General features: G+C 63.4%; 48 protein-coding genes (2 of these 48 running past the window's edge). 21 read left to right on the top strand and 27 right to left on the bottom strand.

The window, feature by feature from the left end; translation table 11 throughout:
- The 5 genes from LXM88_RS34615 to andAc form a co-directional block, all read right to left on the bottom strand.
- Positions 1–1,074: the 5' portion of a DUF445 domain-containing protein gene (locus LXM88_RS34615; RefSeq protein WP_262543981.1), read on the bottom strand. Its footprint begins 213 nt before the window's first position; 1,074 of the gene's 1,287 nt are visible here — the first part of the coding sequence; its start codon is at positions 1,072–1,074; its stop codon lies off the left edge, out of view.
- Positions 1,075–1,285: 211 nt separating this feature from the next.
- Positions 1,286–2,506: an anthranilate 1,2-dioxygenase system ferredoxin--NAD(+) reductase gene (gene andAa, locus LXM88_RS34610; RefSeq protein ID WP_262543980.1), complete on the bottom strand. Its 1,221-nt coding sequence runs from the start codon at positions 2,504–2,506 to the stop codon at positions 1,286–1,288.
- Entirely contained in the window at positions 2,496–2,822 is a 327-nt protein-coding gene (gene andAb, locus LXM88_RS34605) for an anthranilate 1,2-dioxygenase ferredoxin subunit AndAb (protein ID WP_096474914.1), read from the bottom strand. The genes andAa and andAb overlap by 11 nt, the downstream gene beginning before the upstream one ends.
- Before the next feature lie 17 nt (positions 2,823–2,839).
- Complete coding sequence (andAd, locus tag LXM88_RS34600; RefSeq protein WP_014900133.1) at positions 2,840–3,316, bottom strand: anthranilate 1,2-dioxygenase small subunit AndAd; 477 nt, start codon at positions 3,314–3,316, stop codon at positions 2,840–2,842.
- A 14-nt stretch (positions 3,317–3,330) separates the two neighbouring features.
- The gene (gene andAc / locus LXM88_RS34595; RefSeq protein WP_262543979.1) at positions 3,331–4,602 is read right to left on the bottom strand and encodes an anthranilate 1,2-dioxygenase large subunit AndAc; all 1,272 of its coding nucleotides are present in this window, start codon (positions 4,600–4,602) and stop codon (positions 3,331–3,333) included.
- Positions 4,603–4,813: 211 nt separating this feature from the next.
- On the opposite strand from andAc, the gene andR reads away from it, so the two are divergent.
- The gene (andR, locus tag LXM88_RS34590; RefSeq protein ID WP_262543978.1) at positions 4,814–5,773 is read left to right on the top strand and encodes an anthranilate 1,2-dioxygenase regulatory protein AndR; all 960 of its coding nucleotides are present in this window, start codon (positions 4,814–4,816) and stop codon (positions 5,771–5,773) included.
- A gap of 159 nt (positions 5,774–5,932) precedes the next feature.
- On the opposite strand, the gene LXM88_RS34585 is transcribed toward andR, so the two are convergent.
- A complete protein-coding gene (locus LXM88_RS34585) occupies positions 5,933–6,823 on the bottom strand; it encodes a LysR family transcriptional regulator (RefSeq protein ID WP_262543977.1) in 891 nt (296 codons plus the stop codon).
- Positions 6,824–6,914: 91 nt separating this feature from the next.
- Between LXM88_RS34585 and LXM88_RS34580 the strand changes: the two genes are divergently transcribed.
- The 3 genes from LXM88_RS34580 to catC are packed head-to-tail and all read left to right on the top strand — an operon-like array spanning position 6,915 to position 9,317.
- The gene (locus LXM88_RS34580; RefSeq protein ID WP_262543976.1) at positions 6,915–8,048 is read left to right on the top strand and encodes a muconate/chloromuconate family cycloisomerase; all 1,134 of its coding nucleotides are present in this window, start codon (positions 6,915–6,917) and stop codon (positions 8,046–8,048) included.
- Between the two features lie 32 nt (positions 8,049–8,080).
- On the top strand, positions 8,081–8,983 hold the full coding sequence (gene catA, locus LXM88_RS34575) for a catechol 1,2-dioxygenase (protein ID WP_047901485.1): 903 nt from the start codon (positions 8,081–8,083) through the stop codon (positions 8,981–8,983).
- Positions 8,984–9,026: 43 nt separating this feature from the next.
- The gene (gene catC / locus LXM88_RS34570; protein ID WP_034185107.1) at positions 9,027–9,317 is read left to right on the top strand and encodes a muconolactone Delta-isomerase; all 291 of its coding nucleotides are present in this window, start codon (positions 9,027–9,029) and stop codon (positions 9,315–9,317) included.
- Between the two features lie 107 nt (positions 9,318–9,424).
- Here catC and tssJ read toward each other — a convergent pair whose 3' ends face one another.
- The 16 genes from tssJ to tssB form a co-directional block, all read right to left on the bottom strand.
- Positions 9,425–9,958 carry a type VI secretion system lipoprotein TssJ gene (gene tssJ, locus LXM88_RS34565; RefSeq protein WP_262543975.1) on the bottom strand — a complete coding sequence of 178 codons (534 nt, stop codon included), beginning with the start codon at positions 9,956–9,958 and terminating at the stop codon, positions 9,425–9,427.
- Between the two features lie 13 nt (positions 9,959–9,971).
- Positions 9,972–10,994, bottom strand: coding sequence for a type VI secretion system baseplate subunit TssG (gene tssG, locus LXM88_RS34560; RefSeq protein ID WP_412524180.1), 1,023 nt, complete (start codon positions 10,992–10,994; stop codon positions 9,972–9,974).
- Between the two features lie 98 nt (positions 10,995–11,092).
- Positions 11,093–12,907, bottom strand: a complete 1,815-nt coding sequence (gene tssF, locus LXM88_RS34555; RefSeq protein ID WP_262543973.1) for a type VI secretion system baseplate subunit TssF — start codon at positions 12,905–12,907, stop codon at positions 11,093–11,095.
- A gap of 9 nt (positions 12,908–12,916) precedes the next feature.
- On the bottom strand, positions 12,917–14,500 hold the full coding sequence (gene tssA, locus LXM88_RS34550; protein ID WP_262543972.1) for a type VI secretion system protein TssA: 1,584 nt from the start codon (positions 14,498–14,500) through the stop codon (positions 12,917–12,919).
- Positions 14,501–14,508: 8 nt separating this feature from the next.
- Positions 14,509–18,288, bottom strand: coding sequence for an ImcF-related family protein (locus LXM88_RS34545; RefSeq protein ID WP_262543971.1), 3,780 nt, complete (start codon positions 18,286–18,288; stop codon positions 14,509–14,511).
- Complete coding sequence (locus LXM88_RS34540) at positions 18,266–19,567, bottom strand: hypothetical protein (RefSeq protein WP_262543970.1); 1,302 nt, start codon at positions 19,565–19,567, stop codon at positions 18,266–18,268. The genes LXM88_RS34545 and LXM88_RS34540 overlap by 23 nt, the downstream gene beginning before the upstream one ends.
- A gap of 3 nt (positions 19,568–19,570) precedes the next feature.
- The gene (locus LXM88_RS34535) at positions 19,571–19,828 is read right to left on the bottom strand and encodes a PAAR domain-containing protein (protein WP_262543969.1); all 258 of its coding nucleotides are present in this window, start codon (positions 19,826–19,828) and stop codon (positions 19,571–19,573) included.
- 65 nt (positions 19,829–19,893) lie between these two features.
- Entirely contained in the window at positions 19,894–22,131 is a 2,238-nt protein-coding gene (locus LXM88_RS34530) for a DUF2235 domain-containing protein (protein WP_262543968.1), read from the bottom strand.
- Positions 22,124–22,915: a DUF3304 domain-containing protein gene (locus LXM88_RS34525; protein ID WP_262543967.1), complete on the bottom strand. Its 792-nt coding sequence runs from the start codon at positions 22,913–22,915 to the stop codon at positions 22,124–22,126. Before LXM88_RS34525 ends, LXM88_RS34530 begins: the two co-directional genes overlap by 8 nt.
- A 106-nt stretch (positions 22,916–23,021) precedes the next feature.
- Entirely contained in the window at positions 23,022–23,786 is a 765-nt protein-coding gene (locus tag LXM88_RS34520; RefSeq protein WP_262543966.1) for a DUF3304 domain-containing protein, read from the bottom strand.
- A 106-nt stretch (positions 23,787–23,892) separates the two neighbouring features.
- Positions 23,893–24,657 carry a DUF3304 domain-containing protein gene (locus LXM88_RS34515; RefSeq protein ID WP_262543965.1) on the bottom strand — a complete coding sequence of 255 codons (765 nt, stop codon included), beginning with the start codon at positions 24,655–24,657 and terminating at the stop codon, positions 23,893–23,895.
- Positions 24,658–24,763: 106 nt separating this feature from the next.
- Positions 24,764–25,528: a DUF3304 domain-containing protein gene (locus tag LXM88_RS34510; protein ID WP_262543964.1), complete on the bottom strand. Its 765-nt coding sequence runs from the start codon at positions 25,526–25,528 to the stop codon at positions 24,764–24,766.
- Positions 25,521–26,513 (bottom strand): DUF4123 domain-containing protein, encoded by a 993-nt coding sequence (locus tag LXM88_RS34505; protein WP_262543963.1) that lies wholly within the window; start codon positions 26,511–26,513, stop codon positions 25,521–25,523. The genes LXM88_RS34510 and LXM88_RS34505 overlap by 8 nt, the downstream gene beginning before the upstream one ends.
- Positions 26,513–28,864 (bottom strand): type VI secretion system Vgr family protein, encoded by a 2,352-nt coding sequence (locus LXM88_RS34500; protein WP_262543962.1) that lies wholly within the window; start codon positions 28,862–28,864, stop codon positions 26,513–26,515. Before LXM88_RS34500 ends, LXM88_RS34505 begins: the two co-directional genes overlap by 1 nt.
- A gap of 80 nt (positions 28,865–28,944) precedes the next feature.
- Entirely contained in the window at positions 28,945–30,495 is a 1,551-nt protein-coding gene (gene tssC / locus LXM88_RS34495) for a type VI secretion system contractile sheath large subunit (RefSeq protein WP_262543961.1), read from the bottom strand.
- A 73-nt stretch (positions 30,496–30,568) separates the two neighbouring features.
- Entirely contained in the window at positions 30,569–31,081 is a 513-nt protein-coding gene (gene tssB, locus LXM88_RS34490) for a type VI secretion system contractile sheath small subunit (RefSeq protein WP_034185094.1), read from the bottom strand.
- A gap of 575 nt (positions 31,082–31,656) precedes the next feature.
- Here tssB and tssK point away from each other — a divergent pair.
- The 6 genes from tssK to tssE all read left to right on the top strand — a co-directional run bounded on the left by tssK (position 31,657) and on the right by tssE (position 39,374).
- Positions 31,657–33,006 carry a type VI secretion system baseplate subunit TssK gene (gene tssK, locus LXM88_RS34485; protein WP_262543960.1) on the top strand — a complete coding sequence of 450 codons (1,350 nt, stop codon included), beginning with the start codon at positions 31,657–31,659 and terminating at the stop codon, positions 33,004–33,006.
- The gene (locus LXM88_RS34480; protein WP_412524162.1) at positions 33,006–33,761 is read left to right on the top strand and encodes a DotU family type IV/VI secretion system protein; all 756 of its coding nucleotides are present in this window, start codon (positions 33,006–33,008) and stop codon (positions 33,759–33,761) included. The genes tssK and LXM88_RS34480 overlap by 1 nt, the downstream gene beginning before the upstream one ends.
- Entirely contained in the window at positions 33,671–35,521 is a 1,851-nt protein-coding gene (locus tag LXM88_RS34475; protein WP_412524161.1) for an OmpA family protein, read from the top strand. Before LXM88_RS34480 ends, LXM88_RS34475 begins: the two co-directional genes overlap by 91 nt.
- A gap of 94 nt (positions 35,522–35,615) precedes the next feature.
- Positions 35,616–36,101 (top strand): Hcp family type VI secretion system effector, encoded by a 486-nt coding sequence (locus LXM88_RS34470; RefSeq protein ID WP_006479553.1) that lies wholly within the window; start codon positions 35,616–35,618, stop codon positions 36,099–36,101.
- Positions 36,102–36,240: 139 nt separating this feature from the next.
- Positions 36,241–38,955: a type VI secretion system ATPase TssH gene (gene tssH, locus LXM88_RS34465; protein WP_262543957.1), complete on the top strand. Its 2,715-nt coding sequence runs from the start codon at positions 36,241–36,243 to the stop codon at positions 38,953–38,955.
- On the top strand, positions 38,952–39,374 hold the full coding sequence (gene tssE / locus LXM88_RS34460; RefSeq protein WP_262543956.1) for a type VI secretion system baseplate subunit TssE: 423 nt from the start codon (positions 38,952–38,954) through the stop codon (positions 39,372–39,374). Before tssH ends, tssE begins: the two co-directional genes overlap by 4 nt.
- 10 nt (positions 39,375–39,384) lie before the next feature.
- Here tssE and LXM88_RS34455 read toward each other — a convergent pair whose 3' ends face one another.
- Positions 39,385–40,170 carry an NAD(P)H-dependent oxidoreductase gene (locus LXM88_RS34455; protein ID WP_262543955.1) on the bottom strand — a complete coding sequence of 262 codons (786 nt, stop codon included), beginning with the start codon at positions 40,168–40,170 and terminating at the stop codon, positions 39,385–39,387.
- Positions 40,171–40,256: 86 nt separating this feature from the next.
- Here LXM88_RS34455 and LXM88_RS34450 point away from each other — a divergent pair, with 86 nt between their 5' ends.
- A complete protein-coding gene (locus LXM88_RS34450; protein WP_262543954.1) occupies positions 40,257–41,150 on the top strand; it encodes a LysR family transcriptional regulator in 894 nt (297 codons plus the stop codon).
- A gap of 220 nt (positions 41,151–41,370) precedes the next feature.
- Positions 41,371–41,781, top strand: a complete 411-nt coding sequence (locus LXM88_RS34445) for a DUF2471 family protein (RefSeq protein WP_034185087.1) — start codon at positions 41,371–41,373, stop codon at positions 41,779–41,781.
- A gap of 105 nt (positions 41,782–41,886) precedes the next feature.
- On the opposite strand, the gene LXM88_RS34440 is transcribed toward LXM88_RS34445, so the two are convergent.
- The gene (locus LXM88_RS34440; RefSeq protein WP_262543953.1) at positions 41,887–43,920 is read right to left on the bottom strand and encodes an NADPH-dependent 2,4-dienoyl-CoA reductase; all 2,034 of its coding nucleotides are present in this window, start codon (positions 43,918–43,920) and stop codon (positions 41,887–41,889) included.
- A gap of 75 nt (positions 43,921–43,995) precedes the next feature.
- Between LXM88_RS34440 and LXM88_RS34435 the strand changes: the two genes are divergently transcribed.
- The 4 genes from LXM88_RS34435 (at position 43,996) to LXM88_RS34420 (ending at position 50,138) form a co-directional block, all read left to right on the top strand.
- The gene (locus LXM88_RS34435; RefSeq protein ID WP_262543952.1) at positions 43,996–45,105 is read left to right on the top strand and encodes an AraC family transcriptional regulator; all 1,110 of its coding nucleotides are present in this window, start codon (positions 43,996–43,998) and stop codon (positions 45,103–45,105) included.
- Positions 45,106–45,759: 654 nt separating this feature from the next.
- On the top strand, positions 45,760–48,036 hold the full coding sequence (locus LXM88_RS34430) for a GH92 family glycosyl hydrolase (protein WP_262543951.1): 2,277 nt from the start codon (positions 45,760–45,762) through the stop codon (positions 48,034–48,036).
- Between the two features lie 535 nt (positions 48,037–48,571).
- The gene (locus LXM88_RS34425; RefSeq protein WP_262543950.1) at positions 48,572–49,369 is read left to right on the top strand and encodes a hypothetical protein; all 798 of its coding nucleotides are present in this window, start codon (positions 48,572–48,574) and stop codon (positions 49,367–49,369) included.
- The gene (locus tag LXM88_RS34420) at positions 49,326–50,138 is read left to right on the top strand and encodes a hypothetical protein (protein ID WP_262543949.1); all 813 of its coding nucleotides are present in this window, start codon (positions 49,326–49,328) and stop codon (positions 50,136–50,138) included. Before LXM88_RS34425 ends, LXM88_RS34420 begins: the two co-directional genes overlap by 44 nt.
- Here the strand turns inward: LXM88_RS34420 and LXM88_RS34415 are convergent.
- From LXM88_RS34415 to LXM88_RS34405, 3 genes are all read right to left on the bottom strand, one after another.
- Positions 50,093–50,572, bottom strand: a complete 480-nt coding sequence (locus tag LXM88_RS34415) for an aconitase X swivel domain-containing protein (protein ID WP_262543948.1) — start codon at positions 50,570–50,572, stop codon at positions 50,093–50,095. The genes LXM88_RS34420 and LXM88_RS34415 overlap by 46 nt on opposite strands.
- Positions 50,565–51,812 carry an aconitase X gene (locus LXM88_RS34410; protein WP_262543947.1) on the bottom strand — a complete coding sequence of 416 codons (1,248 nt, stop codon included), beginning with the start codon at positions 51,810–51,812 and terminating at the stop codon, positions 50,565–50,567. The genes LXM88_RS34415 and LXM88_RS34410 overlap by 8 nt, the downstream gene beginning before the upstream one ends.
- Positions 51,813–52,036: 224 nt before the next feature.
- Entirely contained in the window at positions 52,037–52,465 is a 429-nt protein-coding gene (locus LXM88_RS34405) for a MarR family winged helix-turn-helix transcriptional regulator (protein WP_262543946.1), read from the bottom strand.
- A 112-nt stretch (positions 52,466–52,577) separates the two neighbouring features.
- On the opposite strand from LXM88_RS34405, the gene LXM88_RS34400 reads away from it, so the two are divergent.
- The 5 genes from LXM88_RS34400 to LXM88_RS34380 all read left to right on the top strand — a co-directional run.
- A complete protein-coding gene (locus tag LXM88_RS34400) occupies positions 52,578–53,498 on the top strand; it encodes a LysR family transcriptional regulator (RefSeq protein WP_262543945.1) in 921 nt (306 codons plus the stop codon).
- A 107-nt stretch (positions 53,499–53,605) separates the two neighbouring features.
- On the top strand, positions 53,606–54,037 hold the full coding sequence (locus LXM88_RS34395) for a MarR family winged helix-turn-helix transcriptional regulator (protein WP_262543944.1): 432 nt from the start codon (positions 53,606–53,608) through the stop codon (positions 54,035–54,037).
- A 64-nt stretch (positions 54,038–54,101) separates the two neighbouring features.
- On the top strand, positions 54,102–55,196 hold the full coding sequence (locus LXM88_RS34390) for an HlyD family secretion protein (protein WP_262543943.1): 1,095 nt from the start codon (positions 54,102–54,104) through the stop codon (positions 55,194–55,196).
- Positions 55,197–55,209: 13 nt separating this feature from the next.
- Positions 55,210–56,784, top strand: coding sequence for a DHA2 family efflux MFS transporter permease subunit (locus LXM88_RS34385; protein WP_262543942.1), 1,575 nt, complete (start codon positions 55,210–55,212; stop codon positions 56,782–56,784).
- A 10-nt stretch (positions 56,785–56,794) separates the two neighbouring features.
- Positions 56,795–57,671: the 5' portion of an efflux transporter outer membrane subunit gene (locus LXM88_RS34380; RefSeq protein WP_262543941.1), read on the top strand. It continues 560 nt past the right edge of the window; only the first 877 of its 1,437 coding nucleotides appear in the window; it begins with the start codon at positions 56,795–56,797; its stop codon lies off the right edge, out of view.

The following is a 57,671-nucleotide window of genomic DNA, read 5'->3' as shown; positions in this document are numbered from 1 at the left end:
CTCGTGCACGGCCTTCTCGATATGCTCGTTCAGCGACGCGCGCAGCGCCGGGCTCTCGGCGAGCCGCGCGCCGAGCCAGCCGCCGAGCGTCGCGGCCTGCCGGTGCAGCGCCGAATCGGGACGCGCGAGATCGGCCTTCAGCCACGCGCGCAACTGGTCCCACAAGTCGCGCACATACTCGTTGAACGCATCGCCGTCGCGAATGTAGCGCTTGATCTCCTCGCCCTTTTCGATGAACGCGGGATCGTGCTTCAACCGCTCGGTCAGCCGCACGACCGTCCGGTCGAAACGCTGCCGCAGCTCGTGTTCGGGATCCGCCGCGACGCCTTCCAGCACGCGGCTCACCGCGCTCGCGAGCATTCGCGCGCCGTTCTCGCCGAACCACTGCGTCGGCATGATCTTCTCGATCTTCGGATATTGCGTCTTCAGCCATTCGACGATGAAGCCCGCGATCACCTCGCGGTTCTCCTCCTTGTCGAGCACGTCGACCACCTGTTCGATCGCATCGTCGAGCAGCGCCTGGTGGCGGCCGTCCTTCGTCAGCGTGTCGAGGATTGCGCCGGCCGATTGCGACAGGTCGACCCGGTCGATCACCGCGCGGAACGCGTCGTGGACGAACGACTGGATCCGCGCGTCGTCGGTCATGTCGAGCGCGAAACTCATCAGCTTCGTCACATAGCCGCCGAGCGCGTCGGTGTTCGCCGGCTCGCCGAGCCATGCGCCGAGTTTCTGCGCGGGATCGTGCTGGCGGATCTGTGCGGCGAGCGCATCGGGGCCGAGAAACTTCTCGCGCACGAACACCGCGAGGTTGTCGGCGATCTTGTCCTTGTTCTTCGGGATGATCTCGGTATGGCGCGACACGAACGGAATCGGCACGCGGCGGAACAGCGCGACGACCGCGAACCAGTCGGCGAGCGCACCGACCATCGCGGCCTCGGCCACTGCCTTGACACCGTCGACCCACGGGCCGCGCGGCAGCAGGATCGTCGTGACGAACACCGCGACTGCGGCCAGCAGCAGCCACAGCGCCCGGCGCTTGCTGCGTTTCAGTTCGAGGGCTTTGTCTGGGGTCATGGCGGCAGGCGAATCGGCGATGCCGCTAATATCCCCGATTTCGCACCGGCCGACAAACGCGCGGCATGATGCGCGACGGGCCCGCGCGACCGCCGCCGCGCATCACGTCACCCGCCACGTCGCGCAACCGTCCGGCAAGCGCGCGACCGGCGACAGGATTGCCGACGCAATCCGTCCGCCGCGCCGGCCATACTCGCCGCACCTGCCGCCGTTACAGAAACGTCTTCAGGTTCACCGCCGGATCGGCGAGTTTCACCGGATCGGGCAACGCCCCCGCCGCGATCAACCGGCGCGATGCGCCGATGTCACGCCCCAGGTTGGCCGCGGCTACCGCGACGATCTTGCCATCATCACCCAGCCCGAACACCGTGAACGGCCCGCTTGCCGGATCGCCGCGCACGACGGTCGTGCGTTCGCTGCCGAACAGCCCGAGCATCTGCAGGTTGCAGTCGTACTGATCGGACCACAGCCACGGCAGTTCGGCATAGGTCTCGTCGGCGCCGAGCAGGTTCGCGGCCGCGACGGCCGGCTGGTTTTCGGCGACCTGCCACGATTCGATCCGCACGTGACGCCCGAGCAGCGGATTGAAGTGCATCGTCACCTCGCCCGCCGCGAAAATCGCGGGATCGGCCGTACGGCAGCCCGCGTCGACGCGTATCCCGTTGTCGACGTCGAGCCCGGCCGCCTGCGCCAGTTCCACATTGGGCACGACACCGATGCCGACCACGACGATATCGGCCTGCACGTCGCCGCGATCGGTCTCGACGATCGCGCCGCCGGACGGCGCACGACGAATCGCACGCGGCAACGTTGCCATCTGAAACACCACGCCGCGCGCGTCGTGCAACTGACGCGCATACGCACCGACGACTTCCGGCAACGCGCGCTGCAGCAATCGGGGAGCCGGATCGATCACCGTCACGTCGCAACCGAGCTGGCGTGCCGCAGCCGCGACCTCGAGGCCGATGAACCCGCCGCCGAGCACCGCGACGCGGCGGCCCGGCGCAAGCTTCGCGCGCAACGCACGCGCATCGTCGACGGTACGGACGTAATGCGGCGCGACGCCTTCGTCGATCGCGCCGCCGAACGCGCGCACCCGCGAACCCGTCGCGAGCACGAGCCGTGCGTACGGCAGCGTCGTGCCGTCGTCGAGCCGCACGCGCTGCGCGTCGCGCTCGATCGCATCGACTCGCGTGCCGAGCCGCAGCTCGATGCGCTGCGTGTCGTACCACGCCGCGTCGCGCACGAACGCGCGCTGCTCGCCGCCGTCGCTCATCAACGCATCCTTCGACAGCGCGGGCCGGTCGTACGGCAGCTCGCGCTCCGCGCCGATCATCACGATACGCGCGGCGGCATCGCGTTCGCGCAGCGCTTCGGCCGTGCGCCGCGCCGCGTGGCCCGCGCCGACGATCACGAACGGATCAGCCGACATTGACTTCCACCTGCCCGTCGACGATCCGGAGCGGATAGGTCCGCACCGGCTCGGTGATCGGCGCGCATTTCGGCGCACCGGTGCGGATGTCGATCAGCCCCTGGTGCAGCGGGCATTCGACGCAACCGTCCTCCACATAACCTTCGGACAGCCGCGCATGGCCGTGCGTGCAGAGGTCGTGCATCGCGAACAGTTCGTCGCCGATCCGGAACACGGCGATCGGCTTCTGGCCGGCGACGCGGGCCGCCGGTTCGTCTTCGGAGAATTCGTCGTAAGCGCCGAGCGGATGCCACTCGGCGAGCGTTGCTTCGGTCATGTCGGTTCCTTGCTTCGTCAGATCGGGGTGGCGAGCAGCGTCTGCACGCGCGACGTGTCGTAGATCACGCGCTTGGTCTTGTAGCGCAGCCCGTCGGGCGTGCGCACGACCGTGTCGTAGTACTTGCCGGCCTGGTACACGTTCGACTCGCCGTTGCTGCGCGTCTGCACGACGACGTAGTTGCTCTCGGTGTCGATCTCGCCGTCGCGTTCGGCGACGATCGTCAGGCCCGACGTCATGTGCCGGTACGTGTGCTCCTCGAAAATGTTCGCGTGCCGCAGCGACACCACGCGATCGCGCAGCATCCGCTGGTTCGTGCAGTGGACGATCCCGACCGGCAGCCCGAGATCCGCGTTCTCCTTCGGCACGATCTCGTACGTGCAGTCCTCGGTGAACATTTCCGGCCAGTGTTCGAGCCGGTCGTTGTCGAGGTGCCCGATGTAGCGGTTCTGGAGCATGTAAATCTCGAACCACGTCTTCATGTCTTCCGTCATTTCTCGCTCCCGCTTCAATAGCCCATCAGCTTCTGGTAGCCGACCCAGAACTTGCGGATCAGACTTTCGGTGATCACCGTGTCCTGCTGGTCCGGATTGCCGCGCGACATCTCGATCACCGACGTCGCATCGCCGTCGCGCACCGTGCCGCGCTGCACGAGCTCGGTCGCCTCCGTGTCCTCCATCGAGATATAGCCGGCCGGCCCGACGAGGTTCGCCTGCTTGATGCGCAGCGCGCGCAGCTCGGGCGTGTCGTCCGCATAACCGAAGAAATGGAAGATCAGCTCGAAGTTGTCGGGGCCCTTCGGCAGGATCTGCCGCGCGACCAGCGTGTTGTGGATCTGCTGGATCACGAGCTGCGGGAAGATCGGCTGGATATGGTTCGTGCAGTCCTCGTCGTATTCCGACACGAGATCGAGGATCGATTCGTCTTCGAGGTGGAAGCCCTCGTCGAACGAACGGATGTTCTGCTGCTTGTACGCGGCCGACGTGTCGTCGTTCGTCTTCGTCACCGTGATGATGCTGTGCAGCCCGTGGTTCGCGTCCGGAATCGAGCGCGCCTTCATCCCGACGCGGAAGATGTTGAAGGTCGTATGGAACAGGTGCAGCATGCTCGCGTGATACGGGTCCTTCACGTTCTCCATGTACAGCTTCCAGTTCGACTTCGAATACTGGCGCGTGCAGCCGAGATACTCGATCGGCTTGTGGAAGATCCGGTCGATCCACGGGCGCATCTGCTCGCCGAGATAGTCGGCCAGCGGCATCACTTCATCGCTGAAAGTCGCGAACACGAGCCCGCGATAGCTGTCGACGCGCAGCTTGCGCAGCCCGTGCTGCTTCGGGTCGAAGTCGGCCGGCATCCCGGTCATCCCCTTCTGGCCGCGCCGGAACGGCACGCCGAGCAGGTTGCCCGTGTTGTCGAAGCTCCACTGGTGATAGACGCACGTGTGCGAGGTCGCGTTGCCGCGCGACTTGCGGCACACCTGCGCGCCGCGGTGCGCGCAGCGGTTCACCCATGCGGCGAGCGTGCCGTCCTCGGCGCGCGTGACGACGACCGGCGTATCGCCGACGAACGTGCTCTTGAAATCGCCGGCGTTCGGGATTTCCGCTTCCAGCGCGACGAAGTTCCACGTCGGCCCGCGGTAGATGCGTTCCTGCTCGCGTTCGTAGACGGCCTGCGAGCTGAACACCTTGTACGGCACGCGCGAGCCGTCGTCGTGCGGAAAGGTCACGTCGGATGCATCGCCGCGCGCGGCGAACACGACGGGCGATTCTGTCTGCTCCATGTCGGACTCCTTGTCGATCTGTTTCGTTGAATGCATGGAGCCCATTTTTGAAAAGCTAATATTCGCCGTCTATCCGGAAAGTGCGATTGCGGCGCTGCAATATCCACTTTCGGCGGATTTCTGAGCTAGCATGGCGGCACACACGATGCCGCGTCCGGTCGCGACCCATTCGTCGGATCGAAACGCGGCGTCCCCAATTAGGCTGAGGCCCATGTCCCCAACGTCGTTCGAGCCGCTCGCGCTGCGCGCGCACCGGCTGTTCGAATCCTGCGATCTCGACGAGACGCGCGAGCGGATTTCGCGCGTGATGCAGCCGCACGCGCTGCTGCCGAACGGCCGCGTGCACGGGGCGTCGCACATGGATTTCGTCAAGCTCGGCGGGCTCGGGATCGGCACGATCGCGTTCGGCGACGCGATGCGCGTACAGGTCGACGCGGTCGACGGTTATTACCTGCTGATGTTCTGCCTGTCCGGCCAGGCCGAGGTTCGTGCGATGGGGCGGCAACTCGGCGTCGACGGCCAGACCGGCGTGCTGTGCGCGCCCGGCGAGCCGTTCGACGCGGTGCTGTCCGCCGATTGCGAGCAGTTCGTGCTGCGCATCGACGCAGCGACCGTCGGCTCGCTGACCGGCGACCCGCGCGCGACGCTCGACCCCGTGCTGCATATCAGCGACGCCGCGCTCGCCGCATGGCGCCAGCAACTGATGCTCGTCGCGGGTTCGCCCGAACTGCTCGAACGCGCGAACGCGAACCCGCGCGTCGCGTCGCAGCTCGAGCACCTGCTGATCGACCTGCTGATCGAAGGCCACCCGCCGTCCGTGCTGCATGCGTCGCACCGCGACCCGGCGCCGGGCTTCGTGCGGCGCGCGCAGGAGTTCGTGAACGCGCATTACGCGCAGCCGCTGCAGCTCGCCGATATCGTCCGCGCCGCCAACGTGCCGGAGCGGACGCTGCGCGACGCGTTCCTGCAGTTCCGCGGGATGAGCCCGATGCAATACCTGCGCGTGACGCGGCTCGACCATGCGCGCGAACTGTTGCGCGGCGCGGCGTCAGCCCGGCGAATTGCCGATATCGCGCTCGATTGCGGGTTTACCCACCTCGGACGGTTCGCGATTGCGTACCGCGAGAAGTTCGGGGAATCGCCGTCGGAGACGCTCGACGGGCAGCGCTGACGGACGGCGTTAACGACGCGTCCGCCGGCGCACCCGGCGGCTTGCACAACCGGCAACGGCTTCACACGGGACGACCTGACACCGCGATGCCCTCTCCGCATTCGCCTGCGCACGCCGAAACAGACCGTTAGTTGCGACTTATGAAACCGTCGACGACCGTTACGTCGCCGGCACGATCATCTCCCGCGCGATCGCGCAGAACGCTGCCGTCGCCGCGCTTTCGCCGTGCAGCCGGCGGCTCATGATGATCGGCGACGTCGCAGCCGGTTCCGGCAGCCGCCGGTAGACAACACCCCTCACGCGCACGCCCTCCACGCTCTCCGGCACCAGCGACACGCCGACTTTCGCGGCGACGAGCCCGAGCGCCGTCTGCAATTCCCGCACCTCGTGGACGCCCGCCGGCACCAGCCCGCCGTCGCGTAATGCAGATAGCTGCTGATCGGCGAAGCTCGGCCGCGGCGTGCTCGGATAGACGATCAGCGTCTCGTTCGCGATATCCGCAAGCGCGAGCGGCCGGTCGGGATCGGCAAGCGGATGCCCGACCGGCAGCGCCGCGATCAGCTTTTCCTCGATCAGCGCCTCGCGCACGACCTGGTCGTCGTCGAAACGCAGCCGGCCGAACCCGACATCGATCCGCCCGCCCTTCAGCGCGCCGAGCTGCTCCAGCGTGAACATTTCGATCAGCGACAGCTCGACGTCCGGCTGCGCCTCGCGAAACGCGCGGATCACGTCCGGCAGCGCACCGTACAGCGTCGACGGCACGAAGCCGATCACGATCCGCTCCGACGATTGCGCGAGCCGCCGCGTCAGCGGCCCGAGCTCGTCGGCCTGGTCGACGAGGCGCTTCGCCTGCGCATGGAACACGCGCCCCGCGTCCGTCAGCTTCAGCGGCCGCGCGCCGCGCTCGAACAGCGGCAGCCCGATCTCGTCCTCGATCGCCTGGAGCTGGCGGCTCAGCGGCGGCTGCGTCATGTGCAGCCGCTCGGCAGCCCGCGTGATGTTCATTTCCTCGGCGACGGCGATGAAGTAGCGGAGCTGGCGCAATTCCATTTCATGCCTCAAAGGTATGGAAGTAGTCGGAAAGAGTGTTGGACGACGCGGGGCGGGAATTCCTACCATGTGCACCAACAGGAGGAATCGCATGATAGCAACTGCCGCCACCATCGAACGCATCGAGACATTGCTCGTCGACGTGCCGACGATCAGGCCCCACAAATTGTCGGTCGCCACGATGAATTGCCAGACCCTCGTACTGGTCCGAGTTCGATGCACGGACGGTATCGAAGGCGTCGGCGAGGCAACGACCATCGGCGGCCTCGCGTACGGCGAGGAGAGCCCGGAAAGCATCAAGGTCAACATCGACACCTACTTCGCGCCGCTGCTGCAGGGCATGGACGCGACGCGCCCGGGCGCCGCGATGGCGCGGGCACGCAAGCTGTTCCAGGGCAACCGCTTCGCGAAGTGCGCGATCGAGACCGCGCTGTTCGACGCGCAGGCGCAGCGTCTCGGCGTGCCGCTGTCCGAGCTGTTCGGCGGCCGCAGGACCGATGCGGTGGACGTCGCATGGACGCTCGCGAGCGGCGACACGCAGCGCGACATCGCGGAAGCCGAAGCGATGCTCGAAGCGCGCCGCCATCGTGCCTTCAAGCTGAAGATCGGCTCGAACGCGGTCGCCGACGACGTCGCGCACGTGGTCGCGATCAAGCGCGCGCTCGGCGAGCGCGGCGACGTGCGTGTCGACGTGAACCAGGCGTGGAGCGAAACCGACGCGATCTGGGCCGGCGCGCGTCTTGCGGACGCCGGCGTGAGCCTGGTCGAGCAGCCCATCGCCGCGACCAACCGCGCGGGGCTGAAACGCCTCACGCAGCTCGCGCAGGTTCCGATCATGGCCGACGAGGCGCTGCACGGCCCCGTCGATGCGTTCGCGCTCGCGCAGGATCGCGCGGCCGACGTGTTCGCGGTGAAGATCGCGCAATCGGGCGGCCTGCAGGGCGCGGCGAGCGTCGCGTCGATCGCGGCGGCGGCCGGCATCGAACTGTACGGCGGCACGATGCTCGAGGGCGCGGCCGGCACGATGGCGTCCGCGCAACTGTTCAGCACGTTCGACTCGCTGAAATGGGGCACCGAGCTGTTCGGCCCGCTGCTGCTCACCGAGGAGATCCTCGTCGAGCCGCTGCGCTACCAGGATTTCAAGTTGCACCTGCCGGCGACGCCCGGCCTCGGCATCACCTTCGACTGGGCCCGCATCGAACGGATGCGACGCGGCGCCCGCTGATCCCCACACGACAACCGAAACCGGAGACACAGATGAACAAGCAAGCCATCGACGCACTGCTGAAGACCTTCGACGACGCCGCCGAGAAGCCCGGCAACCCGCGCGTGCGCGCGATCGTCAACCGGATCGTGAAGGACATCTGCTACACGATCGAGGACTTCGACGTGCAGCCGAGCGAATTCTGGACGGCCCTCAACTACCTGAACGAAGCCGGCCGCGAATTCGGGCTGATCGCCGCGGGTCTCGGCCTCGAGCGCTTCCTCGACGTGCGGATGGACGAGGCCGAGGAAAAGGCCGGCATCCAGGGCGGTACGCCGCGCACGATCGAGGGGCCGCTGTATGTCGCCGGTGCGCCGGAATCGGTCGGCCATGCGCGTCTCGACGACGGCACCGACCCGGGCCAGACGCTCATCATGCGCGGCCAGGTGCTCGGCAACGACGGCGCGCCGCTCGCGAATGCGCTGGTCGAGGTATGGCACGCGAACCATCTCGGCAATTATTCTTACTTCGATCAATCGCAGCCCGCGTTCAACCTGCGCCGTTCGATCCGCACCGATGCCGAAGGCCGCTACAGCTTCCGCAGCGTGCTGCCGGTCGGCTACAGCGTGCCGCCGGGCAGCAAGACCGAGCAGCTGCTCGACCAGCTCGGCCGCCACGGCCATCGTCCGGCGCACATTCACTTCTTCGTTTCGGCCGACGGTTATCGTAAGCTGACGACGCAGATCAACATCGAAGGCGATCCGCACATCTGGGACGACTTCGCATTCGCGACCCGCGAAGGGCTGATCCCGAAGGTCAAGCAGGCCGAGGGCGCGGAAGGCAAGCCGTATGGTGTCGACGGGCAGTTCGCGCTGATCGACTTCGATTTCTCGCTGCTCAAGGAAAAGCAGGACGTGCCGGCGAGCGAAGTCGAGCGGGCCCGCGCGCAGGCCTGAGCGGCCTTCCCGTTCGACGAATCGATAACGCAAGGAGTGCAGGATGCTGTTTCATGTGGAAATGACGGTCCGTCTGCCGGCGGACATGGATCCGGTCAAGGCGGCGACGCTGAAGGCGGAAGAAAAGGCGATGTGCCAGCGGCTGATGAACGAAGGGATCTGGCGACATCTGTGGCGGATCGCGGGGCGCTATGCGAACGTCAGCATTTTCGATGTCGAGAGCGTGCAGCAACTGCATGACCTGCTCAGTCAATTGCCGCTGTTTCCGTATATGGAGCTCGAAGTGCGGGCGCTGTGCCGGCATCCGTCTTCGGTTCGGGAAGACGATCGGTAATTCCCCAGCGGCCCATGCTGCCGGTTACCCGGCACATGGGCCAGCGCCGGGAATGAAACGCCCTGCGTTTGCACGCGATATCAACTCTCCAGTGCCGTCTCCGCAGTTCATCTAGAAGACGCTGACTTCGCGACTTCTCCTGCCACCTGTAATCCGTTCAGCGACAGATCCATTCGGAGCGGCTTATCCGGATCGATCTTCCTTTTCTCAATTACCCTCTTCCAGTCTCCTTGCGCTCCGGGGACACGGTACAACGCGACTATTGCCACGTACTTCGTCTCTGGTTGCATGTGCTGCGACAAGCTCGACGACGCGCCAGGATTCACAACCGTCGACATATCTGCCTGCAGATCCGGCGCGAGAACAGTCCGATCGCTCTTCAACAGGTCGTCATACGTTGCTTCATCGAATATCTTGCGATCCTTCAACTGATACACGCGAACCGCCACCGACGTCGCTCGCCCCGCTTCGTCCGGATTCAGTGAAGCACGTGCCGTGAGATCGACATTCAGCACCTTCACCTGCTTGAAAAACACCGCACGATAGGCGTTCGTTGACGCATCCGAGACGGACTGCCAGGCACCGCAGCCCGACAGAAGCAATGCTGCGACAACGGTCGCCGCGCTCATTCGATTGAACATGAAGGCTCCGGAATCAGATCGTGCGTGGCACGAGATGCGAGTTCGATTGAGGTGTCGGAAACGCCTCGTAGACACCGAGCGCGATATCGATCAAGCGCACGTCCTCGGAGGGCAACACCGTGGTCCAGCCGAGACGCGGAGCAGGATCTGCACGCCCTGCCCCGACAACCGGACTCGGAACGAAACGGGACGACACTTTCATTCGCAAATGCACATCGGCTTTCACGCCGACATACAGCCGAATGAACGCCATCAAATCGCGATGCAACGACGCGCCCGGCAACAGATCGTGTGCCTGCTGCACATCGTCGGGCCGCAGCGTGACACGCACTGCGCGGCTGCGATACGCGATGCGCCTGCCGAGCACGTAACCCCCGCCGAGACCGACGCGCCGGCCGTCCCGTGAAGCTGCAATCGCCGGGCGTGTCGACGTCAGCGGTCTCGGCTGGCCCGCACTTGTCGTCACCGCCCAGAACTCGTCGACGCGAACGCCGACGCGCGGCGCGGCCAGCGCGATGACACCGGCAAGCCCTTCGGACGTCCGCGTGCGCTGAATCAGGAGGCCGAGCAACGCCAGCATTCGCGACGCCGGCAAACCGGCACGCGCTGGCTTGTCGCCCCATCCGAACCCTGCCAGACACAACAGGCTCCGGGAATGGTCATCGACACCACCAGCCTGAAAACGCTCGGGATAGCGGTATTTCTTCCATGTGCGGTACAGCAGCGTCGCGATGCGATGATTGAACGGGTCGAGAAACGCCTCGACCGCTTCATGTCCCTCTTCGCGAAGCACGATCTCGTCGATCGTATGCGACGGCATCGCCGCATCGACCCCGTACAGCCCCATGAACGTCGTGCGGATGGTCGGCGGCGCATCGCCATCCTCGTCGTCGATCTCGACCGCCGCCACCTCGCCGGCCGGAAAGCCCAAGCGAGGACGCGGCCGGAATCGCACCGGCTCGTGTTCCGGCGTATCGCGCGTGCCGAATCCAGGCGTGTCGGGATCACTGGCTTCCAGCAGCCGGCAGAACTGCATGAAGCTCATCTTCGGTGCACGCGCCAACAGGCTCCCGACAATTGCCGGAAGCGCTTGTGCATCGGTCGCTTCGATGCCAACCCGATTGAATGACCACCTCATAGTGCCGCCCTCTGCACCTTGCCGCGCGGCCACTCCGTCCGAAGCCGGGACGGCAGGCTGACGATCGCCAGCTTCGTAAAGAGGTTGATCTCCGCATATGCCTCGAAGAACCGATGCAGCAATTCCCCGAACAGCATCACGTCGCCTTCGCCGGAAAACGCGTGCGAGTCGAGCGTGATCTCGATCAGCACGCCCCGCTCGACCGCACCGCCCGACACCTCTTCGATCAATTCCTGCGACACGTGCAGAATGCCCGCGAGCCGCCGCCGGTTCAGCTCGTCGCTGGTCCAGTCGTAAAGCGCCAGGGCGCCACGCAATACTTCCGCGTTCATCATCGACAGGAAGTTCGGCGCCAGATGCGACAACACGCGCCACTGAAAGCGATCCTCGGTCGGCGGATACAGCGGCAACGTCGGCGACACGAGATTACGCACGCCGGCAACGCTTTGCGTGCTGACCCCGATCTCGTTGAGACTTGCCTCGCGCAAACCCTTGCGCGGCAGCGTCCCGTTCGTTCCGGTTACCCGCAAGGACAGGCTCTCCTCCGGAAGCGTATCCATCGTTTCCCATGCATGGCCGCCGAGAATCACCCAGGTTTCGTGCAGCCCCGACACGCCGGGACGCACTCGCGTATGGAAATAGCGCTCGGGGGCCTCGTGCCGCAGCATGCCGCCGCGATGACGGAACGTGGCGAACGGCACATATTCGTATCGTTCGGCCGTATCGTGGTCGAATGTCGCGACCGCATCAACCGAATACGTTTCGACATGCTCGCCCTGATGGCCGGCCGGCACGACGCGATATTCGGTTTCGTGATGGTCGATCTCGATCGGCTCGGCATCGAGTTCGAACAGGTTGATGACCGGCGTGCAGAACAGCCGCACGTTTTCCGCGCTGAAACGCTGGTCCGACGGATACGCGTGCTTCAGCACGATTTCGAGTTCGAAGCGGGTCGCACCTTCCGGAAGCTTCGCGACATCAAGCCCGCACAAGTCGACGAACAGGAACTTCTCGCGAAACGTGAAGTACTCGAGCAGGAGCTGATACCCGGAAAACGCAGCATCGGCCTTGGGCCACAGCCGCTCTTCCGTCGAGAAGCCCGCGGGCTCGATCGTGACACCTGCGAGCGGCACCGGTTCACCGTCGCGAATTGCCGGGATGCGCCAGTAGATCGTGTCGACCTGCCTTGTGAGCGCGAGATGCATCGCAAATGCGGTCGGAAGATCCGCGTTCAGATGCACACGCAGGCGCGACAGGTTCGTTTCGTTGCGGAGTGCGGATCCCTCCAACGCGAAGCCGATCCTGATCACCGACCGGCCGTCTTGGCGCACGGCCGGTCCGGCGTGGGTAATCGTAACCGGCTGAAGCGCGACGGGTTGCGTGGTCCGGTACAAGCACTGGATAGTTCGCGGCGCCGAACCCTCGACACCGCCCGGCGAAGGAGCATTGATCGGTGCCGACCTGACGGGTGCGCCGGCCGGCACCACTTCGGTCTTCTGCAGTTTCTCCGCGAACGGCATCAACTCAACGATCGACAGCGACGGAATCATTCGAAGATAGTGCGGCCACAACAGGCTGACGAGTCCCTCGGTCAGTTCGGGCAATTCGTCGTCGAGTTTTTGTCGGAGCCGGCCGGTCAAGAAGGCGAAACCCTCGAAGAGCCGCTCAACGTAAGGATCGCGATCACCTACGCGATCGAGATTGAGCAGACGCGCGCGATCGGGATGCGCCTTCGCGAACTCCTTGCCGGATTCGCGCAGATAGCGCATTTCAGCTTCGTAGTAGCGCAGGATGGAATCGTTGTTGTCCATGAGAATCCGTTACGAAAGAGTCAAGGCGCGAGCGGGATCGAGCACGGTCAGTTCGGCCTGCAGTTCAGCAACACGACGCATGAGCGCCGGCTTGTCGGCATCTTTGCGGCTGCTCATCGTTTTCAATGCCTTGACGAGTTGTTGCTTGACTTCGAACGTCAGCGCCGGCTCCCAGCGCATCAGCGGCAGTGACCGCGACGACTCGTCGAGCTCGGCAAGCAGCGCGAGCGCCGCATCGGGACGGCCGGCATGATCGGCCAGCCGGGCCATCACGAACCGCTGCAGGTAGCGATGCCGATCGGTTTTCATGCCGGGCAGCGCTTCGAGCCATGCGAAGGCCGTCTCGATGCTGTCGCGCGAGGCAAGTTCGCGAGCCTGGCCCTCGATTTCAGGCCAGTCGCCGGCGGCGTCGCCCTCGCTATCCGCGGAGACCGGCAGCGGCGCCACCGTCTCGCCCGCCTCCAGGTCGCGCACGACCGCGTGCCGGGCGATCCATTCGAGCGTCGTGTCGTCGGAGAACGGCGTGCCGTCGCTGAATGCCAGCCGTTCGATGCCCGGCAACCGTTCGAGAAACAGCGCAAAGTCGGCGCGCAGCAGTTCGCGCCACGCGCTGTACGGCGTGCCGACGTGATCGAGCGCGACATGCTGGAAGTACTGCAGATCGAACCACAGGTGATTCACGCCTTCCATGAATGCGCCCTCGACACGCTCCAGCAACTCGTGCCAGTGCTTCTGCAGCACAAGGCGCTTCATCTGCTGGCGCAACTCGGCGCGCGGCGGCATCAGACGCGTATGCGATGCGGCATCCGCTGGCGGCACGTCATGCAAGGTGTCCCAGCGAACGCTGCGCACGAGGCGCACCGACGGCAAATAGCCGTTTTCCTGATCCCGCAGCCACGCCGACATCGAACGTGCCTGATCGAGCAGGTCGCGCGCCGACGCGATCGCCCCACTCGACGCGGGAACCGAATTGATCTTTTGCGGCGGGACCACGCCCGGATCCGCACCGCGAGCTGGTTCATCCTTGCGCTCGAAACGGGTAACCAGCGGCTGCAAATTCGGCCGCGCGGCTTCCGGCCAGTTTCCTGTTTGTCCGACGAGCACGTCGAGCGCAGCAAGCGCACGCTCGAGATCGACCGGCGCAAAGTCGCCGCGGCTGTCCAGCGTCTCGATCATGCGCGACGTTGCCAGCATTTCCATCGCCGCCCGCTTCGCCTCGGCTCGCGTGGGCAGCACAGCCTCGCCGAACCGGTCCACTAGCGAAGCAGCCAGTTCGAGTCCGTCGGCAAAGCCGGCCGGACCGTCCTGCCGCAACCTCGCAAACGTGTAGTAGCCGACCAGACGCAGATCCTTTCCAGTTTCCTTGAGCAATTGCTCGCAGGTGCGGACGATCAATCCGTCGTCGATTCCCGACAGCTTGTTTGCCTCGTCCTTCAGTTCGAAGAACGCATCCTCGTAGCCGGGATCGCGGCCGCATGCTTGCTCCCCGGGTATCGGAACCAGCCATGCTGCCCAGGTGGTCTGTCGGGATTCCTGCAGCGAATCAACGCGAGGTCCGCCGACGAGTGTCTTTACGAAATTGGCAAGCGTCATGGCAGGTCTCAGAACGTAAATGCGTCGCCCAGCAAACGGAGGGCGTGTCCGAACGGTCTGGTGGACGCATCGGAAGACGCGGAATTCGTCGCCAGCGAAGACACCGCCATTCGCGGATCGCCCTTTGGTGGTTTCTCGACGGGCGCGCTCGGACGTGCTTCAGCTATCGCGGTCGTCTGGCGGGACGCCTTACTGGACTCCACCGGCATCGCTTCATCCGGCCATGTCATCGCACCCGGCAGCCCCGGTGGCAACGGCACGGCAGCGTGCCTGGCTGCGGCAATCGCGGCAGCCGGCAACGGCGGCGGACTGGCTGTCGACACCTTCGGCCCGGCACTCGCCGCCCCGGTCACGAAAATCCGCGCAGGCAGCACGAAGTTGCGCAACTGGAGAACGTCGAGCGGGCCGGCGCCCGCCTCGCTGCGCAGTTGCACCTTCAGCGGGATGCCCTGGCTCGTATCCGGCGTCCAGGTCAGCAGGTAACGTGCAATGTCCTGTTGCGTGACCTTCGCTCGCTCGAACAGGCGAACCAGTCCGAAGCGCCCCTGCGAATCGAGCGCCGTCCGCAAACCACCCTGCTCCGTCTGCCATTCGATATGCGACAGGTTTTCGAGCGACTGGCCAGGCCATTCGAACGGCGTCCATTCCTGCTTCTGGTTGAAGTAGTGCAATTCGCGGCCGGACAACACGAATCGCATGTCGGTGACGCCCGGCGTCGGCACCGCCTGCAACTCGTAGCGCACGCGTGCATCGCCGGACGGGAACAGCACCGTCGAAATGCGCGTGAGTTTGTTCAACCCGCTCAGGAAGCCCGGATCGATCGTCAGCGCACCGGAATCGGTGCCCGGTGCGGGCACCCAGCGGTCGCCCTGCCGCTCGATGACGCCGGCGAGTTGCGTCGTCACGAATTGCGTGATCACGCCGCCATCGGGCCGCATGAAGCGCGCCATTTCGGGCAGCGATGCGTCGTTGTCCGAATCCGCGAACGGATAGCGGCCGCCGAACGACTTGTTCCAGTCGGCCACGATCGCCGCGCGCCAGATCTCGTTCAGGCTCGACGCGGCCGGCTGCACGATGACCTGCCATGCCTGATCGAACGGCGCCCGGAACAGTGCGCCAAAGCCGGACCACTGTTCACCGAGGCTCGCGGCGACCCGGCTCGCATAGTCGCGGCTGTCGGCGATGTCGGATGTCTTGCCCTGCAACACCGACTGGGCGGCCAGTCGCGCAACCGCATCCGGATCGGCGCTGGAGACGATTTGCGACGTCTTCAGGCGCATGGCCGTGATGCGCTCCAGATATCGGGCAAGGCTCAGGTCACCGGTCGCGGCCATTTGCGCGGCGGCGGTTTTGCCGTTGGCCGGCACGCCGGAGACGAGATCGCTGCCGGTCAGGCGCAGGATCGGGCCGAACGCCGCCGCCAGCGGCGCAAGCTGCGGCTTGACCTGCTTCGACGGATCCTTTTCGTCGGCACCGACGAGCTGCTGCGCCTTGCTGATCAGCGTGTCGGACAGCGACTGCGTGTTGGCTCCCGTTCCCGCCTGATAGACGATCGCGTTCATCAGCGCGACGAGCGGCGAACGTTGCGGATCGCCCAGCAAGGTCAGTTGATCGGCCGTGGCGGAAAGCGTCGGCGCCGGTTGCCAGCGCACGCTGTTGAGGAACAGTGCCCAGGCGCGCGCATAGTCGTCGAAATAGCGCTGGCGCAGTTCGTCCTTTAGTGTCGACGAGGGCTGGCCGGTGGCCTTGGTGTCGGAAAGCACCCAGTCGCTTGCAACGTCGTGTTGCTCGCCGGCTTCGTCGATGGCCTTGGCGATCCGTTCGTCCCATGCTGCGCGCGTGAATACGCCCGGTATGGTCATGGTCGTGTTGAACAAGCCACGGCTTGTCGCGCCGCCTGCACCGGCCTGGGATGCCGCGTCACCCAGCAGCGTGGCAAGCGACACAGGCGGGTACTTCGGCGTCGCTTCGTCGAGGATCTGCTGGTAGACCGCGTCCCGCGAATTCTGAATGCCCCGAACGCCGATCACCGTCTGGCGAGTTGCTGCGATCAAGGTACTGTTCGGAACGATCGCCAACGCAGCCGCCGTCGACTTCGCACCGGGTCCCAGGTGACTCGTGAAGAATGTAATGGCTTGCTGCCGCAAGTCCTCCCACCTGCCTGGCGACAACGATGAATTGACGGGGCGCGCGGGCATGGACGTCGCAACGAGCTGGGGTGTCAGGAATGCGGCCACCGCGCGCTCCGGCTTCGCGAGCATCAGATAGGTCTTGAGTGTGTCGTACGCGGCCTGTACCTGGGCATCGCCGCCGCTAGCGATTTCTGCGTCGGATAGCGATGCCAGTTGATGCAGTCTCGCCTCGAGCTGCAGGCGAATCGGGCCAACGAGAATGCGGTTTGCCGCATCGGCATAGTGTGGCCAGAGGGCATCGAGCAATGCGTGGTCGCGGTTCAGGCCGAAGCGGGCACTCAGCGGTGCGCGGGCGCGCTGGTGAATTTCAAGCGTGTCGATCTGTCGGTCAAGGTTGACTAGCGTCTGCAGCAACCGCGTCGGGTCGTCGGTTCCCTTGAGTGTCGCGACCGTGTCTGCTGCGCTTCCGATCGTTGCGCGGTTGACGAAGCCGGACAGCATCGCGCCAGCAATCCAGAAGCCGATCACGGCGATCGCCATCCACGCTGCCGTGGTCGACAGCGAAAAGCCGACGCGGCGACCATGAACCTTGCGGCTGTGATCGGCGACGGTTTGCCAGATGGTCCGGTGTCGAGAATTGGACCGTAAGTCGCCATCAATCGAATCGCCTCTCGGCAGACTAGGATCTGGCGACGCCAGATCCCGCGCCTTGAATAGAGGTGCGAACATCAGCCCGTGAAGCGCATGTCTCGAAACGGTGGATTCAGCGGTTCGAAGCAGCAGATCCGACAACGCCCCACGCAACCTCGAAACATGCTGCGACAGTTCGGCCGGGTAACGGTCATCGGCATTCAAGGCGAGGCGCGCGACACCGGCGTCCGAGAGATCGTCGACGAGATTTCGCAACGACTCGTCAATCTCCTCACCACTCAAGTGTGTGTTCGCCCACGTAAAACCCATCGCTTCGTCCGGACCAACCCGTTCGCTACCGAAATCCGTCACGTCCAGAAGATAAGCCGGTGCAGCCCAGCGCAACGTGCGTGCATGGCGAGCAAGCCGCGCGACGAGTTCGTCGACGTCGAACGACGCATCGCCGGAACTTCGATGACGAGTAATGGCCACAATCGCGTCGATCGGACGACGTCGACGCAGGCGACGAATCCGATCGAGCCATTCGGTGTCGAGTTTGTCGTCAATTTGCCGCGCATACAGCACGATCGTATTGCCGAGAACCGCATAGCCGGTATCAGCCAACCCGGGTGCGAGACGCCGGACGAGCGGATAGTCGCCGGCGACCAGCACCCAGCGATCGCGATAGCGCCATCGCCAGCCGTGCCTCTCCACCTGGGCCTGCTTAAGCACTTCGGCTCGAATCGCGGCGTTACCCGTCGGGCCGTTTCCCGACGGAGCCGGCGCGCGAAGAGCGTGATCATTGACCCACTTCTTCACAGCGCGCCAGCCATTGGCCGGCCGGGACGAATCACTGAAGCTGAAAATGAGCAAGAACGCCACGAATAGGGCGCATAAAGCGGCCAGCGCCAATCCTCGATCCGCCGCGGATATTCCAATCCAGTGCGGTCGCATCCAGACGATCAGCCCGGGAAGGACGACAAAAGCAAGGGTCCCGAACAGGTCAAGTTTGAATATCCGGTTCATGCGGAAGTGCGTGTGTTGTTGATGCGTTATTCAGGTTCGTCACGACAGCGATGAACATATGGGCTGCGTCGCGCTGTGCGACCAGCTGCGGCTTTGGCGATTGACCGGCCATGTATGCTGCGCAAGCAGCGGCAAGCCATCCTGCCGAGGTTCCCGCCTTGCCGACGATTCGATCGAGCTCGAACTCCGGTATGGGTTCGTCGTTCTCTCCTTCCGGACTGCCTGCGTTTAACGCCGCGCGCACGGAACCGGCCGCCTGGCTATCGAATCCGGTCATCCACAACGCTCCGATGTCATCCGCCGTGGCACCGCCCCAACGAAGCCCGTAGGTAAGCGCATGGTCAGGGTTGTCATTGCCGGCTCGACGGGGTCGGTGGAACGCGGCAACCGGTTGCAATTCGAAACGCGATGCAAGCGCCTCGGAAGCCAGCAACAATCCCACCCCGGCTTCCGCCGAATCCTTCGCCGGTGGCTCGCCAATCACCTTGTTGAGGGTGATGGATACGAGCAACACCGCATGCCGATGCAGCGGCCCGTTCTGATCGTCGAGCCAGGAATCTATCGTCATCAGATCGAGTGGGGCTGAAACCCGGTCCGTTATCGCGAATCGCAACTCGTGACGTCGCCATTCGCGCTGCCACATCTCGACTACGTCGCGCTCTCCGGTGTAACCGGAAAGATCGAGCACAACGCGCAACGGCAAATCCGGATGGAGCGCGCCCAATGTCTTCTTCAGATCGTTCAGCAGTCGCTCGTAAAGCCATGCAAGAACCCACTCATGACGTTCGGCATCGTCAGCGGCCAGGCGGGCTTGAATCGGCTCAAACCATCTTGCCGAAACCGATTCATTTGCTTTCCGCTCCGAAGCCTTGGCACGCAACTTTATCGTTCCATCGACGATCTGGTCGACACCGGTTTTCGTATCGTCTGCGGTAACACGTGCGGCTACTCCCAGGACAAGCATCGGCACGCTCTCCCGCGCAAAAGCTTGCGCGTTGTACTTCCGGCTTGCGTCGTTCCATGCCTGGACTTTCGCGCGTTCTAGTTCGTATGCCCGATAGCGCCGGGACACGACGAAGGCAGAAAAGCCCGTCGGATATACGGATACACATGTCCAGAACCATGGCGTGTGAGTCGGTTCGCCTGCCGGCCAAAGCATCAGTACGGCAAATATGCCGGCCGACGTCAGCACAAGGAACACCGCGCCCCAGAGAAACCGCGACGGCGATTTGTCAGGAATCGGCTTCTCGGGCGGAAGGGATGAGAAATCCAGCGCCATCGATTAGCGGCGTCCGCTGTTCGGAAGAGAGGAAAGCAAACGACAGCCGCACTCGCACAAATCGTCGTGCTGCGCGACTTCACAGCCATCATCGAATGCCCCAGAGGTTGCGGTTGCGATACGGTTGTCGCCGTGCCGCGGGCAGGTCACGGGATCGTGGAGCCGCGCCAGCGGACGGCCCATGAAAAAGCGCGTGGCCGAACCGGCCGTCACGTTGCCGCCGCCGGTATGGCTGTCGCCGACGCGAATGATGCCTGCCATGTGTACCCCCGAACTAAACTGGCCTCGCCACCGCAATTCGACGGCGAACGACTGATCCTGCGTTATCAGCGTCCCGGCAACCGGGCAGCGGGTGTCATCGCCTCGCTGGCCTGCCTGACGCGCTCTCCGTGCTTTTCGTCGCGCTTGCGTTTCTTTTCTTCGCCGACATAGTCGCTGCTTCCGAATGTGTCGATGGCACGGGTCTGGAAGTAAAGATTCGACGAGAGCACATGGTCATGCCAGCTCGTCAGCATCGTGTCGTGAACCAGCAGGTCGAATAGCGCCATGACTTTCGGCGGCAACGGGCTTTTGCCGCTCAGGCCCAACTTCCATGCCTGGATCAGCGTTTCCTGTTCCGGCGTCATCATCCAGGCCTCGATCGTCGTTGCGCTGAACTCCGGGTCACCATCCCACGGCAATGAACCGTCGCGAGCCATTTCACGTATCAGATTGACCGATTTCTGCAGCCCGGATTGCAGGGATTCGCGCTGCATCAGCTCTTCGGATTCGCTCTGGATGCGCTCCCAGACGCCCACTGAAGGGCGCGCTTTCTCGATACCCGTATCGCGGCCGGAAAGCATCTCCGGCAAGACCGCGTTCTGCCAGCGCGCATAGGCCTTGCCGAGCGTCTCCCTATCCGCCGGCGGCCGCTGGTTTCGCAGTGCGAGATACGCGGCCTCGGCGTCGTTGCGCTCCTTCAGGAGTTCCCGATGCCGGGCAGCAAGGTCGTCGAAGCGGTTCGTCACGGCTGCACGAAATGCTGGGGATTGGTAGCGAACTGCCATCCAGCGCAGAAATACCTGCATGTGTTCGACAAAGTTCAGACGCGCGACGTAGGGAACTATCTTGCGGTAGGCATCAATCAGTTCTCCGATTTTGTAGGAGGTTTTGCCGTCGGAAATGGGATTAGCGAGGGTGAATCGCCGAAACACGTCTGGCTTCCATTTCGCCAAGTCCTCCATCGTATCCAGCACGACACCATGCGATACCGCTTCATTGAGCATGTCGCGCAAAACGACACGCTGCAGTTCCGCGCGTGCTCCGAGCGTTCCTGGAGGCGCCCCACCGGTAATGTCTTCGCTCGTTCCTGGATAGAGGTATTGAAGCCCGCGCGTGTTCTCGAGGCTATCGAGCCGCTGATAGAAACGCAGTTCATGCGCCGCGGCAAAATGCACGCATCGCTGCACCGACGCCGGCACCGCCAGATCGCGGTCTCCGTAGTTCTGTTTGAGCAGGCCAAGAACCGGCACGATCCCCAGCAGCTTGTTCTCTTCCATCAACGAAGACACGGCATCCAGCAGCCCCAGGAACTTGATTTCGATCGGAATAGCCGTTTGGTTGGGATCTTTCGGATCGACAAAGGCCAGCTTCGTATCGCTCGGGCGCTTGTATCGCCGGGTCAGTTCATTCGCCAGCGCCCGAGCAAGAACACAGCCACGGTCGGCACCGAAGATCGATACCTGGATCCGCTGAACCTTTGGTGTCGTCTGCTTAGCGTCGGCAATTGATTTTTCAAACTGCGCCATCGCAGCCGCCAGTCGGTCCTCGACGCCTGTTCCAAATACACGGGCGACGGCGCGGTTGTCACGAAACCATGGAATCGAATCGATCACCACGCCAAAGAACACCGACTTGGCGGCGCTTTGGGCGATCGATGGAAAATTCTTCTTCGCGTCGTAGAGAATTGCGCGAGTGGCGGCACGGCCGCGTCGAAGCCAGCGGTTTTCACGCTGCAGTTGCAACACTCGGCCGATATTGCGCGGCACCGATTCGACTGAGTCGACCAGGTCTTTGAAAGACTGCGCGATTGGCCGAAACGAAAATTCCTCGAGACCCTTCTTGAGTCCTTCCGTGACAGTGTCTTTCGGGCTGATGGGAAGCCGTTTCATGCCGGTTACGTTCTCGCCGACGCTGACTGCGATCGAACCCGCTGCCGTGGCAACTTGATTTCCAAGCTTAAAGGCTGCGGAGACGATCTGCCCCTCTCGGGCCTCCTTGTTCAACTCCGTTCCTAGTCCGGAATAATAGAGCGGATACCAAAATTGGTTTGACTCCAGTTCCCGGCGAGGGTCTTCGTTATCACGATGGGCCTCCCAGAGTCGGCATATGTTCGAATATCGAGATGTGTTCTTTTCATCGTAGTCACGATGACGGCTAAACCCATCGAAGAAAAAACCGACGTGTATCACGGCTCCACAAGGAATGCATTCATCATGTGGATACGCTTTCTGATTCTCTCCGATTGCAGCGCGCACTTCTGCGGGAGTGCGATCCTCTGCGCTCACGACAGGCTTGTCAATCATATCGTCCTCCTGCCACACCCCGTTCAAATCGACCGCTCTTAATTTCCTGAACAATAGGAGCCGGCAAGCTCTCCATCGCCGCACCGAACGCGCCCGGCTTGCCTTCCGTCTCCTTCAAGATCCGCTGCACCACCGGATGCTTATCGAATTTCGGATTGACGAGCTGCGTGTAGTACACGTACTGCTCCAGATCCTTCGTGTCAGTCAGCCGATATTTCAGCCAGCCTTGCGATGCAACACGTGCCGTTCGTCTAAACGCAACAGCCATGTCCGCATCATCGGGGTTGGCCGCTTCCCCGTACTTGGTTTGAAACCGATGATTGACTTTCGCATAGGAGATCCTCGATCCACTCATGTCGTTACGAATCTCAAACTCGATGTGATCGTCTGGATAAAAGTGCACCGCAAGCACATCCTCCCCCGCTCCGCCTCTGACTTTTGTCGGCGGAAACTTAACCTCGGTCGTCTTGTGAATCTTCTTGATCGGCGCGTACAAATCCTTGATGGCTTCATCCGCGTCATAGACTTCCCAGTCAACCGTGAAATCCGTTCCCTTTAGCTTGTAGCAACAACTCAACCTCCCGGCGCCCGCACCCGGCGGCAAATCGCCCCCTCCGCTCGCTCTGTTGCCATATTTGTCTCGAATCGTGAACTCGCTCAGATTGAACGGCGTGTAGTTGAGCCCCATGACGCTGACCCCGCCGTAGGTCGGCTCGGATGAAAACGCGTCGCAGCCACCTAACGTCAGTACGACGGCGAGCAAGATGACAACCCGTTTAATCATTGCTGAAATACCTCAAACTCAAGAACACAATCCGTCATGCAAACCTCGTTTCGTAAACTCGATCCCGGTGTCGACCTGGATGATCGGCATCCACCACTAAAGATGCCTAATCAAATCGACCTTTCTTGATTTCTCGAACAACGGCATCCGGCAAGCTCTCCATCGCCGCACCGAACGCGCCCGGCTTGCCTTCCGTCTCCTTCAAGATCCGCTGCACCACCGGATGCTTATCGAATTTCGGATTGACGAGCTGCGTGTAGTACACGTACTGCTCCAGATCCTTCGTGTCAGTCAGCCGATATTTCAGCCAGCCTTGCGATGCAACACGTGCCGTGCGTCTAAACGCGACAGCCATGTCCGCATCATCGGGGTTGGCCGCTTCCCCGTACGTGGTTTGAAACCAGTAATCCACTTCTGTGTAATCGATCCTCGTCCCACTCATGTCGTTACGAATCTCAAACTCGATGTGATCGTCCGGATAAAAGTGCACCGCAAGCACGTCTTCCCCCGCTCTGCCCTTGACTTTTGTCGGCAGAAATTTAACCTCGGTTGTCTTGTGGATCTTCTTGATCGGCGCGTACGGGTCTTTCATGAACTCGTCCTGGTCATAGACTTCCCAGTCGACCGTGAAATCCGTTCCCTTCAGCTTGTAGCAACAACTCAACCTCCCGGCACCCGCACCCGGCGGCAAATCTCCCCCTCCGCTCGCTCTGTTGCCATATTTGTCTCGAATCGTGAACCCGCTCAGATTGAACGGCGTGTAGTTGAGCCCCATGATGCTGACGCCGCCGTAGGTCGGCTCGGACGAAAACGCGTCGCAGCCGGCCAACGTCAGTACGACGGCGAGCAAGATGACAAACCGTTTAATCATTGCTGGATTACCTCAAACTCAAAAACACAATCCGTCATGCAACCCTCGTTTCGCAAACTCGATCCCGGTGTCGACCTGGATGATCGGCGTCCACCACTAAAGATGCCTAATCAAAGCGACCTTGCTTGATTTTCCGAACAACGGCATCCGGCAAGCTCGCCATCGCCGCACCGAACGCGCCCGGTTTGCCTTCCGTTTCCTTCAAGATCCGCTGCACCACCGGATGTTCATCGAATTTCGGATTGACGAGCTGCGTGTAGTACACGTACTGCTCCAGATCCTTCGTGTCAGTCAGCCGATATTTCAGCCAGCCTTGCGATGCAACACGTGCCGTTCGTCTAAACGCAACAGCCATGTCCGCATCATCGGGGTTGGCCGCTTCCCCGTACTTGGTTTGAAACCGATGATTGACTTTCGCATAGGAGATCCTCGATCCACTCATGTCGTTACGAATCTCAAACTCGATGTGATCGTCTGGATAAAAGTGCACCGCAAGCACATCCTCCCCCGCTCCGCCTCTGACTTTTGTCGGCCGAAATTTAACCTCGGTTGTCTTGTGGATCTTCTTGATCGGCGCGTACGGGTCTTTCATGAACTCGTCCTGGTCATAGACTTCCCAGTCGACCGTGAAATCCGTTCCCTTCAGCTTGTAGCAACAACTCAACCTCCCAGCACCCGCACCCGGCGGCAAATCTCCCCCTCCGCTCGCTCTGTTGCCATATTTGTCTCGAATCGTGAACTCGCTCAGATTGAACGGCGTGTAGTTGAGCCCCATGATGCTGACGCCGCCGTAGGTCGGCTCGGACGAAAACGCGTCGCAGCCGGCTAACGTCAGTACGACGGCGAGCAAGATGACAACCCGTTTAATCATTGCTGGAACACCTCAAACTCAAGAACACAATCCGTCATGCAACCCTCGTTTCGCACACTCGATCCCGGAGTCGACCTGGATGATCGGCATCCACCACTAAAGATGCCTAATCAAAGCGACCTTGCTTGATTTTCCGAACAACGACATCCGGCAAGCTCACCATCGCCGCACCGAACGCACCCGGCTTGCCTTCCGTCTCCTTCAAGATCCGCTGCGCCACCGGATGTTCATCAAATTTTGGATTGACGAGCTGCGTGTAGTACACGTACTGCTCCAGATCCTTCGTGTCAGTCAGTCGATACTTCAGCCACCCTTGCGATGCAACACGTGCCGTTCGTCTAAACGCGACAGCCATGTCCGCATCATCGGGGTTCGCCGCCTTCCCGTACTTGGTCTGAAACCAGTGGTCTACTTCCGTGTAATCGATCCTCGTCCCGCTCATGTCGTTACGAATCTCAAACTCGATGTGATCGTCCGGATAAAAGTGCACCGCAAGCACATCCTCACCCGCTCCGCCCTTGACTTTTGTCGGCGGAAATTTGACCGCAGTCGTCTTGTGGATCTTCTTGATCGGAGCATACAAATCCTTGATGGCTTCATCCGCGTCATAGACTTCCCAATCGACCGTGAAATCCGTTCCCTTCAGCTTGTAGCAACAACTCAACCTCCCGGCACCCGCACCCGGCGGCAAATCTCCCCCTCCGCCCGCTCTGTTGCCATATTTGTCTCGAATCGTGAACTCGCTCAGATTGAACGGCGTGTAGTTGAGCCCCATGATGCTGACACCGCGGTAGGTCGGCTCGGACGAAAACGCGTCGCAGCCGGTTAGTGCTGGCACTACAGCCAATATGACGAAGAACCGCCTAATCATGCGAGGCCCCCTCAGAATCCTCGGATTCCGACCTGACGCGAGACGCCTCACGCAAAACATCAGCATCGATGCGACTCAACGCGTCCCGAAACGTCTGCTCGCCGTTCATCGCGCTGGCCAGCCGCTTCCGAATCAGCGGATGTTCATCGAATCGCGGCGAAATGACGACGCCCTTTGAAACGTAGTTCAACAGGTCGTCTTGGTCAGCTATACGGTATCGGTCAGCACGTTCCAGTTGTTCCGAAACACGTTGGTAAAGCGTCAAATCCGTGAAATCGTCGAGCATTGCTCCATACATCGTGCGCAGTTGCATCACGAGCTTGTCGACGCGACCGAGCCGCAGCAACGCCATGTGCTGCTCCACTGCCATCACAGGCTCCCCCTCGACGATTGCATCGGCCACACCCGCATCGTTGCACCATACGATCTCGTTCGATTCGCGATCGCGATACCAGATCTCTACGCACGGCGAGAGAAACGTTTGTGCCTGCTCTCCGCTCCAGACTATCCGTAACCTGGCGAGAATCCGGTTATCGTAGAAATGCAGGAAATACGCGCGCTTGTCTGGCGTTGAATAACTACAGAACGATCGAAAATGCTCAACCAGAGACTGCGTCGGAAGCGGAGACCATATCCACGTCAGCATGTGCAGCCCGCTCGACTCTTTCCAGAGCCGCCGGACAAGCCGGCTTTGCAGATCGTGCGGATCATCAAGTGCGAAACGATCGATCGCAATCAAATAGGGGGCAATGTCCGTGTAGGACTCGATAACGGTACCGTCCCACAGCGAGCGCCATTCCAGCCTTGGAACCTGAACCAGCAGTTTGTCGAGATCCGGATTTGCGCGTGCATCGACGAGTATGTACAGGTACGCCGGAACATCGGCGGCTTCGAATGCGTCGAACTGCGACAACAATCGATTGCGCCACACCTCCCATGCCGCATCCGAACCACCGGCCGGCATCGCACGCTCGGATCCGCTCATCAAGCAACCTCCGTCATCGCTTCGACACCACGGTGCGCATCCAGCAAGCACTCCTTGCATGGTCCAATTGGCATGCTCGGCAGCGGAGCCGAAAGCGAGGCGGGGTCGGTCCAGTGGAAATTTCCGCACTTGAGCGTGATATCTCCCGGGCATCCGAGTTCGATGTTGCCGCCGTCGATCTTGAGGTAGGCACCCCCACTGGTCAGCGTAAGGGCTCCCCGCGAGGCAGCGAGAATCGCGCCATCGGCACTGGTAAAGTTCATGTCCTTCGACGCGGACAGCGCCATCGCACCCGTACGGGCCTGGACAACAACATCCTGCTTGGCTGCGGTGACCCGCACCCCCTGTGCCTGCGCGAAGAGCGACACCTGTCTTCCCGCTGCAACGGTGAAGTTCCGCATAATTCCGACGTCAAAATTTCCGCCGGCAGTCGCAATCAGATTCCCGTCCGCATTGACCTGCAAATGCTCCCCGGACGTGAGTCCGATACCTGACGGCGCACTCACGAGAACTGCCGCGCGCTTCAAGCCGTCGAGCGCTTCCGCATAGAACGACTTCTGTTGCTGTAGCTCGGCGACGGTCGCCTCCGCGGCTCGTACTGCCTCGGAAAGCGACTCCATGCGATCGATCGCCCGCTGCAACTGCTCCTGGGCGTCTTTCATGTCGAGCTGGTGCCCCGTCGCGCCCACCTGCGCCTCGGTACTCAGCAACATACCTTTCGGGCCGCGCATCGCGAGATGCCCGTCGGTGCGCAATTCGGCACCCTGCCCTCGTTGGTTGCGGGCGTCGTCGACCATGTGCCCCAGATTCAACTCACTGGTCTGATTCGGCGTGGTCAGGTGGATATGCTCGACACCCTCCTTATCCTCCATCCGCAACTCATTCCGCGCAGTAGTCCGAATCAGGTTCCGCGTATGGTTCAGGTTGTTGACCAGATCCGGATGCACGCTGTCGTGCATCGCCCCGATGATCACCGGCCGATTCGGATCGCCGTCCGTATGGACAATGGCCACTTCAGCGCCATCGATCAGCGGAAAGTGATGTCCATAGTTGTCGCCGCTATACGGCTTCGCAAACCGCACCGGTCGGCTCGTCCCACCCGGGCTCCATTCATCGAGATCGAACGGCAGCTTGATCACGTACCAACCCTGCTCGGTCAGATACGCATACTTGTAATTGCCCGGCGACGTAATCCGTGCAGGCAAGATCCCGTCGACCACCGGCCGCGAAACCGACGCCATAGGCGTGCGCCATACCCGATCCGACGGAATCCCCTCGAACGCCACCCAATACGCCTCACTGCGCCCGCCGTGCGACTCGACCGACGTCACGAAAATCCCGTGCTTCGCATCGACCGGATTCGGCTCGACCCGCATCACCTCGCCGGCTTCGAGCCAGAACGGATTGCCCGTCCCCTTGAAGATGATCTGTCCGGCCAGATAAGCCTCGTGCCGCAACCGGGCCACGCGCTTGCCTTCCTCCGGCGTCTCGTAATGTTCGCCCCAGCGATAATCGACCGAGTTCGTCGTCTTGTCGTCACGCGCGACGTTTTCCTCGACCAGTAGCGACACCCCGGCCTGCCGATGGTTGTAGTCATGCAATCGCACCGTTTCCGGCACACGCTGCATTTCACGCCCAAGCGTCTTGATCGCATCGGCCCCGACGCTCTCCAGCCCCGAATCGCGACGATAGGGAACCGTGCGCTGCTTGCGCGAATAGGCATCCAGATCGTCGCCGAACACGACCACCGCGCGATCCTTCTTCTGTTCCCACCGGAACCAAATCCCAGCCTCGGCGCAAATCCGCCGGATGAATGCGAACGTGGTCTCGCGATACTGCGTCACGTATTCGCGACGCTTGTACTCGCGTCGCAACCGGAACTGAAAATCGACGCCCGCGCGATACCCGTAATGCCGCAACGTATCGGTCACGATCTCTTCGACCGACTGCTTCTGAAACAGCCGGCTGGTCACCCCGCGATCGAGATCCGCCAACGTCGGCTCCAGCACGACCCGATAGCGCGTCTCGTCAGCCGACGTCCCAAGCTCATCGAACCGGGTGATGATCCCGTGCACCGTATACGCTGGCGGCTTCGTGCTGAATTGTCCGGCGTTCTCCCCGAACATCTTCAGCAGATACCCCATGTCCGGATCGACCGGATCGACGATGAACTTCGCCGGCCGACCCAGCACCTGATCCATCGGAATGCCCGCAACCGGGCTCGTGAATTCGATCTCATACCGGTACAGCTGGCTGATCCGGTCCAGCCCGGTGAACGTCAGGATCGAGAACGGCGCCGGTTGCGGCGCCAGTTTCAATTCATAAGCCTGCGAAGGCAGAATCATCGACATGGGATCTCTCGGTTGCGCGAACATGCGGCACGCCGGGGCGACTCTCGCCACCCCGGGCGCCTCACACGACTAACGCCTGATCAGTTCTTGGCCTTCGGCATCTGCGACACGAGCGACAGCCCGATGTCCATCCCTTCGACCTGGAAGTGCGGCACGATGAACAGCTTGATCCGGAAGAAACCCGGGTTGTCGTCGATATCCTCGACCGTCACCCTCGCGTCGCGCAGCGGGTGCGACGCCTGCAACTCGTCGCCCGGATCCTTCATCTCGGTCACGAGCCCCTTGATCCAGCCGTTCAGTTCGAGTTCGAGCAGACGGCGATCCTTGGTCGTGCCGATGTTTTCGCGCTGGATCAGCTTCAGGTAGTGCGCGATGCGCGACAGCAGGAAGATGTACGGCAGCCGCGCGTTGATGCGGCTGTTCGCCGTGGCTTCCTTCGTCTCGTACAGCGCAGGCTTCTGCGTCGAGCTTGCGGAGAAGAAGCATGCGAAGTCGTGGTTCTTGTAGAACGACAACGGGATGAAGCCGAGATTCGCGAACTCGAATTCGCGCGTTTCCGGGATCAGTACCTCGGTCGGAATCTTCGGCTGATAGCCGGTGCCGAGGTCGTACAAGTGAACCGGCAGATCCTCGACCTTGCCACCCGCCTGCGGCCCGCGAATTTGCACGCACCAGCCGTTGCTCACGAAGCTGCGCACCATGTTCGCCGCGAACGCAAACGATGCGTTCACCCACAGGTACTTGTTGTGATCGGGGCCCTTGACGGCCTCCTCGTAGTTGAACGCCCGCACCGGCGCCGTATCCTTGCCGTACGGCAGGCGGCCGAGCACGCGCGGCATCGTCAGGCCGACGTAACGCGCGTCGTCGGTATCGCGGAAGCTCTTCCACTTGATGTATTCGGCGCGATCGAAGTAGTTGCCGATGTCCTGGATCGCCGCCACTTCCTCCATCGACTGCTTGCCGAAGAACGCCGGCCCGACCGAGCCGATGAACGGCATGTGCGCGGCGGCGGCGACCTTCGAGATGTTCCGCAGCAGCGCAACATCCATCGGCGAATTCGCAAACTCGAAGTCGCTGATCATCGCGCTGATCGGCTGGCCGCCCGGCGTGTCGTATTCCTCGATGTACGTCAGGCGATACAGGCCGCTCTGGATCAGTTCAGGCGTGTCCTCGAAGTCGCGCTGCAGCGCATCCTTCGACACGTCCAGCACCTCGATTCGCGCGTTCTTGCGGAAATCGGTGCGGCTCACGAGCATCTTCAGGCCGCGCCAGCGTGCTTCGAGCGCCTGGAATTCCGGCGCATGCATTACCGCGTCGAGCTGGCGGCCGATCTGCCGGTCGATCTGGCCGATATGGAAGTCGAGCAGCGACTTGTCCAGCCGGTCGACCGGCTGGCTCGCCTTCGCGACGAGCTCGAGGAACGCGCCCATCCCGCGCGCGATACGCTCGTCGGCCGACGCCTCGGACAGCATATCGTTGTCGCGGAACGCCTCGAGCGGGCGCGCTTCGTTGACGGGCTTCAGGTTGATCTTGCTGCACAGCGATGCATAGACGCTGTCGATATCCCCGCGCGGGGCGTCCAGCACGACGGCCTCGGTCGCGCTGGCGTGCTGCGTTTCAGTGGGTTTCATCTCGGGTCCTGTCTGCGATCGAATCGCTACGATGTTGCGGAATGCGCTGAACGCGCTCTTTGCCCAGCGTCGCTCACGCATGCCCTTCCGGCTGCGTCGCGGCGGTCGCGATCTGCGCGAGTTCGCCACGAAGCTTCGCGGACAGGCGGTCGTCCTTCAGCACCTTCTCGAACTCGCGACGGAACGTGCCGTTGTCGAGCAGGTTCGACTTGAGGTCGCGCAACAGATTGCGCATCGCGAGCAGCGCCTGAAGCTCGGGAATCTGGCGCGCCACCTGCTCGGGCTCGAAATCCTTGATCGACCGGAACGACAGGTTGACGGGCAACTCCGAACCATCGCCGGCCAGCGTGTTGTCCGCGGCGATCTTGAGATCCGGCGCGTAGTCGGCCAGCACGGCATCGAAGTTGTTCTTGTCGATGTTCACTTTCTTCCGCTCGGCCAGCGGCGCCTGCTCGCGGCCGGCGCTGAAGTCGCCCGCCACCAGCAGCTTCAGCGGCAGCTCGACCTTCTTTTGCGCCCCGCCCGTATGCAGATCAAGGGTGATCGACACCCGGCTCTTCGGGATCTCTCGCTGAAAGCTATCCAATTCGTTCTCCTTATCTCAGGAAGCTTGAAGACTCCGCGATGCGCACCCGCAACCGCCGGTGCACCGTCGTGCACGTCACCTTTGCCCAACCCCGCAACACGTATTGACGGACGACCGAATCGGATATTCGCGGCACGACATCCGATTCAGGCGGCAAAAAATATCACGCCCTTTCACATGAAGTAAACCACCAAAATCAAAAATCGATCACCAACCCAACAAGCAGCTTCAAGAATAATACTAGTACGAATACAGAATCCGCCCACCCATCGCACCCGACCGAGATCAACCAATACTCCAGATCAATCTCAAATACAGAAAAATATCACCCACCCCATTGATTTCTATTGACAAAATACAGCCACAATAGCCACACCAATCCCAATAAAATCGCTCACCAAGAATCCGTCAATTACGAAAATCACTTCAACCTCACAATCTCAAAATAAATCACACACATATCTCGATATCAATGACACATTTGTCAACGATTCGCCAAATCAAGGGGTATACGAAATCGGAAAACGATGGTTAGAATCGTCGCCTCATAATTCCTAATCGATATAGACCAAACCATGCGGATCGAAAAGCCGCTCTGGCATGAAGGGCTGATTCTTACGCAGCAGCATTTCCAGCAGCAGGACCGCTGGAACGGGTTCGCGCTGCAACAACTGGCGTCGGCCATTGCCGTATCGCCGTGGGGAACGCTGAACGTCGACGTCGACGAAGAAGCACTGGCCTCCGGCCGCCTGAAGCTCACGCGGCTGCGGCTACGCTTCCCGGACGGCACGCCGGTCGACACGACCGTCGCAGACGCACTGCCGCCCGCTCGCGACCTCGTCAGCGAAGTTCCTGCCGATACCCAGACCGTCGAGGTGCTCGCCGCACTCGCGTTGCCCGATGCGAACGGCAGCAACTGCCGTTTCGACGAAACGGCGCTGGCCCGCCCGCGTCGCGCGTACCGCGAATTCGTGAAGGTGACGGACCTGAACGGAACGGCGGAAACCGAAATCGCCGCCGAGCGCCACGCGGTCCGGTTGCTGTACGGCCATGAATCGCACGCAGACGATACGGCATGCGCGATAGCCCGCCTGACGCGCACGACGAGCGGTCAGTTCCAGATCGATCGCGAGTATGTGCCGCCCTGTCTGTCGCTATCGGGTCACCCACTGCATATCGAGCGCATCCGGCGGCTTGCGGATATCCTCGCCGCCAAAAGCGCGCTCCTCGGCGCGCGGCGCAGCGAGCGGATCGAGCAGGTGGCCGAATACGGCGTCGCCGACGTCCAGCTCTTCTGGCTCCTGCACTGCATTCATCAAGCGTGGCCGCAACTGCGCTTCCTCGCGTCGCATTCGGCGCAGCCCACGGATCGCCTGTACCAGGTACTCGCCCAGTTGGCAGGATCGTTGACCACGTTCTCGACGCGCGTGTCGCTGACCGACATCCCGCCTTACGATCACGCCGCTGCACATGAGGTCTTCGCGACGCTCGAATCGCTGATCCGCGATCTGCTGGACGCGATCATCCCGTCGCGGGTCGTGTCGATCGGGCTTTCGCACACGACACCGACAACCTGGGCCGGCCAGTTCCGTGACGAGCGCATCGTCGAAGGCGCGGCGGACTGGTACCTGTCCGTCAACGCCGCGCTGCCTGCATTCGAGCTCGTCGAACAGTTTTCGCGCCTGTGCAAGATCGGTGCGCCGGACGACGTCGAGCACATCGTCAACTCCGCGGTGGCCGGCATTCCGCTCAAGGCCGTGCAGCGAGTGCCCGGCGCCATTCCGGTTCGGCTGGACAACCACTATTTCGCGCTCGATGCGCATGACGCCGCGCATGCGCGGATGCTCGCCGCACGCGCTTGCCAGATCTACCTGCCCGCGTCGATTCCAGACGCGTCGATCGAACTCTATGCGGTGCTGCGCTGATGAACGCCTTCGTCTCCACTCGTCACGAATCCGCGCTGCTGCCGCGGGAGCCATCGTCCGGCCGCTCGCCCCGGCCTTCGATGCGGGCGCTGCTGCGCGATACGGCGCTGCTCGTTACCCACCTGTCGAACGGTGGGCAGGTCGACAGCCACGAGAACCTGCGTCAGCAGTGCATCCGGCTCATCGCGCAGTTCGCGACGGCACTCGATGCGCAAGGAATCGCCGCCGATATCCGGGACGACGCCGTCCTCGCCCAGTGCGGGCTGATCGATGAAGCGGCATTGCGGTACCTTCCCGCATCGGACAAGGGGAACTGGGAGTCGCGACCGCTGCAGGTCGAGCGCTTCGGCACTCACGATGCGGGAACCCGCATCTACGAGCGCCTCGATCATCGGATGCGCGAACCCGCGCCGAACGTCGACCTGCTCGAATGCTATGCGGCCGTGCTCGGCCTCGGGTTCCGCGGCCGTTACGCTGCCCGTTCGGGCCTCTCGACGGAAACCCACGACGGCGAAGCGAAACGTCAGGCCGTGATCGCTGCACTGGTCACTCAGATCGATCAGCTGCGACCGGCCGCGCAGCCGGGGTTCGTCACTGACCGCACGAACGCGCGGCTGATCGACCGGCTCAGACGCCTGTCGCCGTGGGCGATTGCGGGAATGGCATGCTTGATCGCGATATGCGTGTGGTTCGCGTGGGATCGCATCCTCGACGCGGAACTGGCACAACTCGTCCAGAAAGCGAAGCGGCCGTGACTTCCGATACCGCTCTCCCGCCGGCGGCAACACGCGCCGACTCCGATGCCGCGCGCGCGGCCCTGTCGGGCCTCGGCTACCCGCTGCGCACGGTCGTGATGATATCGGCCGCATTGGCGCTTGCCGTCATCGGATGGGTTTTGCCCGTCGACCGCGGCGTCATGTGGGGATTGGTTGCGATCGTCATCGCGCTTTCGGCGCTGATCGTCTGGTTGCATTCGCGCAGGTTGACGCATGCTCGCGAACGGAACGTGCACGTGCTTGCGCAACTCGGCGCGGCGACCGCCGACCTGCCCGTCGCGCTACGCACCAGGATGCCGCTCGCCCTCGTCACCGGGGACGGCCTGCCCGCCCTGTTCGATCGCGACGCAACCCGATCGCGTTTCGTCCATGTCGGCGACGGCGCCATCTGGTTGCGGGCCGATCGCCCCCAGGATCTTCCCCGTCTTGCCGTCACCGTCCGCCAGTGGCGGGACGGTCATGCCCCCGATTGCGTCGTGTTGTCGGTCGCGCCGGGACTTCATGCGAACGATGATGTGTTGTCGCAAACGCTGCGCGTTATCCGGCAGGCGATTGCAGACACTTCGCGCATGCTTGGCGCGCCGCTGCCGGGCTACGTCGCGATCTATCAGCGGCTCTCCGATACAGCCGCTTCAGCGGGGCCGGCGGCCCAGTGGTATGGCGTATCGGCAGGCTCGCCAATCGCGGACATACACCGTTTCGACTCCGCAATCGACGCAGCCGAATCCGATGCCCTCCATGCCGACGGAAGCCACGCAGTCGCGGCACGCGCCGCCGGGATCGGCGCAATGATCGGATGGACTCGCCGTACCGTATTCGACACGCTGACGGACCGACGCCAGCCTGCGTCGCCCTGGCCGCTGTTCGGCGCCGGCTGGATCGACCATGGTCCCGCGACGGGCCCCGGCAAGCCATGGGAACGTGAAGTCCGATCGCGCATCGGTATCACGCCGGCCGCGCTACCTGCATCGCCTTCCCCATGGCCGCTGCCGCAACCGCTGATCGACACGATGCCGCACCGGTCGTGGCGATCACCGCGCTTCACCGCGGTCGCGCATGTCGCCGCGATCGTTGCTTGCGCAGCCATGGTCGCCATCTGCGGCGCCGCGAAAAACAACGAAACGCTGATGACCCGAATCGGCGAACACGTCGAGCGCTACAACCGTCTTCCCGCTGCGCAAGACGCCGCGAAGCGCGACGCGCTCAAATCCCTTTCGTCGGACCGCGACCAACTCGACCGGTATGCCCGCATCGGCGTTCCGCTCCGACTGTCGTTCGGCACGTATCGCGGCGCACAACTGCTGCCGATGCTCGACGACGCGATCGCCTCCTACGAACCGCCCGCGCCGCCGCCCGCCGTCGTCACGCTGGACAGCATGTCGCTGTTCGACAGCGGCAAAGCACAGCTGAAGCCTGGCACCACGCGCGCGATGGTCGATGCGCTCGAACTGATCAAGGCGCATCCCGGCAAGCGCGTGCTTGTCGCCGGTTATGCGGACGACCAGGGCCGCCCCGACCGCAACCTGAAGCTGTCGATCGACCGCGCGACCGCCGTGCGCGACTGGCTCGTCGATGCATCGGGCTTGCCGACGACGCAATTCGCGATTCAGGGCTACGGCGATACGCGGCCGGTGGCGGACAACGCGACATCCGAAGGACGGGCGAAGAATCGCCGGGTCGAAATCACGCTGGTGCCCGATATGCCGGCGCCGGCCGCTTCGATCCGCACCGCGATGTAACACGCGTTTGGGTTCCTGGGGCATCCGCCCCGGGTTTGTCAGCGCCGGGCTCCGGTTCCGGCGATTCGCAGTACGAAGAAGAAGGAGTGAACAGATGGCAATTCCGGCCTACATGTGGCTCAAGGACGACGGCGGTGCGGACATCAAGGGTTCGGTGACCGTCCAGGATCGCGAAGGCAGCGTCGAACTGGTCGCGTTCGACCACGGCGTACACATTCCGACCGACGGCAACACGGGCAAGCTCACCGGCACGCGTGTGCACAAGCCGATCACGCTGACGAAAGAGACGGACGCGTCGACGCCCTATCTGTACAAGGCCGTGACGAGCGGTCAGACGCTGAAGTCGGTCGAGATCAAGTGGTACAAGATCGACGATGCTGGCAAGGAGAAGGAGTACTTCAACACGAAGCTCGACAACGTGAAGATCGTCGCCGTGAAGCCGAAGATGCTCGACATCAAGAACCCCGACTACGAGAAACACAACCATCTCGAAGACGTCGAACTGCGCTACGAGACGATCACGTGGTCGTACAAGGACGGCAACATTATCCACAAGGACACGTGGAACGAACGTTCCTGATGCGCTGACCGACCGGCGGAATCCGGCACGCTCGCGCGTCGGGTTCCGCTCCGCCGATCGCCCATTCGCAGTCGCACCCCTCGGTTCGCATTGGCATCGCCCGATGCACGCCCTCCTCCCTTCCTGATCCGCTATCGACATGACGCCGCCTCTCCGGGACGCCTCCCATCTCATTCGCCGCCTCAATCCCCATTGCACGCGCGCGCTCGAAGCCGCCGCGAGCCTGTGCCAGACCCGGCTCGCGGACGAAATCGCGGTCGAGCACTGGGTGCTGAAACTGATCGAAGCGGACGACGGCGACATTCCGGCGATCCTGCGCCACTACGATCTCGATATCGATGCGGTGTGGGATGCGTTGATCGACGTGATCGACCGCATGCCACGCACGTTGCGCGGCATGCCGGCACTGTCACGGCAGCTCGCCACGGTGATCGAGGATGCGTGGACGCATGCGGTGTCGGACGATTCCGACGGCACCATTCGCTCGGGCCACCTGCTGCAGGCGATCGTCGACGCGCCACACGTCTTGCGCACGCAACGTGCGTGGCCGCTATTGTCGGTTTCAAGCGCGCAGATCCGGCGCGTGCTGCCCCGGATCGGGCGGCGTTCATCCGAGAACGCACCCGATGAAACGACGTCGCAGCCGATAACGTCGCCAACCGTCGATCACGCCAGCCATGCAGAGACGGAAACCTCCATCGATCGTCACGGTCGGCAGGCACCGTCTCGCGCCACCGACGACAACGCCCTCGCGCGCTTTGCGCTCGACCTGACCGAAAAGGCCCGCCGTGGCGAGATCGACCCCGTCTTCGGACGAGACCCGGAGATCCGCCAGATGATCGACGTGCTGTCGCGCCGCCGCAAGAACAACCCGATCCTCGTTGGCGAGCCTGGCGTCGGCAAGACCGCACTGGTCGAAGGGCTCGCGTTGCGCGTGATCGAAGGCAACGTTCCGGAAACGATCCGCGACACGCGCATCCTGACGCTCGACCTCGGCTTGCTGCAGGCCGGCGCAGGCGTGAAAGGCGAATTCGAGCAACGGCTGAAGAACGTGATCGACGAGGTGCGGACATCGACGACACCCATCCTGCTGTTCATCGACGAAGCACATACGCTGATCGGCGCGGGCAACGCGGCGGGTGGCGCCGACGCGGCCAACCTGCTCAAGCCGGCGCTCGCGCGCGGCGAATTGCGCACGATCGCGGCAACCACGTGGGCCGAGTACAAGGAATATTTCGAACGCGATGCCGCGCTCGAACGGCGCTTCCAGGTCATCAAGGTCGACGAGCCGGACGACGACACGGCCTGCCTGATGCTGCGCGGGCTCGCAAGCCGTTATGCGAAACATCACGACGTCCACATTCGCGACGAGGCGATCGTCGCGGCCGTGCGGCTGTCGCGCCGCTACATTCCGGCCCGGCAACTGCCGGACAAGGCCGTCGACCTGATCGACACGGCGGCCGCGCGCGTGCGCATGGCGCTCGACGTGCCGCCGGTGGAGCTGCAGCAGGCACGCGCGACACTGACGGCACTCGAACTGGAACGCGCCGCGCTCGATGCGGATTCCCGTGCCGGGATCGGTGACATCGCCGAGCGGCGCACCACGATCGACGCGGAACACGACGCCGTGCGCGACACCGCCGACACGCTGCTCGGCCAGTACACGCGAGAACGCGAACTCGTCGACGCCTTGCGCACCCTTCGCGGCACGGCCGGCCACGCACCCGATCCGGCGGCCATTTCCAATGCCATCGATGCGCTGTCGACCGCTCAGGGCAAGTCGCCGATGATCGCCGCCGACGTTGACGCACAATCCATCGCGCGCGTTGTCGCCGAGTGGACCGGTGTGCCGGTCGGCAATCTCGTCGACGACGAACTGCGAAGCCTGCTCGCGCTCGAAGCGACGCTCGCCGCGCGCGTGGTTGCGCAGGACGATGCAATCGGTGCGCTGGCGGAGAGCCTGCGTACCGCCAAGGCCGGCCTGAAGAACGAGCACGCACCGCTCGGCGTGTTCCTGCTCACCGGGCCGTCGGGTGTCGGCAAGACCGAAACCGCGCTGGCACTCGCCGACCTGCTGTTCGGCGGCGAAGCCGCGCTGACGACGATCAATTTGTCCGAGTACCAGGAAGCGCATACGGTATCGCAGCTCAAGGGCTCGCCGCCCGGCTACGTCGGTTACGGACGCGGCGGTGTCCTGACCGAAGCCGTGCGCCAGCGTCCGTACAGTGTCGTGCTGCTGGACGAAGTTGAGAAAGCGCATCGCGACGTGCTCGACATTTTCTATCACGTGTTCGACCGCGGCGCGATGCGCGACGGCGAGGGACGCGAGATCGATTTCCGCAATTGCGTGATCGTGATGACGTCCAATCTCGGCAGCGCGCAAATCGACGACGCAACGGCCGAGCATCCGGCGATCACGCACGAAGCGCTGCGCGAAGCCGTTCATCCTCAACTGGTCGCGCACTTCCAGCCCGCACTGCTTGCGCGCTTTCAGACACTCGTGTATCGGCCGCTCGGCGCGGCGGCGCTCGCGTCGATCGTGCGGATCAAGCTGGACAAGATCGCCGAGCGCCTCCATCGGCAACACGCGGTGACCTTGACGTGCGCTGACGATCTGATCGAATCGATTGCGCAGCACTGCGTATCGCGCGAATCCGGCGCGCGCAGCGTCGACGCGTTCCTGAACCAGCGCGTGCTGCCGGTCGTGTCCCGCGAACTGCTTGAACGGATGGCATCCGGCACTGCGCCACGGCAAATCCTGTTGTCGGCCACCGCCGAAGGATCGTTGACGATCGACTTCATCGACGCGCCGGCGGCCGGCGATACCGGCACTACACGATGGAACGACCGATGACCGCAGGCCCCTCGCTCTACGACATGCTGCTCGGCCAGATCGGCGGAGAACCGATCCGCGCTTACGACGACCGGACGCTCGAATGCCTGAGCGTGCAACAGAACGTGCGCCGCATCCTCAATACGCGGGCCGGTGCGCTCAAGCACCTGCCCGACTACGGGCTAGCCGATCTCACGAATATCTACAAGGCACTGCCCGCATCCGCACACTTGCTCAAGCAGCAGATGGAAGCAACGCTGCTGAAGTACGAGCCGCGCATTCGCTCGATCGACGTCGGGATCGTCGACAACCGCGATCCCGGCATCCTGGTCAGCTTCGAGATGACGTGCCACCTGAAGAACGCCGGGCTCGTGCGCTTCGGCACCTACTTCGAGCCGCCGGACCGCCTGCGCGTCGAACGACGCATCGATCGGTCATGATCGCGCGCAATCAGTGCTCGTGCGCCAGATGCGCCGCAAACCCCGCCCTCCCCGGCGCGACCTCCTCCTTCAGCGTCAACGCCGGAATCTCGTAATCGCCCGCGTTCTGCCGCCGGAACGGAATCGGCTGCGTGGTCCACAGATCGTCGAGACGCCTGCCCAGCGCCGCGCGCGTTTCGTCGAAGCGCGCGTCGTTCATCTTTCCCGTCCGGTAGATCACGAACGGCGGCAGCACGTCGAAACCCGGGTAATACAGAATCCCGTGCTGAATCGGAAACAGCACGTCGTCGATCGGCCCGTTGATGCCGCGCGGGCTGTAGTGCGATTCCCACCCTCCGGCCGTGACGATCACCATCGCCCGCTTGCCGGCAAGCGAACCTTCGCCGTAGCGGTTACCCCAGCGCGTGTCCGAATGCTCGCCGACACCATAAGCAAAACCGTACGCATACACACGCTCGACCCAGCCCTTCATGATCGCCGGCATCGAGAACCACCACAGCGGAAACTGCAGGATCACCGCATCGGCCCACTTCAGCTTGTCCTGCTCGCGCGCGATGTCTTCGCTTTGCGTGCCCGTCGCGAACGCGTGCTTCGAGTCGAGCGACGGATCGAAACGCGCGTCGGGCGTGCGATCGGTCACGTCGTTCGCGTCGAACGCCGCCTTCCAGTTCATCGCATACAGGTCCGTCACCTGCACGCTGTGACCCGCCGCCTCGAGATGCTCGACGGCAAAGTCGCGCAGCGCGCCGTTCAGCGAACGCGGTTCGGGATGGGCATAAACGATCAGCACATTCATGTTCGTCACTCCGTTGATTGAATGACTGCAGGATGCCGCGTCCGAAGGTATATTTGAAATGAATTCCTGATATTCCAGGTATAGCCATGAATAATCTCAGACGACTCGATCTGAACCTGCTCGTCACGCTGGACGTGCTGCTCGCGGAGCACAACGTCACGCGCGCGGCCGAGAAGTTGAACATGTCGCAGCCGTCGGTGAGCGTGCAGTTGCAGAAACTGCGCGACCTGTTCGGCGACCCGCTGCTGCTGCCGGGGCCGCGCGGGATGCGGCCGACCGCGCGCGCGGAAGCGCTGCGCGAGCCGTTGCGCGATGCGCTGGAAGCCGTCGAACGCGCGGTGGTTCCGGCCACGCCGTTCGATCCCGCGACCGCGACGAACACGTGGCGCGTGGCCGCGACCGACTACGGCGAATCGACGATCGTGCTGCCCGCGCTGAACACGCTGCGAGCAGCCGCGCCCGGTACGCGGCTGGCCGTCGTCGAGCTCGTGCCGCCGCGCATCGAGCAGGATGCGGAGCGGAACGGCATCGATCTGGCATTCCATACGACCGAGGGTTCGCCGGCCGGCATGCGGCGCCTGCCGCTGTTCATCGAGCGTTACGTGCTCATCGGCCGCGCCGGGCATCCGAAGCTGAAGCGGCGCCCCACGCTCGCGCAGTTCGGCACGCTCGAACACGTGATCGTGTCGCCCGATGGCGGCGGCTTCTTCGGCGTGACGGACGAAGCGCTCGCGAAAGTCGGCGCCACGCGGCGCGTCGTGCTGTCCGTGCCGCATTTCCTGTTCGTGATGTCGGCCGTCGCCAGCACCGATCTCGTCGCGATGCTGCCCGAGCGGCTGGTGCGCGACGTGCCCGCGCTGCGCGTCGTGGACGCGCCGGTCGAGGTGCCCGGCTATGAAATGTCGATGCTGTGGCACGAGCGCGTGCATCGCGATCCGGCGCATCGGTGGCTGCGGGAGACGATTGCGGCATCGGTATAAGCCAACGACGGCGGCCGGATTCGGCACGGCGGGGAACGGCGTGCCGGGCGGCGCCCGATTGCCGGTTTCGGTCGCCTTCGCCAGGGCCGCCCGGCCCTGCTGCAAGATTCTTCATTCGGGACTTGAAACCGCCTCGAACACTGTATATATTTACAGTGCTTTTGCACCATTTGACCCGAATTCCGTCACCCATCGACGGACGGATTTTTGTGAGGCGACCATGTTCCAGTCATCCGCATTCGATCCCGAGCAACCCGGTTTCAACCCGATCCACTTCGAGCGCGCCGCGCGGCAGGCGGTCGTCGATCTTCAACGCGTCGTCGGCGCCCCCGCGCAGCGGGCGCTCGGCCTGCGGCGGCGCAGCCATCCGGCCGCGGTCCGCACGATGAGCTGGCAGGCGCTGTTGAATGTCGAGGAGCTTGCGTTCTCGAACGCCGGTTTCCTGAACCGCAACGATCCGACCGTCGTCGATGCATTCATCCGGCTGCGCGACAGCCGAATGGTCGCGGCAGACATCGAGGAAGCCGTCGACTGGAAGCGCGACGACGACGATCTACCTGCCGTCTATCTGATCGTCAAGGCGATGCTCGAAGCGGAAGAGACAGAGGCACAGCGCGTCGAGATGGAATGACCCCGGGGGCCGGCGCGGCCTTCCGGTCAGGCCGCGCCGGCGCAAGCGCCGAATCCTGGGGCAGCGCATGCCATCGCGGCCACGCGCAGCCGCGCCATCGAGCAATCAGAGCCGCGCCGCGAGCCGCGCGCCCTGATCGATCGCGCGCTTCGCATCGAGTTCGGCGGCCAGTTCCGCGCCGCCGATCAGGTGCACCGAGCGCCCGGCCGCCTGCAGCGGCGCGAGCAGTGCGCGCTGCGGTTCCTGCCCCGTGCAGAGCACGATCGTGTCGGCTTCGATCAGTTCGTGATCGGTGCGTTGCTCGCCGTACGACACGTGGAGCCCGCGCGCATCGATCAGCTCGTAGTTCACGCCGCCGATCATCTTCACCTGCTTCATCTTCAGCGTCGCGCGGTGAATCCAGCCGGTCGTCTTGCCGAGCCCCTTGCCGAGCGGCGCGGCCTTGCGCTGCAGCAGCGTCACTTCACGCGCGGGTGCCGCAACCCGCGCACGCGTCACGCCACCGCGCGTCGCGGCCGGGTCGGTCACGCCCCACTCGGCCTTCCACTCTTCCAGATCGAGTGCCGGCGACTCGCCTTCCTGCACCAGATACTCGGCGACATCGAAGCCGATCCCGCCCGCCCCAACAACCGCGACCCGCCTGCCGACCGGCTGCTTGCCCGCAAGAACGTCGATATAGCTGAGCACGTTCGGCCCGTCCTGCCCCGGAATCTTCGGGTCGCGCGGCGCGACGCCCGTTGCGAGCACGATCTCGTCGTAACCGCCCGCGATCAGGTCGCTCGCGTCGACGCGGCGGTTCAGGTGCAGGTTCACGCCGGTCAGCTCGACCTGGCGGCCGAAGTAGCTGAGCGCTTCATGAAACTCTTCCTTGCCCGGAACCTGCTTCGCCATGTTGAACTGGCCGCCGATCTCGGCTGCGCCGTCGAACAGGTCGACGTGATGGCCGCGCTGCGCGAGCACGGTCGAACATGCGAGCCCGGCCGGCCCCGCGCCGACCACCGCGATGCGCTTCGGCTGCTGCGCGGGCGTGTATTTCAGTTCCGTCTCGTGGCACGCGCGCGGGTTCAGCAGGCACGACGCGATCTTGTTCTTGAACGCGTGATCGAGGCACGCCTGGTTGCAGCCGATGCAGGTGTTGATCTCGTCGGCGCGGCCCTGCGCGGCCTTGACGACGAACTCGGCGTCCGCGAGCAGCGGACGCGCCATCGACACCATGTCCGCGCAGCCGTCCGCGAGAATCTGCTCGGCCACTTCCGGCCGGTTGATCCGGTTGGTCGTCACGAGCGGAATGCCGACCTCGCCCTTCATCTTCTTCGTCACCCACGCGAACGCGCCGCGCGGCACCGACGTCGCGATCGTCGGCACACGCGCCTCGTGCCAGCCGATCCCCGTGTTGATGATCGTCGCACCCGCGCGCTCGACGGCCTTCGCGAGCTGCACGGTTTCGCTCCAGTCGCTGCCGTCCGGAATCAGGTCGAGCATCGACAGCCGGTAGATCAGGATGAAATCGCGGCCGACCGCTTCGCGCGTGCGCTCGATGATCTCGATCGGCAAGCGGATGCGGTTCTCGTACGAACCGCCCCACTGGTCGGTGCGCTTGTTCGTATGCATCGAGATGAACTGGTTGATCAGGTAACCCTCGGAGCCCATGATCTCGACGCCGTCGTAGCCGGCTTCGCGCGCGAGCTTCGCGCAGCGGACGAACGCGCGAATCTGCCGCTCGACGCCGCCCGCGCTCAGTTCGTGCGGCGCGAAGGGCGAGATCGGCGACTTGATCTTCGACGGCGCAACCGCGAACGGGTGATAGCCGTAGCGGCCCGTATGCAGGATCTGCAGCGCGATCTTGCCGTCCTCCGCATGCACCGCGTCGGTGATCTCGCGATGCCGCCGTGCGGCGGCCGACGTCATCAGCGTGCCGCCGAACGGCTTGGTCCAGCCGGCCACGTTCGGCGCGAAGCCCCCCGTCACGATCAGGCCGACGCCGCCGCGCGCGCGTTCCGCGAAATATTCGGCGAGCCGCGGCAGCGTCTTGCGACTGTCCTCGAGGCCCGTGTGCATCGAGCCCATCAGCACGCGGTTCTTCAGCGTCGTGAAGCCGAGATCGAGCGGCGCGAGCAGATGGGGAAAGGGGGTCGTCATGATGATCCTGCCAGTAAGCGATGCCTGCCATCGTAGGCGCGCGCCGCCTTGAACGTGAGGGGGCAAACAGCCATAATGCTTGTCATTTCCGGCCAAAATCACATGACCTCCCCACTCGCGAAGGACCGCCTCGGGCTGCGCCGGCCGACGATTCCGGTCGCCTATACGCGCCTGCTGCTGCAGGCGCTGGCCGCGCGCGGCGTCGACCTGGCCGCCGTGCGTGCCGGCACGGGCCTGCGCGACGCGGTGCTGGCCGAACCCGACGCGCGCGTCGCGCCGTCGCAATGGGGGCGGCTCGTGCTCAATGCGATCGAGATCGGCGGCGATCCGGGCATCGGACTCGCGTTCGGGCTGTCGCTGAAGCCGACCGTGCACGGCTTTCTCGGCTACGCGACGCTGACCGCGCGGGACATCCGCGAAGCGCTGTCCGTCACGCAACGCTACTTCCGGATGCGCAACCGCCAATATCGGCTGACCTATGCGGAAGACGAACGCGGCGCGACGCTCGAACTGCACGGCGTGCAGGCCAGCCCGGTGCTGCAGCATCACGTGATGTTCGAATTCGTGCTGACCGGGCTCGCGCAGAACATCTCGCAATGGGCCGGGCGTGCGTCACCACCGATCGCGCTGCAATTCGCATGGCCGGAGCCCGCGTATTTCGCGCGCTATCGCGACCAGTTGCCGCCGGTCGAATTCGGCTGTGCGGCGAACGCGCTGTGGATCGCGCACGACGTGCTCGACTGGCCGCTGCCGCTCGCCGACGAAGTCGCGCACCGGCAGGCGCTCGTGCAGGTCGAGCGCGAATATGCGCAGGTGCGGCAGGAGGAAGGCGATCTGGTCGAACGCGTGCGCGCGGAGCTGGCTCGAGCAACCGGCGTCTATCCGGGCCCGGAATCGCTCGCGGACGCGCTGCTCGTGTCGACGCGCACGCTGCGGCGCCGGCTGGAGGAAGCCGGTTCGAGCTATCGGCACTTGCTCGACGAAGCGCGGTTTCGTGACGCGAAGCAGTTGCTCGCCGCGTCGGATCTCGACCTGAAGACGATCGCCGAACAGCTGCAATTCACCGACCCGGCGAATTTCACGCGCGCGTTCCGGCGCTGGGCCGGGCAGACGCCGAGCGCGTATCGGGAAGCGACGGCCGGCGTGATCTCGTCGGCGGCAACCAAAGCACCGGTGCGCGAATAACGCAGAGCCACCGGCGGCAGGGTGCGACTGGCGACTGCACGCGGACTTCAGCATCGCGGCGACCGCCGGATCGCATGGATCACGAGCGACAAGCTTGCCATCGCGCGCTGCGACGCAGTCGCGCAAAAGCAGCGGAACCTGTCGCTGCTTGCCTCGGTGTCGAGCCTGTTTGCGTTAGATCAACCTTCCCTGTCGCAATCGAATCCCGGTTGCCCCCGCCCGCTAGAATCCTCGCCGCGACATCAGGCGGCGCCGATATCGACTGCCTCCGACTTCGACAAGTGCTGACGACGCTGCTCGCGCACCAGATGCACTGCATCTCCGCGAGCGTCACGGGAAGACCTGCCTGGCTTCTACCTGGCTCGATCCGCTCAAAACCGGGCTTCCGTCAGGTCCGGTACGACTCGAATCGGTCCGAGCATGCGACTCGTCCCCTATTGACCCTTCCGGCGGCCCATACCGGTAGCAGTGCTTCAGCAGACACTTTGGCACCCGGACATACGCTCGCGTTTACCAACTCCCCCCATTCGACGCCTCTCGTTTAGTAAAACAAGCTAAAAATTAGGGAGCCATCTGATAGCAATTCGACACACAGGGCGGTAATATTTCGTAACATTGAGTAATAGACTACTAATTCTAACGAGGAGACCAACAGTGACAAGCAACGCCCGCTGGATCGCGGCCGCAGTCGCGATCACCCTGTCGAACGCCGGTTGCGGCGGTGATACAGCTGACGGCAAGGCTGCGGACCTTACCCCGATGCACCACCGTCCGATGCAGGCCGTCGATGATCTTCAGTTGACGCGCTACGTCGACCCGATGATCGGCACCGACCAGGTGCCGCCGCTCGATCCTGAAATTGCCAAATCCGAAGCACATCCCGAAGATTTGCTCGGCGGCTTTACGACGCCTGCCGCTTCGTTGCCGTCCGGCATGGTTCAGTGGGGGCCGGATACTCCGCCTGTTCCCGATGTGTGGAGCCCACCCGGTTACCACTACAGCCAGACGAAAATCACCGGTTTCAGCGTCACGCACCTGAGCGGTGTGGGTTGTAGCGCAGGTGGTGCATTGCCGATATTTCCGACCTTTACCGGTCAAGACGGCCCCTCGTCGTTCAAGCATTCGAACGAAACCGCTAAACCCGGCTACTACAGCGTGACCTTTGACAACGGCATTCGTACCGAACTGACGGCAACGTTACGTTCCGGCGCCGCACGTTTTGCATGGCCGGATGGCAAGAGCGGCCAACTCAACATTTCGGCTGAAAGTACCGCAAACACGGGTGATGGGGCAATTTCCGTCGATCCGAATGATCCGCAAGCGTTGCAAGGTACGCTGACAGGCGGCGGCTTTTGCGGAAACGGTCAAAACTACACCATCAGTTTCTATATTAAATTTGATCAGGACTTCAAATCAAACATCAGCAACGACAACGCGCGACTGACTTTCTCACCAGCCAAGCCGGTGAACGTGAAAGTCGGAATCTCGTACGTCAGCATCAAAAATGCGAAGGAAAATTTGCAACAAGAAAGTGGAGCCCAAACATTCGACCAACTTGTTTCGCAGTCCGACGCAATATGGAACAACGAGCTTAACGCAATCCAGGTAACGGGCGGCAGCGACGAGAACCTGAAGAAATTCTATTCATCCCTGTATCACGCCCTGCTTGCGCCCAGCATTTTCAACGATGCGAACGGTGAATATCTGGCGATGGACGGCACAACGGCCAAGGTACAACCGGGTCACAACCACTACACGACCTTTTCCACCTGGGACATTTACCGCTCGCTGATGCCGATGATTGCGTGGCTCAAACCGGCTGCCGCAAGCGACATGATGCAATCGCTCGTCGATGACGCTAACGTTTGCGGCGGCAGCTTCCCGAAATGGGTCGAAGCCAACACGAATAGCAACGTGATGCCGGGTGACGGGGCATCCATTCTGGTCGCGCAGAGTTACATGTACGGCGCGACCGGTTTCGATACGAAAAGAGCGTTGTCGATCATGCTCGATACGGCAAATGGTGTCGCCACATCGTGCAACGGAATCACTGCCCTCCCGGGACTTTCCGATTACATCAAATATGGCTATTTGCCCCCGGAAACGATCAGCAACGGCCCTGCATCGACGACACTGGAGTATGCCGTTACGGACTATGCCATTTCTCGTTTCGCGCAAGCGCTTGGTGACGACGATAACGCCGCGACCATGCTGAAGCGCTCGGCGAACTGGAAAAACCTGATCAATCCGTCTGCCGCTGCTGGCAACGGCACGACGTTGCCGAGGCTGTCCGATCGCAGCGGCGATGGCAGTTGGGTGATGGACTCGTACAAGGAAGTCGAAGGCAACGTTGAACAATACACGTGGATGGTGCCGTTCGACATCCCGGGTTTGATCCGCATCCTGGGGGGTGATGGCGCAGTCGTACCCCGGCTCGATATGTTCCACCGCTTCCTGAACGCCGGCGAAGGTAGCCAGCACATGTGGATCGGCAACGAACCGTCGTTCGCCACCCCGTGGATATACAACTGGACGAGTCACCCGGACAGAACCCAGAAAATCGTGCGCCAGATCGTCAACCAACAGTACACGACAGCCGCGTCCGGTCTGCCTGGCAACGACGACGAAGGCGCAATGTCCGGGTGGTTTGTGTGGGCGGCGCTCGGTCTTTATCCGGAAGTCCCGGCCGTACCGGGTTTTACGCTGACAAGCCCTCTGTTCCAACATGCGCTGGTCAGACTCGGCAACGGCAATACGCTGACGATCGACGCTGACAACCCGGACTTCACCTACGTGAAAAGCGCAACGCTGAATGGTGCCGCGTTGAACAGAACCTGGCTCGATCTGGCACAGATCAGAAATGGTGGCGCACTGACCTTCGGACTGAGCGACGCGCCTACGACATGGGGGAATACGATCGTTACGCAGTAGTTTTCCAGCAAAAAGCTGCGCGGAACGCATTCACCTCAGTTGTATATCCACCCGGTAAAACCGAGTCCTTTATATGAGAATTTGACCGGCCTCTATTGCCCCCACCCCTCGATCCGGGGGCAATTTTGTGGCGGGTGTCAGCTTTCTCGACACCCGCTCTTTTTCATACCTCAGAAGATGCGATGCTCACCGAGAAATGCGCGCGGGATCAGGCGGGCATTTTCTCGACGGGGATTGATCACAACCCGCTGAAGCATTGGACGGCTCTCATCGAGTCTCGTTCTTTGTATCGAGACGCGTAGTTGTCCTCCGTATTTTCCTTGAAACACCGAGCAACAGGCCACGCAAATTCCGCTGCCTCGGACGCGTGGTTTTTCTCGCGGGTGGCTTGTATAGCACCCGTCTTTTTCAGATTCAGGAATGGGTGTTCGATTGGCGAATGGGTCCAGTCATTTTCCCCGGCGAATTCACGCGAGCGCTGCCACATACAAATCGAGTACCCAGCCATTGAAACCTGACCCACTGACGACACACCATGACCACTGAAGCAATCCTCCATCTGTCCGCAGATCAGCTTGCAGTCGCGCAGAAGAAAATTGCGGATATCCTTTACACGATCGGCACCGTCTTAACCCTCATCAACGAGGGGCGCGACATTCAACTCGAACTCGCGACCGACTGCGTCAAAGTGGCCGAGTTCAATCTCGCCGGTCTGTGCAGAACGATCGGCGTCGAAACGGTCAGCTCGAAGGAGCGTGAGCAGCACTACGCGGACCTTCGTGCGGCCAACCTGCGCATCCGCGATCTGGAGACGCAGCTTGGCAACACGGTGCCCCCTGACGCGATTCAAAACGCCATCAAGAACATCGCGCAGCACCTCAAAAGGTGGTGGAACCGCGACGGGCTCGGTTACGTGCACGATCTCGAATTCGGTGCATACGGTGTCTGTCATGGCAAGTTCTCGTTTCGGCTCAACGGCGGCTTCCCGATCCTCGACCCGGATACGCCGGCCTCCGACAAACGAAACGATGCGGCACGGATGGACAGTTTGCGCGAGCGCGGCTTCGAGATCGTTCGGGACGATCGGGAATGGGCAATCGCCGACAGCGATGCCAGCCGCGCTGCACTGATCGAACTGTTCGCGAAGAACATTCCGTCGGCCAGGGTCTTCATGATCGAGAACGTCAATCGCTGGCGTGCCGATGGCTTCATCCTGACGGCCGCCGAAGTCTACATTCAGAAGATCGACGAAATCCTCGCGCTCCCGATTCCCAAGCCCGACGACCACCATGACCACCGGAAACATTCTTCAACCGATTCCCGTCATTCGTGACAAGGACGGCTGTTTCATGCACCCGGACCTTCGCCACTTCCGCGACGTCACGCTCAACGGCGCCAAACGCTGCGGCGCGACGGAATGGGCCGCGCTCAAAGCCCGGGCCGGGATCAAGACGTCGGTTCTCCTTCTTCAATCCGAGCCCGAGGATCATCCGGCCGTCGACGCATACTTCGTGCGGGGCGAAGGCGTTTCGCGGTGGGACCCCGTGCCTCCGTCCAATTGGTGGCTGCTCGCGATCAGCGACGACGATCATGGGCCGTACGCCCTGTTCGCCACGCACGCCGACGAAAAAGGGCACGCTCCCGACCTGGCGAGCGCGACCGCGGACAGTGATGCTCTCCCTTCGCACGACAGCACTTTCGCCATGGACACGACTGACGGCAAGCGGACGCGTTCGAAAGCGAGCCGCTTTGATGTGCTGACCGAGGCCCGCATGAATGAAATCGCAACGTCTGCGCGCATCCTCGCCGCCGCGACCGACGACGAAGTGGTGCAGTTTGCCTGCGCCATCTTCGCCGCCTCCGCTGTCGGGCAATCCCCGGCACCCCCGGAGGATGTGCGTGCGTGGGAATCCGACGACGGACGCGTGATCACCGACGTGCAGAAGCAGCAGGCACTGCGCGACGGTGACGCATGTGCATCGTCGGTACGACCGTATTCGATTGCACTGGTTCGGCGCGCTCCCACTCACACAGCGAATCAGCGCGCGCCGCGCGATCAGGTCAAACCGGATTCACCCGACCGCGCTTCGTCGCCCAGATAAATCCGCGCGCCGCCATCCCCCTCGCCTGCATCAATCCGCACGTCGCCCGGTACGGCGACGATCGCGTCATACACGTCATCGGTCACGCACACCACCGGAACCGCGATCGCATACAGCTCGGCGGCCACGATCGCGCCGATCGAGATGATCAGGTCGCGCTCCTTCAGCACGATCCCGACCGGCCCCGTGCCGTTGCGCACGGCTTCCGCGAGCACGCTGCTGCTCGAACTCGAACCCTTCGCGTGCGGCATCACCATCACCTTGCCGGCGAGACTCGCGCCGGCCTGCGGATGCCCGCGATCGACGATCCTGCCCGCGGCCGAATCGTAGCCGCCCCAGAAGCTGAGCGGCTTGTCGAGCACGAACGCGCTCGCGCATGCGCTGCCCGGCACGAGCGTGTCGCCCGTCAGTACTTTGCCCGTCGCGTCAGTCATCGAATCGCACCTTTCCTTCGTACGCCGACCGCACGCATTCGCGCATGCTGCCGTACGCGACCGTCACGCCGATGTTCGCGGGCGCATACGACGCCCATTTCCCCGAGTTGGTCATCACCAGCCCCGACAGTTGCTTCATCACGGGCGTGATGTACGTGCAGGTGTCGACGACGATCTGGATGCCGCGCGCGGCGAACTTGTCCGCGAGGCCGGTTTCGCCCAGCTCCCACAAGATGAACCGGCTCGTGTTCACGTAGAAATCGCAGGCCGGCTTGCCGTCGAACGCGTCGAGCAACGTATCGAGCGTGCGGAATTCGGCCAGCGAGAAATGCGGCGTGCCGAGCGCCACCGCGACGAGTGCGTCGCCGGCCGCGCCGTGGTTCAGCGTGCGGCGAATCTCGTCGAGGTCGGCCATCGCAACGTCGACCGTGCGTTGCGCCGCGCGCCCGTGCAATGCGGCGTCGAGCGTCGGCGCCTCGGGCGTCACGCCGACCGCATGGAACAGCGCGACGGCTCCGCTCGACGCGGCCGCCGCGCCGAGCGCCTTGAGTTCGTCTTCGGTGGTATCCGCCGGCAGCCCGACGATCGCCGGCACGATCGCGCCCGCGATTTTGCCGATCAGCAAACCAAGCGCGGCGAAATAGATATCGCGCGACGGCAGGCCGTTGAAGTCCGGCGCGTTGAACACGATCCGCGCGGCGCGGTTCGCTTCGACATGCAAACCCGCATACGGCGCGCGCCCGGTAATCGCGGCGGCCAGATCGAGAAAATCGCCGTACCGGCTCGTGCGCGCGCCGAGCACCGAGTTCGCGAACACGATCGCATTCGATTCGGCCCACGCGATCTGCTCGCCTTTCGCGGGACGATGCTTCAACTGATACGGCGCGCACGTGAAGCTCGATTCGCAGCCGAGCTGCAGATGCGCGTCCATCAGGCGCTGCGCATCGCGCTGGATCGTGCGGTCGCCGTGGTACAGCTCGGGATGGATCAGGTCGAGCGACCCGACGTTCAACGTGGTCGGCACCGCGACCTTCGCGCCCGTGTCGACGAAATACTCGACGAAGTCGAGGCTGGTCTGACCGTGATAAAGACAGCCGTCGATATGCGCGGAAGTAATGTCGATCAGGTGCGGCGCGGACATCACTTCCGCCGTGCGCGCGACGATCCGCATCGCTCGCGCGACGCCGTCGCCGAAATCCCCGCGCAACATCGCGTCGTCGCGGTCGCTCAACTGCAGCATCGGTTGCTCCTCGTGACTCGTGCCGGCGGCGCCGGCCCGTGAAATCCGTCAGAGGACTCTACAACTGGAAATAAAAACTGTCCAGATTGCTATCGATCCGGACAGTTTAAAAACCAATTATCGGTCTCGGATGCCACGCTTCCGCGCCTCGAACGCCGCCGAAGAGGCTGATGGCTCGAATTCCGCTCCAGTTCGTCGCAACGCGCGAGCCACCTGCTGCCCGCCTAGCGTTCCGCGGTCAGACTGAACAGTTCATCACGCAGCGCCTTCGCGCGCCCCTGGCCGAACTGCGTCTCGAATTCGTCCTGCGCGGCCTGCCACGCAACCTTCGCCTGCGCGAACGTGCGCTCGCCGAGCTTCGTGAGGCTCAGCGCATGCGCGCGCGCATCGTGCTCGGACGCGGCCGTCGCGACAAAACCGTCGCGCTGCAACGGCTTCAACGCGCGCAGCAGCGTCGTGCGATCCATCACGAGCGTGTCGGCGAGTTCGCTCATCAGCAGGCCGGGCCGATGCGTCAGGTTCGCCATGATCGAGAACTGCGCGGGCGTGACGCCGACCGGGGCCAGATGGCGTTCGTACAGTTGCGTGACGAAACGCGCCGCCTGACGCAGCGCGAGGCAGTTGCACGTTTGGGCAATCGTGGTGTCGTTCATGTTCCGCAATTTATATGTGCATATGCATAAAGTCAATGTACACTCCGCCGTAACGAGGCCGGTGGCCGGATGGGTCGGTCCGGCGCCCCGCCATTTCGTCAAGGAGACGGACATGGACTACATCGACAAGCTGCGGATCTTCCGGTCGGTGGTCGAGATGCGCAGCTTCACGCGCGCCGCCGACATGCACGGCCTCGCGCGGCCTGTCGTATCGCGTGCGGTCGCGGATCTGGAGGCGCGCTTCGGCAGCCGGCTGCTGCACCGGACCACGCGCCAGGTGTCGCTGACCGAAACCGCCGAGCGCATCTACGAGCGCTGCGCGGCTGTGCTGGACGAACTCGACGCGCTCGAGGTGGAAGCGCAGACGCAGACACGCGAACCCGAGGGCCTGCTGCGCCTTGTCGCGCACACGACGGCCGCGCTGAACCGGCTCGTGCCGCTGATCACCGGCTTCAAGAGCGCGCATCCGAAAGTGCGCCTCGACGTCACGCTGACCGAGCGCCCCGTCGATCTCGTTGGCGAAGGCTACGACATCGGCATCGTCGTGCCGTACATGCTGACGAGCGAGACGACCGTCGTGCGGCTGGTCGAGCGCATTCCGGTCGTGATCGTCGCGACGCCCGCGTATCTGAGCGCGCATTCGCGCCCCGAGACGCCGGCCGACCTGGCCGATCATCCGTTCGTGCCGATCTCGCCGTCGCTGCGCCGGCCCGCGCTGTCGTTCCGCGTCGACGGCGACACGCTGACCGTCCCGTACCGCTTCGACATCTCGTCGAACAGCCCCGTCTTCAACCGCGAAATGGTGATGCACGACTTCGGCATCGGCGTCGTGCCGAGAACGCTCGTCGAAGCCGAACTCGCGTCGGGCGCACTCGTGCAGTTGCTGGAGGGCGCCGATCTCGTCGACGCGTTCGTCGAGATCAAGCTCGCGTACGCGAACCGCGCGCTGCTGCCCGCGAAAGTGAAGGCGTTCATCGACTACACGGCCGCCTATTGCGACCGCGTGGCCCGGATCGTTCCGGCGGCGGCCTGATCCGGCGCGCGAACGCGCCGGCCTGACGCCGATTGGTACAGCCACGACACCAATCTGATCCTGCTCCGCCCATCGCTTCGTGGCGCCCCGCGCCCTAATATGTGCACATGCACAAGACCACGATCACCGATGACGATTGCTTCGCGGTCCGGCAAGCCGCTCGCCGGATCTCGCAGTTCTACGAGCGTTACCTGTCGCGGGCGGGCGTCACGCCGTCGCAGTACAGCATTCTCGCGCTGCTGCGCGACCGGCCGGGCCTGACGATGGCGACGCTGTCGGCCGTGCTGGTGATCGAACGCACCGCGCTGCTGCGCGCGCTCAAGCCGCTCGTCGGCGCAGCGCTGGTGACGGGCCGGATCGAGCCGCCGTGCCGCTGCCAGACGTTCGCGCTGACCGCGCACGGCGAAACCAAGGTCGCCGACGCGCACGTGCACTGGCTCGCCGCGCAAGAAGCGTTCGAGCGACGGTTCGGGCCGACACAGGCGGCCCGCCTGAGAGACGAGTTGTTCCGGATCACGCACAACCTGCCGGAGCGCTAACCCCTTCCCCGATCGACGCGATGTCGTCGATCGTTTTGATAAGTGCATATACATAGGTGAATCGATGGAAACGACCCAAGAAGCCGCTGCTTCCCGCGAGGCAGTCACAATCGACCGGCCCGCGAAGCAGCGGCGCCGCGTGCCGTGGATGCGCATCGCGGTGATCGCCGTCGTCGTCGTCGTGGCCGCGGCCGCGCTCGACTGGCTGTTCGTGCTGCGCTTCCAGGAGAGCACCGACGATGCCTATGTCGGCGGCGACGTGACGGTGCTCGCGCCGAAGGTCAACGGCTTCGTCGACCGGATTCTCGTGACCGACAACCAGCGCGTGAAGGCCGGCGACGTGCTCGTGCAGCTCGATGCGCGCGACTTCGATGCGAAGCTCGCGCAGGCCAGCGCCGAAGTCGACAGCGCGCGCTCCGCCGTGGCCGAACTCGAAGCAAAGCAGCAGTTGCAATACGCGGTGATCGGCCAGCAAGCGGCCGACAAGAGCGCATCGTCGGCCGAACTGACGCGCGCCGCATCGGACCGCGTGCGCTATCGCGAGCTCGTCAAATCCGACGCCGTGTCGAACCAGATCGTCGAGCGCGCGGACGCCGATTATTCGAAGGCCGGTGCGGCCGTCGAACGCAGCGACGCCGCGCTGCTCGCGTCGAAGCGGCAGCTCGACGTGCTCGGCGCGCAGCTCGCCGATGCGCGGGCCCGCGTGAACACGGCGCTGGCCGCGCAGCGCGTCGCGGCGCTCAACGTCGAATACACGACGATCCGCTCGCCGGTCGACGGTTACATCGGCAACCGCACGGGCCGCGTCGGGATGCTCGCGAACGTCGGCGTGCCGCTGCTGACGGTCGTGCCGGCTTCCGGGCTGTGGATCGACGCGAACTTCAAGGAAGACCAGCTGCGCAAGATGCGCGCGGGCGATCGCGTCGACGTGTCGCTCGATGCGTCGAGCACGCGCCTGCGCGGCCGCGTCGACAGCGTCGCGCCCGCGACCGGCGCGACCTTCAGCGTGCTGCCGCCCGAGAACGCGACCGGCAACTTCACGAAGATCGTCCAGCGCGTGCCCGTGCGCGTGCATCTCGATCCGCAGCCGGGCCTCGAGCACGTGCTGCGCCCCGGCCTGTCCGCGGTCGTGACCGTGCATACCGACCACGCGAACTGAGCGGGAGCCGACCATGACCACCGCGTTTTCCGGCGACCCCGCGTCGCAACCGACGAAGCAGCGCGTGTTCGCGTTCGCGCTGATGTGCGTCGGCTTCTTCATGGCGACGCTCGACATCCAGATCGTCGCGTCGTCGCTGCGCGACATCGGCGGCGGACTGTCCGCGAGCCAGGACGAGCTGTCGTGGGTGCAGACGGCCTACCTGATCGCCGAGATCATCGTGATCCCGATGTCGGGCTGGCTGTCGAAGGTGATGTCGACCCGCTGGCTGTTCGTCGCGTCGGCCGTCGGCTTCACGATCACCAGCATGCTGTGCGGGCTCGCGTGGGACATCAACTCGATGATCCTGTTTCGCGGGCTGCAGGGCGCGCTCGGCGCCGCGATGATCCCGACCGTGTTCACTACCGCGTTCGTGCTGTTCCCCGGCAAGCAGCGGCTGATCGCATCGACGACCATCGGCGCGCTCGCATCGCTCGCGCCGGCGATCGGCCCCGTGATCGGCGGCTGGATTACCGACCAATGGTCGTGGCACTGGCTGTTCTACCTGAATCTCGTGCCGGGTATCGCCGTGGCCGCGCTCGTGCCGCGCTACGTGCATATCGACGAACCCGACCTCAGCCTCATCAAGCGCGGCGACTACCTCGGCATCGTGCTGATGTCGGGCTTCCTCGGCTGCCTCGAATACGTGCTGGAAGAAGGCCCGCGCAAGAACTGGTTCGGCGACGATGTGATCGTCATCTGCGCATGGATCTCCGGCATCTGCGGCTTCCTGTTCATCGTGCATGCGCTGACCGCGGAAGATCCGATCGTCGACCTGCGTGCGCTCGCCGTGCGCAACTTCGGGATCGGCAGCCTGCTGTCGTTCGTGACCGGCATCGGGATCTTCGTGACCGTGTTCCTCACGCCGCTGTTCCTTGCGCAGGTGCGCGCGTTCAGCTCGCTGCAGATCGGCATCGCGCTACTGTCGGTCGGCGCGTTCCAGTTGCTCGCGCTGTGCGTGTATGCGTTTGCCGCACGCTACTTCAGCATGCGTGCGCTGCTCGTGTTCGGGCTGATCTGCTTCGGCCTCGGCTGCTACCTGTACACGCCGATCACGCACGACTGGGGTTGGCAGGAACTGCTGCTGCCGCAGGCGCTGCGCGGGATCGGCCAGCAGTTCAGCGTGCCGCCGATCGTGACGATGGCGCTCGGCTCGCTGCCGCAGTCGCGGCTGAAATCGGCGAGCGGGCTGTTCAACCTGATGCGCAATCTCGGCGGCGCGATCGGCATCGCGGTGAGCGCGACGATGCTCAACGACCGGCTGAACTTCCACTACCTGCGCCTGAACGAGCATGTGAGCGCGGGCGAGCCGCAGATCGCGTCGCTGCTCGACCATCAGGCCGCGTACTGGACGGCCGTTGCGGGCAATACGCTGAATACCGCGCAGGCCGGGCTCGCGAACCTGCATCGGCTGATTTATCGCGAAGCGCTGACGCTGACCTACGCGGATGCGTATTACGCGCTGTCGCTGTGCTTCGTCGTCGCGCTGCTTGCCGTCGTGTTTTCCAAACCCATTACGTTGAACGCGCCGCCGCCGGACGCGCACTGAGATCCTCATCATGAAAAAGCTACTCGTCGCCGTTGCCGTCAGCGTGTTCGCCGCAGGGTGTGCGGTACAGCCCGCGCAGCATCCGGCGCTGCACGAATCCGTTCAGACGCTCGCGCCCACCGCATGGGATACCGACGTGCCGCGCGCGGACATCGACGCCGCCGCGTGGTGGGCGCAATTCCACGATCCCGTGCTCGACCGGCTGATCGCGACCGTGCTCGACGGCAACCTCGATCTGCAGGCCGCCGCCGAACGCGTGAAGCAGGCGCAGGCGTTGACCGTTCAAAAGCGCGCGGCGCTGCTGCCCGAACTCGACGCGACCGCGCACGCGGCCGACGCGCGGCAGAACACGCCGCCGCCGCTCGGTTATGTGCGGCAGGCAGGCGCGGGGCTCGCGCTGAGCTGGTCGCCCGATGTATTCGGCGGCGAACGGCTCGATCTGCTCGCCGCGCAGGCCGAGCTCGTCGGGCAGAAGCATGCGGAAGATGCGATGCGGCTCGCGCTCGCGGCCGATGCGGCATCCGCGTATGTCGATCTGCGCTGGGCGCAGCAGGAACTGAAGATCCTGCAGGACAACGCGAAGATTCGTCAGCACGCGCTCGAACTCACGCGCAAGCGGCAGGCGTTCGGGCTGTCGACGGAACTCGACGTCACACGCGCGCAGAACCAGCTCGATGCGCTCGAAGCGCGGATTCCGCCGACGCAGGCGCAGGTTTCGCATCAGCTCAATCTGATTGCCGTTTATTCGGGGCGGACGCCGGAATCGGTCGATCGGCTCGTGTTGGCGCAGGCGGGTGAGATTCCTGCGCCGCCGGTTGGCGCACCGGGGACGTTGCCTTCGCAGGCTTTGTTGCGGCGGCCTGATGTGCTGACTGCTTATGCGCAGG

This window comes from Burkholderia sp. S-53, from assembly GCF_025560745.1.
In the GTDB taxonomy this organism is placed as follows: domain Bacteria; phylum Pseudomonadota; class Gammaproteobacteria; order Burkholderiales; family Burkholderiaceae; genus Burkholderia; species Burkholderia pyrrocinia.
Note: the sequence above shows the minus strand (reverse complement) of the source record. Positions and strands in the feature narration are given on the sequence as shown.

What these genes read in the sequence shown, in the direction of transcription:
- andAa (WP_262543980.1), bottom strand. Translation starts at nt 2,506, where the DNA reads ATGTCGGCTGATCCGTTCGTGATCGTCGGCGCGGGCCACGCGGCGCGG.
- andAb (WP_096474914.1), bottom strand. Translation starts at nt 2,822, where the DNA reads ATGACCGAAGCAACGCTCGCCGAGTGGCATCCGCTCGGCGCTTACGAC.
- andAd (WP_014900133.1), bottom strand. Translation starts at nt 3,316, where the DNA reads ATGACGGAAGACATGAAGACGTGGTTCGAGATTTACATGCTCCAGAAC.
- andAc (WP_262543979.1), bottom strand. Translation starts at nt 4,602, where the DNA reads ATGGAGCAGACAGAATCGCCCGTCGTGTTCGCCGCGCGCGGCGATGCA.
- andR (WP_262543978.1), top strand. Translation starts at nt 4,814, where the DNA reads ATGTCCCCAACGTCGTTCGAGCCGCTCGCGCTGCGCGCGCACCGGCTG.
- LXM88_RS34585 (WP_262543977.1), bottom strand. Translation starts at nt 6,823, where the DNA reads ATGGAATTGCGCCAGCTCCGCTACTTCATCGCCGTCGCCGAGGAAATG.
- LXM88_RS34580 (WP_262543976.1), top strand. Translation starts at nt 6,915, where the DNA reads ATGATAGCAACTGCCGCCACCATCGAACGCATCGAGACATTGCTCGTC.
- catA (WP_047901485.1), top strand. Translation starts at nt 8,081, where the DNA reads ATGAACAAGCAAGCCATCGACGCACTGCTGAAGACCTTCGACGACGCC.
- catC (WP_034185107.1), top strand. Translation starts at nt 9,027, where the DNA reads ATGCTGTTTCATGTGGAAATGACGGTCCGTCTGCCGGCGGACATGGAT.
- tssJ (WP_262543975.1), bottom strand. Translation starts at nt 9,958, where the DNA reads ATGTTCAATCGAATGAGCGCGGCGACCGTTGTCGCAGCATTGCTTCTG.
- tssG (WP_412524180.1), bottom strand. Translation starts at nt 10,994, where the DNA reads ATGCAGTTCTGCCGGCTGCTGGAAGCCAGTGATCCCGACACGCCTGGA.
- tssF (WP_262543973.1), bottom strand. Translation starts at nt 12,907, where the DNA reads ATGGACAACAACGATTCCATCCTGCGCTACTACGAAGCTGAAATGCGC.
- tssA (WP_262543972.1), bottom strand. Translation starts at nt 14,500, where the DNA reads ATGACGCTTGCCAATTTCGTAAAGACACTCGTCGGCGGACCTCGCGTT.
- LXM88_RS34545 (WP_262543971.1), bottom strand. Translation starts at nt 18,288, where the DNA reads ATGAACCGGATATTCAAACTTGACCTGTTCGGGACCCTTGCTTTTGTC.
- LXM88_RS34540 (WP_262543970.1), bottom strand. Translation starts at nt 19,567, where the DNA reads ATGGCGCTGGATTTCTCATCCCTTCCGCCCGAGAAGCCGATTCCTGAC.
- LXM88_RS34535 (WP_262543969.1), bottom strand. Translation starts at nt 19,828, where the DNA reads ATGGCAGGCATCATTCGCGTCGGCGACAGCCATACCGGCGGCGGCAAC.
- LXM88_RS34530 (WP_262543968.1), bottom strand. Translation starts at nt 22,131, where the DNA reads ATGATTGACAAGCCTGTCGTGAGCGCAGAGGATCGCACTCCCGCAGAA.
- LXM88_RS34525 (WP_262543967.1), bottom strand. Translation starts at nt 22,915, where the DNA reads ATGATTAAACGGGTTGTCATCTTGCTCGCCGTCGTACTGACGTTAGGT.
- LXM88_RS34520 (WP_262543966.1), bottom strand. Translation starts at nt 23,786, where the DNA reads ATGATTAAACGGTTTGTCATCTTGCTCGCCGTCGTACTGACGTTGGCC.
- LXM88_RS34515 (WP_262543965.1), bottom strand. Translation starts at nt 24,657, where the DNA reads ATGATTAAACGGGTTGTCATCTTGCTCGCCGTCGTACTGACGTTAGCC.
- LXM88_RS34510 (WP_262543964.1), bottom strand. Translation starts at nt 25,528, where the DNA reads ATGATTAGGCGGTTCTTCGTCATATTGGCTGTAGTGCCAGCACTAACC.
- LXM88_RS34505 (WP_262543963.1), bottom strand. Translation starts at nt 26,513, where the DNA reads ATGAGCGGATCCGAGCGTGCGATGCCGGCCGGTGGTTCGGATGCGGCA.
- LXM88_RS34500 (WP_262543962.1), bottom strand. Translation starts at nt 28,864, where the DNA reads ATGTCGATGATTCTGCCTTCGCAGGCTTATGAATTGAAACTGGCGCCG.
- tssC (WP_262543961.1), bottom strand. Translation starts at nt 30,495, where the DNA reads ATGAAACCCACTGAAACGCAGCACGCCAGCGCGACCGAGGCCGTCGTG.
- tssK (WP_262543960.1), top strand. Translation starts at nt 31,657, where the DNA reads ATGCGGATCGAAAAGCCGCTCTGGCATGAAGGGCTGATTCTTACGCAG.
- LXM88_RS34480 (WP_412524162.1), top strand. Translation starts at nt 33,006, where the DNA reads ATGAACGCCTTCGTCTCCACTCGTCACGAATCCGCGCTGCTGCCGCGG.
- LXM88_RS34475 (WP_412524161.1), top strand. Translation starts at nt 33,671, where the DNA reads ATGCTTGATCGCGATATGCGTGTGGTTCGCGTGGGATCGCATCCTCGA.
- LXM88_RS34470 (WP_006479553.1), top strand. Translation starts at nt 35,616, where the DNA reads ATGGCAATTCCGGCCTACATGTGGCTCAAGGACGACGGCGGTGCGGAC.
- tssH (WP_262543957.1), top strand. Translation starts at nt 36,241, where the DNA reads ATGACGCCGCCTCTCCGGGACGCCTCCCATCTCATTCGCCGCCTCAAT.
- tssE (WP_262543956.1), top strand. Translation starts at nt 38,952, where the DNA reads ATGACCGCAGGCCCCTCGCTCTACGACATGCTGCTCGGCCAGATCGGC.
- LXM88_RS34455 (WP_262543955.1), bottom strand. Translation starts at nt 40,170, where the DNA reads ATGAATGTGCTGATCGTTTATGCCCATCCCGAACCGCGTTCGCTGAAC.
- LXM88_RS34450 (WP_262543954.1), top strand. Translation starts at nt 40,257, where the DNA reads ATGAATAATCTCAGACGACTCGATCTGAACCTGCTCGTCACGCTGGAC.
- LXM88_RS34445 (WP_034185087.1), top strand. Translation starts at nt 41,371, where the DNA reads ATGTTCCAGTCATCCGCATTCGATCCCGAGCAACCCGGTTTCAACCCG.
- LXM88_RS34440 (WP_262543953.1), bottom strand. Translation starts at nt 43,920, where the DNA reads ATGACGACCCCCTTTCCCCATCTGCTCGCGCCGCTCGATCTCGGCTTC.
- LXM88_RS34435 (WP_262543952.1), top strand. Translation starts at nt 43,996, where the DNA reads ATGCTTGTCATTTCCGGCCAAAATCACATGACCTCCCCACTCGCGAAG.
- LXM88_RS34425 (WP_262543950.1), top strand. Translation starts at nt 48,572, where the DNA reads ATGACCACTGAAGCAATCCTCCATCTGTCCGCAGATCAGCTTGCAGTC.
- LXM88_RS34420 (WP_262543949.1), top strand. Translation starts at nt 49,326, where the DNA reads ATGACCACCGGAAACATTCTTCAACCGATTCCCGTCATTCGTGACAAG.
- LXM88_RS34415 (WP_262543948.1), bottom strand. Translation starts at nt 50,572, where the DNA reads ATGACTGACGCGACGGGCAAAGTACTGACGGGCGACACGCTCGTGCCG.
- LXM88_RS34410 (WP_262543947.1), bottom strand. Translation starts at nt 51,812, where the DNA reads ATGCTGCAGTTGAGCGACCGCGACGACGCGATGTTGCGCGGGGATTTC.
- LXM88_RS34405 (WP_262543946.1), bottom strand. Translation starts at nt 52,465, where the DNA reads ATGAACGACACCACGATTGCCCAAACGTGCAACTGCCTCGCGCTGCGT.
- LXM88_RS34400 (WP_262543945.1), top strand. Translation starts at nt 52,578, where the DNA reads ATGGACTACATCGACAAGCTGCGGATCTTCCGGTCGGTGGTCGAGATG.
- LXM88_RS34395 (WP_262543944.1), top strand. Translation starts at nt 53,606, where the DNA reads ATGCACAAGACCACGATCACCGATGACGATTGCTTCGCGGTCCGGCAA.
- LXM88_RS34390 (WP_262543943.1), top strand. Translation starts at nt 54,102, where the DNA reads ATGGAAACGACCCAAGAAGCCGCTGCTTCCCGCGAGGCAGTCACAATC.
- LXM88_RS34385 (WP_262543942.1), top strand. Translation starts at nt 55,210, where the DNA reads ATGACCACCGCGTTTTCCGGCGACCCCGCGTCGCAACCGACGAAGCAG.